Source organism: Isoptericola sp. Y541, assembly GCF_059445465.1.
Map to the genome: position 1 here is coordinate 57,323 of NZ_JCAIUJ010000004.1, position 57,671 is coordinate 114,993.

The 57,671-nt window shown below is 74.2% G+C and carries 50 protein-coding genes (1 of these 50 cut by a window edge); 13 read left to right on the forward strand and 37 right to left on the reverse strand.

Features of this window, described 5'->3' with window-relative positions; translation table 11 throughout:
* Positions 1-95: 95 nt before the first annotated feature.
* From AC1C2V_RS10500 to AC1C2V_RS10540, 9 genes are all read right to left on the reverse strand, one after another.
* Positions 96-1,682 (reverse strand): alpha/beta hydrolase family protein, encoded by a 1,587-nt coding sequence (locus AC1C2V_RS10500; RefSeq protein WP_495389554.1) that lies wholly within the window; start codon positions 1,680-1,682, stop codon positions 96-98.
* Positions 1,683-1,763: 81 nt separating this feature from the next.
* Positions 1,764-2,729: a GTPase Era gene (gene era / locus AC1C2V_RS10505; protein WP_495389555.1), complete on the reverse strand. Its 966-nt coding sequence runs from the start codon at positions 2,727-2,729 to the stop codon at positions 1,764-1,766.
* Positions 2,726-4,096 (reverse strand): hemolysin family protein, encoded by a 1,371-nt coding sequence (locus AC1C2V_RS10510; protein WP_495389556.1) that lies wholly within the window; start codon positions 4,094-4,096, stop codon positions 2,726-2,728. The genes era and AC1C2V_RS10510 overlap by 4 nt, the downstream gene beginning before the upstream one ends.
* Before the next feature lie 16 nt (positions 4,097-4,112).
* Positions 4,113-4,565, reverse strand: a complete 453-nt coding sequence (gene ybeY, locus AC1C2V_RS10515) for an rRNA maturation RNase YbeY (RefSeq protein ID WP_495389557.1) — start codon at positions 4,563-4,565, stop codon at positions 4,113-4,115.
* 37 nt (positions 4,566-4,602) lie between these two features.
* On the reverse strand, positions 4,603-5,694 hold the full coding sequence (locus AC1C2V_RS10520; RefSeq protein WP_495389558.1) for a PhoH family protein: 1,092 nt from the start codon (positions 5,692-5,694) through the stop codon (positions 4,603-4,605).
* 96 nt (positions 5,695-5,790) lie between these two features.
* Entirely contained in the window at positions 5,791-6,147 is a 357-nt protein-coding gene (locus AC1C2V_RS10525) for an HIT domain-containing protein (RefSeq protein ID WP_495389559.1), read from the reverse strand.
* 52 nt (positions 6,148-6,199) lie between these two features.
* Entirely contained in the window at positions 6,200-6,973 is a 774-nt protein-coding gene (locus AC1C2V_RS10530; protein WP_495389560.1) for a 16S rRNA (uracil(1498)-N(3))-methyltransferase, read from the reverse strand.
* Between the two features lie 90 nt (positions 6,974-7,063).
* Positions 7,064-8,191 (reverse strand): molecular chaperone DnaJ, encoded by a 1,128-nt coding sequence (gene dnaJ, locus AC1C2V_RS10535; protein ID WP_495389561.1) that lies wholly within the window; start codon positions 8,189-8,191, stop codon positions 7,064-7,066.
* A gap of 58 nt (positions 8,192-8,249) precedes the next feature.
* Entirely contained in the window at positions 8,250-9,341 is a 1,092-nt protein-coding gene (locus AC1C2V_RS10540) for an HrcA family transcriptional regulator (protein ID WP_495389562.1), read from the reverse strand.
* Between the two features lie 289 nt (positions 9,342-9,630).
* Here AC1C2V_RS10540 and AC1C2V_RS10545 point away from each other — a divergent pair, with 289 nt between their 5' ends.
* The 3 genes from AC1C2V_RS10545 (at position 9,631) to AC1C2V_RS10555 (ending at position 13,853) form a co-directional block, all read left to right on the forward strand.
* Positions 9,631-9,834, forward strand: a complete 204-nt coding sequence (locus tag AC1C2V_RS10545; RefSeq protein WP_495389563.1) for a hypothetical protein — start codon at positions 9,631-9,633, stop codon at positions 9,832-9,834.
* A 107-nt stretch (positions 9,835-9,941) separates the two neighbouring features.
* Positions 9,942-12,878, forward strand: coding sequence for an ATP-binding protein (locus tag AC1C2V_RS10550; RefSeq protein ID WP_495389564.1), 2,937 nt, complete (start codon positions 9,942-9,944; stop codon positions 12,876-12,878).
* Positions 12,879-12,977: 99 nt separating this feature from the next.
* Positions 12,978-13,853 carry a DUF3097 domain-containing protein gene (locus tag AC1C2V_RS10555; RefSeq protein ID WP_495389565.1) on the forward strand — a complete coding sequence of 292 codons (876 nt, stop codon included), beginning with the start codon at positions 12,978-12,980 and terminating at the stop codon, positions 13,851-13,853.
* Positions 13,854-13,856: 3 nt separating this feature from the next.
* On the opposite strand, the gene AC1C2V_RS10560 is transcribed toward AC1C2V_RS10555, so the two are convergent.
* Complete coding sequence (locus tag AC1C2V_RS10560; protein WP_495389566.1) at positions 13,857-14,420, reverse strand: DUF4282 domain-containing protein; 564 nt, start codon at positions 14,418-14,420, stop codon at positions 13,857-13,859.
* 131 nt (positions 14,421-14,551) lie between these two features.
* Here AC1C2V_RS10560 and AC1C2V_RS10565 point away from each other — a divergent pair, with 131 nt between their 5' ends.
* Positions 14,552-15,001 (forward strand): DUF4870 domain-containing protein, encoded by a 450-nt coding sequence (locus AC1C2V_RS10565; RefSeq protein WP_495389567.1) that lies wholly within the window; start codon positions 14,552-14,554, stop codon positions 14,999-15,001.
* Positions 15,002-15,012: 11 nt separating this feature from the next.
* Here AC1C2V_RS10565 and hemW read toward each other — a convergent pair whose 3' ends face one another.
* Positions 15,013-16,344, reverse strand: a complete 1,332-nt coding sequence (hemW, locus tag AC1C2V_RS10570; RefSeq protein ID WP_495389568.1) for a radical SAM family heme chaperone HemW — start codon at positions 16,342-16,344, stop codon at positions 15,013-15,015.
* Positions 16,344-18,233: a translation elongation factor 4 gene (lepA, locus tag AC1C2V_RS10575; protein ID WP_495389569.1), complete on the reverse strand. Its 1,890-nt coding sequence runs from the start codon at positions 18,231-18,233 to the stop codon at positions 16,344-16,346. The genes hemW and lepA overlap by 1 nt, the downstream gene beginning before the upstream one ends.
* A 220-nt stretch (positions 18,234-18,453) precedes the next feature.
* Here lepA and AC1C2V_RS10580 point away from each other — a divergent pair, with 220 nt between their 5' ends.
* The 4 genes from AC1C2V_RS10580 to AC1C2V_RS10595 are packed head-to-tail and all read left to right on the forward strand — an operon-like array spanning position 18,454 to position 20,762.
* Positions 18,454-19,023, forward strand: a complete 570-nt coding sequence (locus AC1C2V_RS10580) for a DJ-1/PfpI family protein (RefSeq protein ID WP_495389570.1) — start codon at positions 18,454-18,456, stop codon at positions 19,021-19,023.
* Positions 19,024-19,033: 10 nt separating this feature from the next.
* Positions 19,034-19,945: a maleylpyruvate isomerase N-terminal domain-containing protein gene (locus AC1C2V_RS10585; protein ID WP_495389571.1), complete on the forward strand. Its 912-nt coding sequence runs from the start codon at positions 19,034-19,036 to the stop codon at positions 19,943-19,945.
* A gap of 31 nt (positions 19,946-19,976) precedes the next feature.
* Positions 19,977-20,171 (forward strand): hypothetical protein, encoded by a 195-nt coding sequence (locus AC1C2V_RS10590; protein WP_495389572.1) that lies wholly within the window; start codon positions 19,977-19,979, stop codon positions 20,169-20,171.
* 18 nt (positions 20,172-20,189) lie between these two features.
* Positions 20,190-20,762 carry a type II toxin-antitoxin system PemK/MazF family toxin gene (locus tag AC1C2V_RS10595; RefSeq protein WP_495389573.1) on the forward strand — a complete coding sequence of 191 codons (573 nt, stop codon included), beginning with the start codon at positions 20,190-20,192 and terminating at the stop codon, positions 20,760-20,762.
* Here the strand turns inward: AC1C2V_RS10595 and AC1C2V_RS10600 are convergent.
* From AC1C2V_RS10600 to AC1C2V_RS10615, 4 genes are read right to left on the reverse strand one after another with little or no spacing between them, the layout of a single operon-like run.
* A complete protein-coding gene (locus tag AC1C2V_RS10600) occupies positions 20,704-21,456 on the reverse strand; it encodes an ABC transporter ATP-binding protein (protein ID WP_495389574.1) in 753 nt (250 codons plus the stop codon). The genes AC1C2V_RS10595 and AC1C2V_RS10600 overlap by 59 nt on opposite strands.
* The gene (locus tag AC1C2V_RS10605; protein ID WP_495389575.1) at positions 21,453-23,192 is read right to left on the reverse strand and encodes a branched-chain amino acid ABC transporter ATP-binding protein/permease; all 1,740 of its coding nucleotides are present in this window, start codon (positions 23,190-23,192) and stop codon (positions 21,453-21,455) included. The genes AC1C2V_RS10600 and AC1C2V_RS10605 overlap by 4 nt, the downstream gene beginning before the upstream one ends.
* Entirely contained in the window at positions 23,192-24,067 is an 876-nt protein-coding gene (locus AC1C2V_RS10610) for a branched-chain amino acid ABC transporter permease (RefSeq protein ID WP_495389576.1), read from the reverse strand. The genes AC1C2V_RS10605 and AC1C2V_RS10610 overlap by 1 nt, the downstream gene beginning before the upstream one ends.
* Positions 24,068-24,078: 11 nt before the next feature.
* A complete protein-coding gene (locus AC1C2V_RS10615; RefSeq protein ID WP_495389577.1) occupies positions 24,079-25,284 on the reverse strand; it encodes an ABC transporter substrate-binding protein in 1,206 nt (401 codons plus the stop codon).
* A gap of 309 nt (positions 25,285-25,593) precedes the next feature.
* Between AC1C2V_RS10615 and rpsT the strand changes: the two genes are divergently transcribed.
* Positions 25,594-25,854, forward strand: a complete 261-nt coding sequence (gene rpsT / locus AC1C2V_RS10620) for a 30S ribosomal protein S20 (RefSeq protein ID WP_495389578.1) — start codon at positions 25,594-25,596, stop codon at positions 25,852-25,854.
* A gap of 130 nt (positions 25,855-25,984) precedes the next feature.
* Here rpsT and holA read toward each other — a convergent pair whose 3' ends face one another.
* The 15 genes from holA to AC1C2V_RS10695 form a co-directional block, all read right to left on the reverse strand.
* Positions 25,985-26,917 carry a DNA polymerase III subunit delta gene (holA, locus tag AC1C2V_RS10625; protein WP_495389579.1) on the reverse strand — a complete coding sequence of 311 codons (933 nt, stop codon included), beginning with the start codon at positions 26,915-26,917 and terminating at the stop codon, positions 25,985-25,987.
* A 192-nt stretch (positions 26,918-27,109) separates the two neighbouring features.
* Positions 27,110-29,755 (reverse strand): ComEC/Rec2 family competence protein, encoded by a 2,646-nt coding sequence (locus AC1C2V_RS10630; RefSeq protein ID WP_495389580.1) that lies wholly within the window; start codon positions 29,753-29,755, stop codon positions 27,110-27,112.
* A 74-nt stretch (positions 29,756-29,829) separates the two neighbouring features.
* On the reverse strand, positions 29,830-30,996 hold the full coding sequence (locus AC1C2V_RS10635; RefSeq protein WP_495389581.1) for a ComEA family DNA-binding protein: 1,167 nt from the start codon (positions 30,994-30,996) through the stop codon (positions 29,830-29,832).
* A gap of 83 nt (positions 30,997-31,079) precedes the next feature.
* Entirely contained in the window at positions 31,080-31,925 is an 846-nt protein-coding gene (locus AC1C2V_RS10640; RefSeq protein ID WP_495389582.1) for a DegV family protein, read from the reverse strand.
* Between the two features lie 91 nt (positions 31,926-32,016).
* Positions 32,017-32,358, reverse strand: a complete 342-nt coding sequence (locus AC1C2V_RS10645) for a hypothetical protein (RefSeq protein WP_495389583.1) — start codon at positions 32,356-32,358, stop codon at positions 32,017-32,019.
* A gap of 385 nt (positions 32,359-32,743) precedes the next feature.
* Positions 32,744-35,215 (reverse strand): glycogen/starch/alpha-glucan phosphorylase, encoded by a 2,472-nt coding sequence (locus AC1C2V_RS10650; RefSeq protein WP_495389584.1) that lies wholly within the window; start codon positions 35,213-35,215, stop codon positions 32,744-32,746.
* A gap of 166 nt (positions 35,216-35,381) precedes the next feature.
* Entirely contained in the window at positions 35,382-38,813 is a 3,432-nt protein-coding gene (locus tag AC1C2V_RS10655) for an ATP-binding protein (RefSeq protein WP_495389585.1), read from the reverse strand.
* Positions 38,810-39,556, reverse strand: a complete 747-nt coding sequence (locus AC1C2V_RS10660) for a DUF4194 domain-containing protein (RefSeq protein ID WP_495389586.1) — start codon at positions 39,554-39,556, stop codon at positions 38,810-38,812. The genes AC1C2V_RS10655 and AC1C2V_RS10660 overlap by 4 nt, the downstream gene beginning before the upstream one ends.
* Positions 39,553-41,133 carry a DUF3375 family protein gene (locus tag AC1C2V_RS10665; RefSeq protein WP_495389587.1) on the reverse strand — a complete coding sequence of 527 codons (1,581 nt, stop codon included), beginning with the start codon at positions 41,131-41,133 and terminating at the stop codon, positions 39,553-39,555. Before AC1C2V_RS10665 ends, AC1C2V_RS10660 begins: the two co-directional genes overlap by 4 nt.
* Positions 41,134-41,232: 99 nt before the next feature.
* Entirely contained in the window at positions 41,233-44,226 is a 2,994-nt protein-coding gene (gene leuS, locus AC1C2V_RS10670) for a leucine--tRNA ligase (protein ID WP_495389588.1), read from the reverse strand.
* Positions 44,227-44,304: 78 nt separating this feature from the next.
* Positions 44,305-44,958 carry a vitamin K epoxide reductase family protein gene (locus tag AC1C2V_RS10675; protein ID WP_495389589.1) on the reverse strand — a complete coding sequence of 218 codons (654 nt, stop codon included), beginning with the start codon at positions 44,956-44,958 and terminating at the stop codon, positions 44,305-44,307.
* Between the two features lie 62 nt (positions 44,959-45,020).
* The gene (locus tag AC1C2V_RS10680) at positions 45,021-46,226 is read right to left on the reverse strand and encodes an MFS transporter (protein ID WP_495389590.1); all 1,206 of its coding nucleotides are present in this window, start codon (positions 46,224-46,226) and stop codon (positions 45,021-45,023) included.
* Positions 46,227-46,306: 80 nt separating this feature from the next.
* The gene (locus tag AC1C2V_RS10685) at positions 46,307-47,017 is read right to left on the reverse strand and encodes a metal-dependent transcriptional regulator (protein WP_495389591.1); all 711 of its coding nucleotides are present in this window, start codon (positions 47,015-47,017) and stop codon (positions 46,307-46,309) included.
* 19 nt (positions 47,018-47,036) lie between these two features.
* Positions 47,037-48,860 carry a metallophosphoesterase family protein gene (locus tag AC1C2V_RS10690; RefSeq protein WP_495389592.1) on the reverse strand — a complete coding sequence of 608 codons (1,824 nt, stop codon included), beginning with the start codon at positions 48,858-48,860 and terminating at the stop codon, positions 47,037-47,039.
* An 89-nt stretch (positions 48,861-48,949) separates the two neighbouring features.
* Positions 48,950-50,506: an MFS transporter gene (locus AC1C2V_RS10695; protein WP_495389593.1), complete on the reverse strand. Its 1,557-nt coding sequence runs from the start codon at positions 50,504-50,506 to the stop codon at positions 48,950-48,952.
* A 101-nt stretch (positions 50,507-50,607) separates the two neighbouring features.
* Here AC1C2V_RS10695 and AC1C2V_RS10700 point away from each other — a divergent pair, with 101 nt between their 5' ends.
* Positions 50,608-51,174 carry a TetR/AcrR family transcriptional regulator gene (locus AC1C2V_RS10700; RefSeq protein ID WP_495389594.1) on the forward strand — a complete coding sequence of 189 codons (567 nt, stop codon included), beginning with the start codon at positions 50,608-50,610 and terminating at the stop codon, positions 51,172-51,174.
* Positions 51,175-51,181: 7 nt separating this feature from the next.
* Here AC1C2V_RS10700 and ku read toward each other — a convergent pair whose 3' ends face one another.
* Genes ku through AC1C2V_RS10720 form a run of 4 tightly spaced genes read right to left on the reverse strand, consistent with a single transcriptional unit; the run spans position 51,182 to position 54,306 of the window.
* Positions 51,182-52,192 (reverse strand): non-homologous end joining protein Ku, encoded by a 1,011-nt coding sequence (gene ku / locus AC1C2V_RS10705; RefSeq protein ID WP_495389595.1) that lies wholly within the window; start codon positions 52,190-52,192, stop codon positions 51,182-51,184.
* Positions 52,193-52,241: 49 nt separating this feature from the next.
* The gene (locus tag AC1C2V_RS10710; protein WP_495389596.1) at positions 52,242-52,463 is read right to left on the reverse strand and encodes an SCO4848 family membrane protein; all 222 of its coding nucleotides are present in this window, start codon (positions 52,461-52,463) and stop codon (positions 52,242-52,244) included.
* Between the two features lie 26 nt (positions 52,464-52,489).
* Positions 52,490-53,179: a response regulator gene (locus tag AC1C2V_RS10715; protein WP_495389597.1), complete on the reverse strand. Its 690-nt coding sequence runs from the start codon at positions 53,177-53,179 to the stop codon at positions 52,490-52,492.
* Entirely contained in the window at positions 53,176-54,306 is a 1,131-nt protein-coding gene (locus AC1C2V_RS10720) for a sensor histidine kinase (protein WP_495389598.1), read from the reverse strand. Before AC1C2V_RS10720 ends, AC1C2V_RS10715 begins: the two co-directional genes overlap by 4 nt.
* Positions 54,307-54,417: 111 nt before the next feature.
* On the opposite strand from AC1C2V_RS10720, the gene AC1C2V_RS10725 reads away from it, so the two are divergent.
* A complete protein-coding gene (locus tag AC1C2V_RS10725; protein ID WP_495389599.1) occupies positions 54,418-55,362 on the forward strand; it encodes an ABC transporter ATP-binding protein in 945 nt (314 codons plus the stop codon).
* The gene (locus AC1C2V_RS10730) at positions 55,359-56,192 is read left to right on the forward strand and encodes an ABC transporter permease (RefSeq protein ID WP_495389600.1); all 834 of its coding nucleotides are present in this window, start codon (positions 55,359-55,361) and stop codon (positions 56,190-56,192) included. Before AC1C2V_RS10725 ends, AC1C2V_RS10730 begins: the two co-directional genes overlap by 4 nt.
* 51 nt (positions 56,193-56,243) lie before the next feature.
* On the opposite strand, the gene AC1C2V_RS10735 is transcribed toward AC1C2V_RS10730, so the two are convergent.
* On the reverse strand, positions 56,244-56,522 hold the full coding sequence (locus tag AC1C2V_RS10735; protein ID WP_495389601.1) for a glutaredoxin family protein: 279 nt from the start codon (positions 56,520-56,522) through the stop codon (positions 56,244-56,246).
* A gap of 24 nt (positions 56,523-56,546) precedes the next feature.
* The gene (locus AC1C2V_RS10740; protein WP_495389602.1) at positions 56,547-57,323 is read right to left on the reverse strand and encodes an SDR family NAD(P)-dependent oxidoreductase; all 777 of its coding nucleotides are present in this window, start codon (positions 57,321-57,323) and stop codon (positions 56,547-56,549) included.
* Positions 57,324-57,395: 72 nt separating this feature from the next.
* Between AC1C2V_RS10740 and AC1C2V_RS10745 the strand changes: the two genes are divergently transcribed.
* A protein-coding gene (locus AC1C2V_RS10745; protein WP_495389603.1) for a DUF402 domain-containing protein crosses the window boundary here: on the forward strand, positions 57,396-57,671 show its 5' portion. The gene runs 261 nt beyond the window's last position; the window shows 276 of its 537 coding nt (coding positions 1-276); its start codon is at positions 57,396-57,398; its stop codon lies beyond the right edge, outside the window.

The window sequence follows — 57,671 nt, forward strand, 5'->3', positions numbered from 1 at the left end:
GTCCGCATCGTTTCTACCCGACGCGAGGCCCCGACGTCGGGTCCCGCGCGGGCGCGTTGGTCACACGGGCCGTCGGCGCCCGCTCGAGGATGCCCTCAGATGCCGAGCTGGTACACGCCCCAGTAGGCCAGCGTGCACAGGAGCGCGGTCGCGCCGGCGATGGTGCACCAGAAGGTGAGCACGGCCGGCCACCCCCGCGCGACGGCGACATCGGCCCCCGCGCGCCGCTCGGCCCGCACGTCCGTCACCCGCCGGATCACGAGCGCCGCGGCCACCGCCGTCGCGACCCCGAGCAGGCGCACCGCGATCCACCCGCCCTGCACCACGAGGCCGTCACGCTGGTAGTCGAGTGCGAGGCTGGCGACGGCCAGCAGGTAGGCCACGAGGGCGGCCATGGTCGCGACGGATCCGAGCCCGAGGCCGACGAGCGCCCACCGCAGGCCCCGCGCGAGCCGCGGCGCGCCCGCCGACGACCGTCGGCGCGCGACACGCCGCACCAGCGCATGCACACCCCACACCAGCGGCCCGAGCACCAGGAGCCCGGCCCCCGCGATCACGGCGCCCACAACGATGTCGCCGTTGCCCCACCACCGCGGCTGCGGGACGGCGGAGGCGAGGTACAGCTGGTTCGGCGTGTCGCCGGCGATCCGGGGTTCGGCGACCGCGGTGGCGGGCAGGCCCAGGATCCACGTGGCGACGTCGGTCGCGAACCCGGGGTGCAGGTGCAGCTCGGTGCCGCCGCCGGGCTGTTCGGTGGGCACGTTGATCCCGTGGTTGGCGCCCGCGTAGTAGCGCACCGTCACCGGCGCGTCGTCGCCGCCCACCGCGGTGTCGGCGATGACCTGCCGGGCGCCCTGCTCGATCGGCATGGAGGGGTCGGCGGTGCCGTAGACGACCAGCACCGGCGCCGTCTGCTGCTCGAGCCACGGCCGCACGTCGAAGTCGGCGTACTCGAAGCCGCCGCCCGGCAGCTGCATGCCGACCGCGCGCGGGATGGCGCGGAAGACCTGCTCCGGCACGCCCGTGTTGCGCAGGTAGCTGTCCACGGCGAACGCGGCCTGCTGGCGCGGCGGCACCACGGGCGCGGAGACGAGGACCGTGAACGCGATCGCGGGGTCCTGCGCCTGCATCACGGGCACGATCCACGTGCCCTCGGACTCGCCGTACACCCCGACGCGGTCGGCGTCGACGCCGTCGATGGTGCGCAACAGGTCCACCGAACGCTGGTAGTCCGCGGCCATCGCGACGTAGTCCCGGTCGCGCGTCGTGTAGGTGTCGAGGCGCTTGTCCGGGACCAGGGTGACGACGCCCGCGCTGGCCAGCGCGGTGGCCGACTCGGTGAACGCCTCGCTGGACTTGCCCGTGCCGGCGCCGTGCACGTACACCACGCCCGGGCGGTCGGGCAGCAGCGCGCCGTCGTCCCCCACCGGCTGCCGCAGCAGGCCGCCCACCACGACGCCGTCGCCGAGCGGGATCGTGACCTGGGTCTCGCCGACCTCGAACTCGCCCACCTCACCGACGGCGGTGTCGTCCGGGTCGACCCCGCCGATCGCCGTGTCGGAGGTCGCGGGCACCAGGTGGTCGGTCACCGGGACGGGGTCCCACTGGGGCCCGGCGACCGCCCCGGTCAGGGCCAGGCCCACGAGAATCGCCGCTGTCGTCGCAATAGTCCGGAACACCACGGAGCGATGTTACTCGGCGCCGCCCCGCGACGACGCCGCGGAAAACCTCCGGCTGCCTCGGGGGATGTCCCCCGGGACCCGTCAGAACCCGAGCCGCTGGAGCTGCTTGGGGTCGCGCTGCCAGTCCTTGGCCACCTTGACGTGCAGGTCGAGGTACACGCGCGTGCCCAGCAGCTTCTCGATCCCCACCCGGGCGTTGGTGCCGACCTCGCGCAGCCGCGACCCGCCCTTGCCGATGATGATCGCCTTCTGGCTCTCGCGCTCGACGAACAGGTTGACGCGGACGTCGAGCAGCGGCGGGCGGCCCTTCGCCTCGTCGCCGCTGCCCTCGCGCTCCACGATCTCGTCGACCACCACGGCCAGGGAGTGCGGCAGCTCGTCGCGCACACCCTCCAGCGCCGCCTCGCGCACCAGCTCGGCCACCATGACCTGCTCGGGCTCGTCCGTCAGCTCGCCGCCCGGGTAGAGGTCGGGCCCCTCGGGCAGGTGCGCGACCAGGACGTCGGTGAGCTCGTCCACCTGGTAGCCGTCCTTCGCCGAGACCGGCACGATGGCGGACCAGTCGCGGTCCACCGACCGGGCGAGCTCGTCGACGGCCATCAGGTGCGCGGCCAGCCGGCCGCGGTCCACGAGGTCCGCCTTGGTCACGACGGCCACCACCGGCACGGCCCGGCGGCCCTCCATCAGGGGTGCGAGCTTGCCCGCGATGTACTTGTCGCCGGGGCCGATCTTCTGGTCCGCCGGCAGGCAGAACGCGATCACGTCGACCTCGCCGAGGGTGTCCTGCACCAGTGCGTTCAGGCGCTCGCCGAGCAGCGTGCGCGGGCGGTGCAGTCCCGGGGTGTCGACCAGCACCAGCTGGGCGTCGTCGCGGTGCACGATGCCGCGGATCGTGTGCCGCGTGGTCTGCGGCCGGGCGGACATGATGGCGACCTTCTCGCCCACGAGCGCGTTGGTGAGGGTCGACTTGCCGACGTTGGGCCGCCCGACGAAGCAGGCGAAGCCCGATCGGTGGTCGGCGGGGCTGTGCGAGGTCTCGGTGGTCATGCGTGTGCTTCCTTCTGGTCCGGCGGTACGACATGGTCGCCCGCTGCTGTGTCGTCGTCGTCCCCGGGCGCGGCGCGGCTCACCCGGAGCGTCGCGAGCTGCTTGCGGCGGCCCTCGACGCGGTCGGCCACGAGGTGCAGGCCCCCGACGTCCGCGGTGGAGCCGGTGAGCGGCACCTTCCCCAGCGCCTTGGCCAGCAGGCCGCCCGCGGTGTCCACGTCGTCGTCGTCGAGCCGCAGGTCGAACATCTCGCCGAGCTCGTCCACGGGCATCCGCGCGGACACGAGGAACGTGCCGTCCCCAAGGTCCTCGGGCTCGACGGCGAGGGCGGTGTCGTGCTCGTCGGTCAGCTCCCCGACCAGCTCCTCGATGACGTCCTCGACCGTGACGAGCCCGGCGATGCCGCCGTACTCGTCGACGACGACGGCGATGTGGGAGCGGGACGCCTGCATCTCGCGCAGCAGCTCGTCGGCGGGCTTGGACTCGGGCACGAAGACGGCGTCCCGGGCCACCTCGACCACGGGACGGTCGTCGCTGCCCGGCTCGCTCTCCAGCACGCGCGCGACGTCCTTGAGGTACGCCACACCCACGAGGTCGTCGACCTCGTCGCCCACCACCGGGACCCGGGAGTATCCGGACCGCAGGAAGAGCCGCATGACCTTGCGCAGCGGCGTCGTCGCCGCGACCGTGACCATGTCGGTGCGGGGCACCATCACCTCGCGGGTGAGGGTGTCGCCCAGCTCGACGACGGACCGGATGAGCTCGCGCTCGGCGTCCTCGATCGCGTCGTTGTCGCGGACCCGTTCGGCCATCTCGCGCAGCGCGTCCTCGCCCGGGTCGTGCTCGCCGTCCCGCTCCCCCGAGCGCCCGTTGGAGCGATCGGTGGTGCGCTCGGTGAGCCCGGCCGCGGCGCGGTGCACGGCGGCCAGGGGCCCGGCGAGCGCGACGAGCACCGGCAGCGGCCGCCGCAGCCCGAGCGCGCGCGGGCTCAACCGCACGAAGACGACGCCCGCGGCGAGGCCCACGACAGCCGCGGCCAGCATGACCTGCCACCACGTGTCGAACCAGTCCGCGATCATCAGCGTCGCGGCGGCCAGCGCCACGGTCTCGGCGAAGACGCGCACCAGCGCGAACGTCGCCACCGCCGCGGGCGGGTCCACGACCAGTCCCTGCACGGACCGCAGCCGCGCGAGCCGGGTGCGGCGCGCCGTCGCGGTCAGCTGGTCGGACGTCTCCGCCTCGATCACGGCGTCCGCGACCGACGTCCGGGTCACGCGCAGCACCGCCGCCTCCCCCGCGGAGAGCGTCCCGGCCAGCGCCAGCGCGACGGCGACCACCAGGCCGAGCAGCAGCTCGGGTCCGTCCACTCAGATCACCCCGCCCTCACCGTCCGGCGAGGAAGGTGAGCAGGAGTCGACGCTGGAGCGCGAACATCTCCTTCTCATCCTCCGGCTCGGCGTGGTCGTAGCCGAGCAGGTGCAGGATCCCGTGCGTCGTCAGCAGCATGAGCTCCTCGGCCGTGGAGTGCCCCGCGACGACCGCCTGCTGCGCCGCGACCTCCGGGCAGAGCACGACGTCGCCGAGCGTGCCGGGCGGCGTCTCCTCGCCCTCGCGGCCGGGGCGCAGCTCGTCCATCGGGAAGGACAGCACGTCCGTGGGCCCGGGCTCGTCCATCCACTGCACGTGCAGCTCGGTCATGACCGTCGTGTCGACGAACATGATCGACAGCTCGCTGCGCGGGTGCACGTGCAGCGTGTCGAGGACGAACCGTCCGAGCGCGGCGAACTCGGCCTCGTCCACCTCGATGCCGGACTCGTTTGCTACTTCGATGCTCATGGGCGCTCGCCCCGTCCATTCGCCGCGGCCTCGATGCTCACCTGCGTGCTCCTCGTTCGTGGCTGTCACGTCCGGAGTGACCGGACCGGCGCTCCGCGGCCTCGCCGCGCGACGTCGCGACGTCCCAGCGCCCGTAGGCGTCGATGATGTCCCCGACCAGCCGGTGGCGCACCACGTCGGCCGAGGTGAGGCGGCAGAACTCGACGTCGTCCACGCCCGTGAGGATGTCCTCGACCACGCGCAGGCCCGACGTCGTGCCGCCGGGCAGGTCCACCTGCGTGGCGTCGCCCGTGATCACCATCGTGGAGCCGAAGCCCAGGCGCGTGAGGAACATCTTCATCTGCTCGGCGGAGGTGTTCTGCGCCTCGTCAAGAATAATAAAAGAATCGTTAAGGTTTCTGCCGCGCATGTAGGCCAGCGGCGCCACCTCGATCGTCCCGGCCTCGATGAGCCTCGGGATCGCCTCGGCGTCCATCATGTCGTGCAGCGCGTCGTACAGCGGGCGCAGGTACGGGTCGATCTTGTCGCTCAGCGACCCGGGCAGGAACCCGAGCTTCTCCCCCGCCTCGACCGCCGGGCGGGTCAGGACGATGCGGTTCACCCGCTTGGCCTGCAGCGCCTGCACCGCCTTGGCCATGGCCAGGTACGTCTTGCCCGTGCCCGCGGGGCCGATGCCGAACGTGATCGTGTTGGCGTCGATCGCCTCGACGTAGTGCTTCTGGCCGATCGTCTTGGGCCGGATCGTGCGCCCGCGGCTCGACAGGATGTTGAACGTCAGCACCTCGGCCGGGCGCTGCGCGGGTGCGGCCGTGAGCATCTCGACCGACCGCGCCACCACCTCGGGGGTGAGCTGCGTGCCGGACTCGACCACCTCGACCAGCTCGTCGAGGAGCCGCGAGACCAGAGCCACCTCGCCGGCCGGGCCGCTGACGACGATCTCGTTGCCGCGCGCGTGCACGTCCACGGCGGGGAACCCGTCCTCCACGGCCCGCAGCACCGAGTCCCGGCTGCCGAGCAGCGCGACCATCGGTACGTGGGTGGGCACCACGATGCGGTGCTCCGTGGACCGTTCGGCATGAGTTCCGCCCGTGGGGGCGCTGCCGGGTGCGGTGCTGGGTGTCGATGTCATGGGCCGGCTGACCGCCGGGACCCTCCTTCATGCGAGACGGACGAGGAACTGAGGGTCACGAGTCTATCGACCGGGCGGGTCCGGAGGCACGCGGATTCAGGCGGGCGTCCACCCGAGCTGGGCCCCGGCGATGACGTGCCCGTGCACGTGGAACACGCTCTGGCCGGCGCGCGGGCCGGAGTTGAAGATGAACCGGTACTGCCCGTCGGCCAGGTCGTGCGCCACGCCGTCCGCCATCTCGACCACCTCGGCCAGCAGCGCCGGGTCGGCGGCGGCCAGGACGGAGACGTCGCCGTGATGCTCCTTCGGCACCACCAGCACGTGCACCGGAGCCTGCGGGTTGATGTCGCGGAACGCGATGACGTGGTCCGACGTGGCGACCACGTCGGCGGGCACGTCGCCGGCGACGATCTTGCAGAACAGGCAGTCGGTGCTGGCATCGGAGCTGGGCATGAGCGCCACGCTACCGGGCCGGTGCCGTGCGGGCACCGGGTCAGGCACTGGGTCAGGCCCAGCGGCCGAGGCGCTCGCTGAGCAGGGCCACCGCGACCGGTCCCGCGGTGGACGTCCGCAGCACGTGCGGCCCGAGCCGGGCGGCCACCGCCCCCGCGTCGGCGAGCGCGGCGACCTCGGCGTCCGAGATGCCGCCCTCCGGCCCGACGACGATCAGCAGCTCGACCGCCGCGGTGCCGACCGCACCGGGCAGCCCGACCGCCGCCAGGGGGATGCTCGCCTCCTCGTGGAGCACCACGACGGCGCCCCCCGCCGCGATCACGTCGCGCACCCGGCCGGCGAGCTCGCGGGTCGTGACCGGCTCGGCCACCGGGGGCAGGCACGCCCGCCGCGCCTGCTTCACCGCCGAGCGCACCGTGGCCACCCATTTCGCGCGCGACTTCGTCGCGCGCTCGCCGCGCCAGACCACGACCGACCGCTCCGCCTGCCACGGGAGCACGCCGTCGACACCGACCTCGACGGCCGCCTCCACGGCCAGCTCGTCGCGGTCGCCCTTCGCGAGCGCCTGCACGAGGGTGAGGACGACGCCGGGGGCCGGCTCGACCACCACCTCGTCCACCCGGAGCCGCACCTCGCCGTCCTCGACCCCGTCGACCACGCACCGCAGCCGCGTCCCCGCGCCGTCCACCACGTCGAGCTGCTCGCCGGGACCGCGCCGCTGCACCACGCCCGCGTGCCGCCCCTCCGCGCCGTCGAGCACGTAGACGTCGCCGCGGCCGAGCGCGGCGAGCGCCCCACCCTCGGCCAGGAACACGGGCGCGCTCACGTCATGCTCTCTTCACGTGCGCCCTGCGGTGCCTCGCTCCGGCACACCTCGTACCTCGGCGTACCTCCGCGGGGGCTCCTCGCGCTCACGTCATTTGCCGCTCAGCTTGTCGCGCAGCCGGGAGAAGACGCCGGGGTGCGCGGACGCGAGCCGCGGCTCGGGCCGCTCCTCCCCGCGCAGCACGGACAGCGAGCGCAGCAGCTCGGTCTGCTCCTCGTCGAGGGCGGTGGGGACCTGGACCTCGACGTGCACGTTGAGGTCGCCGCGGCCGCCGGCGTGCAGGTGCCCGACGCCGAGGCCCTTGAGCGTCACGACCTGGCCCGGCTGGGTACCCGCACGCAGGTCGATCTCCTGCTCGCCGTCGAGCGTCTCGAGGTCGAGCACGGTGCCGAGGGCGGCGGCCGTCATCGGCACCTGGAGCGTGCAGTGCAGGTCGTCGCCGCGGCGCACGAACGTCTCGTGCGGCTTCTCGCGGATCTCGACGTACAGGTCGCCGGCGGGCCCGCCGCCGGGACCGACCTCGCCCTGCGAGGTGAGCTTGATGCGCGTGCCGGTGTCGACGCCGGCGGGCACGTTGACGGAGAGGGTGCGACGCGAGCGGACGCGGCCCTCGCCGGAGCAGTCGGCGCACGGCTCGGGAATCACGGTGCCGAAGCCCTGGCACGCCGCGCACGGCGCCGTCGTCATGACCTGGCCGAGGAACGACCGCGCCACGCGCTGCACGTTGCCGCGGCCCTGGCAGACCTCGCACGTCTTGAGGTCGGTGCCGGGCCGGCAGCCGTTGCCGCCGCAGGTGCCGCACACCACGGCGGTGTCGACCTGCAGCTCGCGCTTGGCACCGAACGCCGCCTCCGCGAGGTCGATGTCCATGCGCACGAGGGCGTCCTGGCCGCGGCGGGCGCGCGGCACCGGACCGGAGGGGGCGCCACCGCCGCCGAAGAACGTCTCGAAGATGTCCTGGAAGCCGAACCCGTTGCCGAACCCGGCACCGCCCCCGCCGCCGGATGGCGAGCTCGGGTCCACGCCCATGTCGTACTGCTGGCGCTTGTCCGGGTTGGACAGCACCTCGTAGGCGCGGGCGACGTCCTTGAAGCGATCTTCGCCGGCCTCGCCGGCGACGTCGGGGTGCAGCTCGCGGGCGAGCTTGCGGTATGCCTTCTTGATCTGCTCTGCCGAGGCGTCGCGGGGGACACCCAGGATCTCGTAGTAGTCGGTCACAGGTCTCTCTTCGGTGACGTGTCGGTGACTGGCACGGTCAGGTCGGGGGCTTCTGGGGTCAGTTGGGCAGCATGCGGGACAGGTAGCGAGCGACCGCGCGCACGGAGGCGATCGTGCCCGGATAGTCCATCCGGGTGGGGCCGATCGAGCCGAGGATGGCGACCGTATCCCCGTCGCTGCCGTAGCCGGAAGCGACGACGGAGGTCTCCGCGAGCCCGTCGAGCCGGTTCTCGTGGCCGATGCGGATGCCGACGCCGCCGCCGCGGGGGTCGGCCGCCAGCTCGGTGAGCAGGCCCAGCAGCACCACCTGCTCCTCGAGGGCCTCGAGGACCGGGCTGAGGCCCTGCTCGAACCGCATCTCGGCCCGGGCGAGGTTGGCGGTGCCCGCCAGCACGATGCGCTCCTCGCGCTGCGCGCCGAGCGTGTCGACCACGAGATCGGCGATGCCGCGGACCAGCGGGGCGAGCCCGGGGTCGACGTCGGCCACCACACGGCCGAAGGCGTCGGGCAGCTCGGACAGCCGCTTGCCGGCCGCGGCGGCGTTCAGACGGGCGCGCAGCTCGCCGAGGGTGCCCTCGGCCAGGGCGTCGGGGTCGTCGTCCTGGCCCGGCGGGGCGTCGGCCACGACGACGGCCGGCTCCGCGCCCGGCTCGGCGCCGACGTCGAGGAACCGCTGCTCCACGCGCCCGGTGTCGGTGATCACGACGACGAGCAGCCGCGCGCCGCCGACGGGGACGAGCTCCAGGTGCCGCAGCCCGGACAGCCGCAGCAAGGGGTACTGCACCACGGCGACCTGGCCGGTGAGCTGGGCGATGAGCCGCCCCGCCCGGCCGAGCACGTCGTCCAGGTCGACCGCCTCGGAAAGGAAGGTCTCGATCGCCCGGCGCTGCGGGCTGGTCATCGGGCGGACCTCCGCGAGCCGGTCCACGAACAGCCGGTACCCCTTGTCGGTGGGGATCCGGCCGGCCGAGGTGTACGGCTGGGCGATGTACCCGGCGTCCTCGAGCGCGGCCATGTCGTTGCGGATCGTGGCGGGCGAGACGCCGAGCCCGTGCCGCTCCGTGAGCATGCGCGACCCCACCGGCTCGCGCGTGTGGACGTAGTCCTCCACGATCGCGCGCAGCACGGCCAGGCGACGTTCCTCGCTCACTCGCCCCTCCTCGTGCCGTTGGTCCTCAGGTGCCCTGCGGCTGCACCGGACATTCTCACTGGGCGCTCTCACTTAGCACTCTCGTACCCCGAGTGCCATCCTACGCGGCGCCGCGGCGTGCCCGCGGGTCGCCCCGCCGTGACCTACGCCCGGCCTGAGGTGCCCCGCCCCGCCCTGAGGTACCCGGCGCCCGCAAGATGCGGCACATGACCGATCCGCGGAGGTACCTCATCCGCGCAGGCTGGATTCACCGCCGGGTCATCGGGGCCCGCGGCGAAGGAGGACGGTCATGAGCGAGTTCCTGTACTACGAGGAGCACCGGCAGCGGGCGGACGAGGCCGCACGGCGCGCCGAGCGCGTGGCAGCCCTCCGACGGGCCCGGGGCGAGGACCTGGGGGGCCGGCGGCCCCGTGACCGCCGGCGCCCGCGCCGCCGGCCCGAGCGCCGCATCTGGGGGCTGCCCGCCGATCTCACCCGGGCGTGGCCCACGTGACGGCCGTGGCGCCCGCCGACCCGCCGCTGGCGCCCGCCCCGGCCGACACATCGTCGGACGGAGCACCGGAAGCAGCACCAGACACCAGGCCATCGCCGCATCCGGCGATGGCCTGGCACGTGGCCTGGCACGTGGCCTGGCACGATGGCGACGTGCCCGTCTCCACCACCCGCCGTCCGACCGTCCCGCCCGGTTCTCGCCCGCCGATGGTCGGGCGGGACGCCGAGCTCGGCGCCCTGCGGGACGCGTACGCCAGGGCGCTCGACGGGTCGGGCAGCGCCCTCGTCGTCGGCGGCGAGGCGGGCATCGGCAAGACCCGGCTGGTCGAGGAGTTCCTCGCCACGCTCTCCGGCCAGGCCGGACAGGCTGGTCAGGGGGACGCCCTGGTGCTGCGCGGCCAGTGCTCCGACTCGGGTTCCGGGCCCATCCCGTACGCCGGCCTCGGGGGCGTGCTGGCCGACGCCGTCGATGCCGTCGGGCCGGCGGCGACCCTCGAGGCGGCCGGGCCCGCGGCGGATGCGCTGGGCCTCGTCACCCCGGGCCTGGTGGACGTGCGGCGCGACGTCGACACCGGGCGCCTGCCCGAGGTGCTCAGCGACCTGACGTCCGCCCTCGCCGCCGACCGGCCCGTCGTCGTCGTGCTCGAGGACCTGCACTGGTCGGACGACATCACCCGCACCGTCCTCGTCCGCCTCGCGCGCTCCGCGCCGCGCGCGACGATGCTGGTGGTCGCCACCTACCGCAGCGACGACGTGGGCCGGCGACACCCCCTGCGCACCACGCTCGCCGAGCTCGAGAGGTCCCGGCTGGCGACCCGCGTCGACGTGCCGCGTCTGGACGCCACGGACACCACCCGCCTCGTCACCACGCTCGTCACGACCCACGGGCGGACGCCCGAGCTGCCGGGCGCGCTGCTCAGCGAGCTCGTCGAGCGCGCCGAGGGCGTGCCCTTCTACGCCGAGGAGCTTGCCGAGTTCGCCGGCGACGCGATGCCCGACTCCCTGCGGGACCTGCTGCTCCTGCGCTACTCCACCCTCAGCGACGCCGCCCAGACGTTCTGCCGCGCGGTGGCCGCGGCCGGCCAGCGCGCCCCGCACGAGCTGCTCGCCGCCATGCTGGGCGCGGACGGGCTGGACCGGGCCGAGACCGCGGCGCGCGAGGCGGTCGAGGCGCACGTGCTCGTCACGGACGCCGACGGCTACCGCTTCCGCCACGCGCTCATGCAGGAGGCGGTCGACGACGAGCTGCTACCGGGCGAGGCACGCCGGCTGCACGCGGCGTGCGCCCGCGCGCTCGAGGAGGGCGGCCGGAGGCTCGCGGACGTGGCAGCAGCGGCCGACCACTGGTGGCGGGCCAGGGTGCCCGACCGCGCGCTCGCCTCCGCGGTGGAGGTCGTCACGGCGGCCGAGTCCGACGGCGCGACGTCGACGGCCGTCGCGGCGGGCGAGCGCGCGCTGGAGCTGTGGGACCTGGTCCAGGACGCCGAGCAGGTCGCCGGGATGCACCACGCCGCCCTGCTCCGCGTCGTCTCGGTCGCGCTCCAGGACGCCGCGCAGGTCGACCGGGCGGACGCTCTCGCGCGGGAGGCCGTCGCGGAGTGGCCCGCCGACGACCCGGGCGGCCGGGCGCTGGCCCTTCACACCCTGGCGCACATCCGCGCCAAGGCGGGCGACCCGGGATCCGACGCCCTCCTGGACGAGGCCCTGGCGCTGCTGCCCGACGACGACCACGCCGGGCGAGCGCCCCTGCTGCGGCTCAAGGCGCGCAACGCGATGATGGACCAGCGCGACGAGGAGGCGATCGCCGCCGCCGGCGCGGCGCTCGACGCGGCGACGGCGGCGGGCGACCACCAGAACGCCTCGATCGCCCTCAACCTCCGGGCGATGAGCCGCCTCAGCGGCGGGGACCTCGACGCCCTCGCGGAGCTCGAGCGTTCCCACGAGGTGGCGGGCGACGACTGGCGCGCCCAGTGCCACTACTACACGAACGCCTCGGATTCCCGCCTCAAGCTGGGCCGGTACGCCGAGGCGGAGCACCTCGCCGAGTCGGGCGCGCGCCTGGCTCGCGCGCTCGGCGCCGGCTGGGCCACGCGGGCGATGCTCGAGGGCAACGTCGCCGAGGCGTGGATCGGGCAGGGCCGGTGGGCCGACGCCGAGGCCTGGTACGAGCGGTCGGTGCCGCTCATCGATCCCAGCGACTACGCCGTCTACCTCGGCGAGCGGTGGACCTGGCTCGCCATGTGGCGCGGCGACCTCGAGAGGGCGCAGGCGCGGGCGCGTGCCCATCGCGCCACGTGGCAACGTTTCGGGCAGGTGGAGGAGCAGATCCGCGCGCGTATCGCGGGCACGCTGGCGGAGCTCGCGCTGCTGCGCGACGACCTGGACGAGGCGCTCGACCTGGTCACCATCGCGATCGACCCGGACGCCCTCTCGCCGTTCTACCGGCTGACGACGCTCGGCGTCGCGGCACGGGTCCTCGGCCGCGCCCGGTCCGCCGGGCGCGCGGTCGACGTCACCCCCTACCGGGAGGCGCTCGCCACCTGCACCGTGTGGCCGACGTACCCGATGTGGGCGGCGCTGTTCGCCGCCGAGCTGGGCGACGGCTCGTGGGAGGCGGTCGCCGCGGCCGAGGGCCCGGCGTACCTGCGCCCCTACGCCCTGTACCGGGACGGCGAGTCCCTGCTCGCCGCCGGCGACCGCTCCGCCGCCCGGGCGCGGCTCGAGGAGGCAGCGGGTGCGGCCGACGCGATCGGGTGCGGCCTGGTGGCCGGCCAGGCGCGGGCGCTGCTCGACGGCGCCGGCCTCGCGAAGGGCGGGAGCACCGGCCGGGCCGCCGTCGCCGGCGCCGAGCGTGCCCTGACCGACCGCGAGCGCCAGGTGCTCGACCTGGTCGCCGAGGGGCTGACCAACGGGCAGATCGCCGAGCGGCTCTTCATCAGCCGCAAGACCGCGTCGGTGCACGTCTCCGCGATCCTGCGCAAGCTCGGGGTGGCCGGCCGCACCGAGGCCGCGGTGCTGGCGCGCTCCACCGACGGCAAGGGCTGAGCCGGGTCCGAGCCAGTTCTGAGGCCTGGCCGAGCAGCGCGTGTCTGGCACCGCGTGTCGGGCACCGCGCGGCCTCGGGCCGCGCCTAGGCTCGCGCCCGTGTCCGACCGCTACGGCTCCGACGTCCTGTCCTCCGCCCCCGTCCCCGGCGCGCCGGACGGCTCCGCGCACCATCGCCGCCGCCCCGTCTCGCGGCCGACCGCCGCCGAGCGGGGGCTCGTGGTCGAGGAGGTGACCAGCGGGTGGGTCGGCGCCGTCGTGCGCGTGGAGAAGTCCGGCGGCATCCATCTCGTGGTGCTCGAGGACCGGCGCGGCCGCACCCGGTCGTTCCCGCTCGGGCCCGGCTTCTGGGTGGACGGGCAGCCCGTGGAGCTCACCGCGCCGGTGCCGACGCGGGCCCCGGCGCAGCCCACTCGCACGGCGTCCGGCTCGGTCGCGGTGCGCGGGCAGCGGGCCCGCGTGGCGCGCGGTAGCCGCATCTGGGTGGAGGGCAAGCACGACGCGGAGCTGGTCGAGAAGGTGTGGGGCGACGACCTGCGCGTCGAGGGGGTCGTGGTGGAGATGCTCGACGGCGTGGACAACCTCGCCGATGCCCTCGACGACTTCGACCCGACCCCCGAACGCCGCGTGGGCGTGCTGGTGGATCACCTGGTGCGTGGCTCCAAGGAGCAGCGCATCGCCGCCGACGCCCTGCGCCGCGTGCCGCGTGGCACGGTGCTGGTGCTCGGGCACCCGTACGTGGACGTGTGGCAGGCCGTGAAGGCCGAGCGCGTCGGGCTCGAGGCGTGGCCGACGATCGATCGAGGCACGGAGTGGAAGCGTGGCATCCTGCGCGAGCTCGGCTGGCCGGCGTCGTCGGCCCAGGACGTCGGCCTGGCCTGGCAGCGGATCCTGGGGACGGTGCGCGACTACCGCGACCTCGACCCGGCCCTGCTGGGCCGGGTCGAGGAGCTGATCGACTTCGTCACCGCGTGAGCGTCAGGCGATGCCGTCGCGCTTCGCGTAGGCGTTCACCTTCTGCGAGAGCGAGATGAGCGCGACGAAGCACTCGAGCACGATCCGCGCGAAGGCGAGGTAGAGGAGTGCGAGGATCCAGCCGAAGAGCAGGAAGAGCACGCCGACCCACCAGTCCTGGGCGAACGACGCGATCAGGCCGCCGAGCCAGTAGATCGCGGTGATCACGACCACGATGATGTAGACGACCCTGACCACCGTGGGCGTGATGTACCGGCTGAACGAGAAGTCGAACAGCGCGCCGAAGAAGTTGCCCCCCACCGCTCCGATCGGGGGGAGCGCCGCCGCGGACCGGTCCGGCGGGTACTCGGACCCTGGGTAGAGACCCGGGTCGGGCATCTGACCCTCGTAGGGCTGCTGCGGTTGCGCGTACGGCTGGTCGCCGTAGGGCGGCTGCCCGCCGTGCGGGGGCGGCGCGGACGGCGGCTGCTGGCCGTACGGCTGCGTCGGCTGGCCCTCGGGCTGGTGTGGCGGCTGGTACGGCGGCTCCTGCGGATCGCCGGGCTCACGCGGCGTGTTCTCGCTCATCGTTCCTCCTGAGTCGTCGAGGGGACGCACCCGGCAGGGTCGGCCCCTCCCGCTCCCACTCTCGCGGCCGCGGAGGGAGCGCGCCACCGCTCGAGTGCCCGTGACCACCGCAGTTGCGCAAAGATGGACCCATGAGCCAGCCCCCGTACGGACCTCCGCCGCAGCAGCCCCCGGGTCAGCCGCCGTACGGCAGTCAGCCCCCGTACGGGCCGCCCGGCTACGCGCCGCGGCCGCTCACGCCGGCGGACGAGCGGACATGGGCCATGGTCGCGCACCTGGGACCGCCCGTGCTGGCGGTACTGAGCTTCGGCATCCTCGGCTTCCTCACGCCGCTGCTCGTCTGGCTGTTCCTGCGTGACCGCAGCGCGTACGTGGCCGACCAGGCCAAGGAGTCGCTGAACTTCCAGATCACGCTGCTCATCGGCTACGCGATCGGCTGGATCACGGTCCTCGCCTTCATCGGGCTCGTCATCCTGCCCGTCGTCTGGATCCTGTCGATCGTGTTCGGCATCATCGCCGCCGTCGCCGTCAACCGGCACGAGGCGTACCGGTACCCGGTCAACATCCGCGTCGTCTCCTGAGCCTCGGAGCGTCAGGGGGTGAGCTCGCGCACCACGGCGTCGGCCAGGAGCCGCCCCTGGCGCGTGAGCACCACGCGCCCGCGCACGGCCGCGACGCCGTCGAGCAAACCGCGCGCCACCAGCCCGGCGACCGCCGTGCGCCGTGAAGGGTCGAGGACGTCGAGGTCCAAGCCCTCGCGCAGGCGCACCCCGAGGAGTACACGCTCGAGCTGCGCCTCGGCGGGAGTCAGCAGCTCGCGCCCGGCGCCCGGGGAGGTGCCGGCCTCCAGCAGCGCGGCGTAGCGGCGCGGGTGCTTGACGTTCCACCAGCGCACGCCGGCATGCTCCCCGTCGGTGGGCCCGGCCACGTAGGAGTGGGCACCCGGCCCGATCCCCCACCAGTCGTCGCCGCGCCAGTAGGCGAGGTTGTGCCGGCACGCGTGGTCGCCCCCGCGGGCCCAGTTGCTCACCTCGTACCAGCCCAGGCCGGCCTCCGTGAGCAGGTCGTCGGCCAGCTCGTACTTGGCGGCCTGGTCGTCCTCGTCCGGCAGCGCCAGCTCCCCGCGCCGCACCTGGGTGTGCATCTTGGTGCCGGGCTCCACGACCAGCGCGTACGCCGAGACGTGGTCGACGCCGGTCCCGAGCACCGACTCCAGCGACGTGCGCCAGTCGTCGACGGACTCCCCCGGCGTGCCGTAGATGAGGTCGAGCGAGACGTCGAGGCCGGCGTCGCGGGCCCAGGCGACGGCGTCGGGCACGCGGCGCGGGTCGTGGGTGCGCTCCAGCGTGGCCAGCACGTGCGGGACGGCGGACTGCATGCCGAACGAGACCCGCGTGAACCCGGCGTCGGCGAGCACCCGCAGGTTCTCCGGCGTGACGGAGTCCGGGTTGGCCTCCGTGGTCACCTCGGCGCCGGGGGCCAGCCCCCAGACGTCGTCGACGCCCCGCAGCATCCGCGCCAGGTCCGCGGCCGGCAGCATCGTGGGGGTGCCGCCGCCGAAGAACACCGTGGACACCGGTCGGTCGCCCAGGCCCGCGTCGTCGAGCACCCGGGCCGCGAGGCCGACCTCGCGCAGCGCCGTCGTCGCGTACGCGGCCTGGTTGGCCCCGCCGCCCAGCTCCGACGCCGTGTAGGTGTTGAAGTCGCAGTAGCCGCAGCGCACCGAGCAGAACGGCACGTGCACGTACACGCCGAAGGGCCGGGTCTCCGCGGTGGTTTCGACAGGCTCAACCAGCGAATGCGGGGTTTCGACAGGCTCAACCAGCGAAGACGGGTTTTCGGCGGGCCGCACCCACTCCGGCAGCGCGCCGTCCGCGGGCACAGCCATGCCGCCCAGACCCCGCGCTTCGGGCAGCGCGGGCACTACTTCTTCTTGTCCTTGGCGTCCTTGCCGGCGTTGCCGTCGGAGGAGAGCGCGGCGATGAAGGCGTCCTTCGGGACCTCGACGGAGCCGATGTTCTTCATGCGCTTCTTGCCCTCCTTCTGCTTCTCGAGGAGCTTGCGCTTACGGCTGATGTCGCCGCCGTAGCACTTGGCGAGCACGTCCTTGCGCATGGCGCGCACCGTCTCGCGGGCGATGACGCGCGCGCCGACGGCGGCCTGGATCGGCACCTCGAACTGTTGGCGGGGAATGATCTCCTTGAGCTTCGCCGTCATCGTGACGCCGTAGTCGTAGGCCTTCTCCCGGTGCACGATGGCGCTGAACGCGTCCACCTGGTCGCCCTGCAGCAGGATGTCGACCTTGACGAGGTCGGCGGCCTGGTCGCCGGTCGCCTCGTAGTCGAGCGACGCGTATCCGCGCGTGCGGGACTTGAGGTGGTCGAAGAAGTCGAAGACGATCTCGGCGAGCGGCAGCGTGAAGCGCAGCTCGACGCGGTCCTCGGACAGGTAGTCCATGCCGAGCATCTGGCCGCGGCGGTCGTTGCACAGGCCCATCACGGTGCCGACGAACTCGCTCGGGGCGAGGATGGTCGCACGCACCACGGGTTCGCGGACCTCCTTGATCTTGCCGCCCGGGAACTCCGACGGGTTCGTCACCTTGACGGGCGTACCGTCCTCGAGCGTGACGTCGTAGACGACGTTGGGGGCGGTGGAGATGAGGTCGAGGTCGAACTCGCGCTCGAGCCGCTCGCGCACGATCTCCAGGTGCAGCAGCCCGAGGAAGCCGACGCGGAACCCGAAGCCGAGGGCGACCGACGTCTCGGGCTCGTAGTTGAGCGCCGCGTCGTTGAGCTTCAGCTTGTCGAGGGCGTCGCGCAGTGCGGGGTAGTCGGACCCGTCCACCGGGTAGAGCCCGGAGAACACCATCGGCTTGGGCTCGCTGTACCCGCCGAGCGCGGCGGGTGCCGGCTTGCTCGCGTTGGTGACGGTGTCGCCCACCTTGGACTGGCGCACGTCCTTGACGCCCGTGATGAGGTAGCCGACCTCCCCGACGCCGAGGCCCTTCGTGTGTTTCGGCTCGGGCGAGATGACGCCGATCTCGAGCAGCTCGTGGGTCGCGCGCGTCGACATCATGACGATGCGCTCGCGCGGGCTGAGGCTGCCGTCCACGACCCGCACGTACGTGACGACGCCGCGGTAGGTGTCGTAGACCGAGTCGAAGATCATGGCCCGGGCCGGGGCGTCGGGGTCGCCGACCGGGGCCGGGACCCGCTCGACGATGCGGTCGAGCAGCGTCTCGACGCCGGCGCCGGTCTTGCCGCTGACCCGCAGGACGTCGGCTGGGTCGCCGCCGACGAGCCCTGCGATCTCCTCGGCGTACTTCTCCGGCTGCGCGGCCGGCAGGTCGATCTTGTTCAGGACCGGGATGATCTCGAGGTCGTTCTCCATCGCCAGGTACAGGTTGGCGAGCGTCTGGGCCTCGATGCCCTGGGCGGCGTCGACCAGCAGCACGGCCCCTTCGCACGCCGCGAGCGAGCGGGAGACCTCGTACGTGAAGTCGACGTGGCCCGGGGTATCGATCATGTTGAGCGCGAACGGCGTCTCGAGGCCGGCCTCGTCCACCACGCTCCAGGGCATGCGCACGGCCTGCGACTTGATCGTGATCCCGCGCTCGCGCTCGATGTCCATGCGGTCGAGGTACTGCGCCCGCATGGCCCGCGCCTCGACGACGCCCGTGAGCTGCAGCATGCGGTCGGCGAGCGTCGACTTGCCGTGGTCGATGTGCGCGATGATGCCGAAGTTGCGGATGAGCTCGGGCGCCGTGGCGTTCGGCTCGATGCGCGCACTGAGCGCGGGTCCAGGAATGGGCAACGCGATCTCGCTCCGTCAGGGTGGCTGGGGTGGGGTGGAGGGTCCGGCCATTGTCCCACGCCCACGTCCGCTGCCCGCCCCTGCCATGTCCCTGCCGCCCGCCCCTGCGCCCGCCTTGCTGCCCCCGGCCTCCCCGCCCACCGTGCGGGCGTCGCCCGTCCCTGCCTACGGTCGTGGACCGGGCACGACGAGAGCTGCCGGGACGACGAGAGGAGCCGCCATGGCCGACCTGACCGGGAAGCGAGTGCTGGCGATCGTGACGAGCTACGGCGTCGAGCAGGACGAGCTGCTCGTGCCGCTGGAGCACCTGCGCGCCGCGGGCGCCGACGTGGTCGTCGCGTCGAACGAGCCCGGCGACGTGCGCACCCTCGTCGGCGACAAGGACCCCGGCCGTCACGTGCCGGCCGACGCCACCTACGACCAGGTCGACACCGCGGGCGTCGACCTGCTCCTCGTGCCCGGCGGCACGCTCAACGCCGACACGCTGCGCCTGCAGGACGCCGCCGTCGGGTTCGTCGACGACTTCGCCCGCCGCGGGCTCCCGGTCGCCGCGATCTGCCACGGCCCGTGGGCCGTCGTCGAGGCGGGCCGCGTCGCGGGGGCGACCCTCACCTCGTACCCGTCGCTGGCCACGGACGTGCGCAACGCGGGCGGCACGTGGGTGGACCGCTCGGTGGTGCGCGACGACGGTGCCGGGTTCCCGCTGGTGACCTCGCGCACCCCCGACGACCTGGACGACTTCCTCGAGCAGGTCGACGCGGTGCTGGGTGAGCAGACGACCGGACGCTAGCCTCGGCGCCATGCCGATCGAGCTGCCGTCCGAGCTGCCCGCCGCGCAGCCGTCCACGCTGCCCGCCGCACAGCTCCGGCCCGAGGTCGACCCGGGCACGGGACGCCGCACCGACGGCGGTCGTGAGCCGGACCGCCTCGCCCTCCTCGCGCGCCTCCAGGAGTCGTTCGCCGCGGCCGTCCCGGGCACCGACCCCGACGCCCTCGTGCCGGCGTGCGGCGACTGGCGCGTGCGCGAGCTCGTCGTGCACCTCGCCGGCGTCCACCACTGGGCGGCCGGCATGGCCGTGGGCGACACCTCGCGCTCCGAGGACCTCACCCGGCCCGACCTCACCCGGCCCGACCTCCCCGCCCCCGACGGCGTCCGGCCCGCGCTCGCGGCGCTCTACCGGGAGCACGCGGCCGAGCTGCGGTCGACGCTGGCCGCCGCGGGGCCGGACGGCGCGGCACGCACGCTGGTGGGCGACGGACCCGCGTCGTTCTGGTGGCGCCGGCAGGGGTACGAGACGCTCGTGCACCTGCACGACCTGCACGCCGCGCGGCTCGGCTCCGGGCCCGCGGCCGTCGAGGAGGGCGCGGTCGGCGTCGCGCCCGAGGTGTGGGCCGACGCCGCCGACGAGGTGGTCACGATGTTCCAGCCCCGGCAGGTCCGGCTCGGGCGGATGTCGCCGCTGCGCGACCTCGTGCGCGTCGTCGCCTCCGACCTGGGCTGGTCGTGGACGCTGGGCGCCCACGAAGACGGCAGAGCTGACAGCGGGGTGGACGGCGGGTCGGAGGACGAACCGACGGCGACCGTCGCGGCACCGGCCCACGGGCTCGCGCTGCTGCTCTGGGGCCGGCTCGACCTCGCCGAGGCGGGCGCGACCGTCGACGGCGACGCCGCCGCGGCCCGGCGCACCCTCGCTGCCCCGATCGTGCCCTGAGGCCGCACCGGCACCGATGAGTCCGCACACCGTGGCGGGTCCACCCGCCACGGCATCCGACACCAGCCGGTCCGGCACGACGGCGACCACCGCGACCGCCGCGACCGCCGCGCGGAGCCTGGCCGCGGCCGTGCCCCGGAGCGCGGCCGAGACCGTGCCGGGCGCCGACCATACCTGGGACCCGGAGGCGATGGCCGCCCGGCTGGCCCGGTTCGTCCTGGGCTGAGCCCTTAGGCTGTCGGCCGTGGCGAACCGATGGCTGAACCTGCTGGTCGACGTGCTGCGCTCGGCGAAAGCCCCGTCCCGGCGCACCTCCCCGACGCGACCCGGCCGCGCCGCGGGCACCGGACGCCCCACGAGCACCCCGCGCACCACGCGCACCACGGCGCCGACGACCGGCTACCCGGGCGACTTTACCGGCACGGTGCAGCCCGTCTACGCGCCGCAGCTCGACGGCGACCCGGACCCGGGCGAGGTCGTGTGGACCTGGGTGCCGTACGAGGAGGACCAGAAGAACGTCAGCAACCCACGTGGAAAGGACCGTCCCGTCCTGCTGATCGGGCGCGACGGCCCGTGGCTCCTGGCGCTCCAGCTCACGAGCAAGGACCATGACCGGGACGCCGCTCAGGAGGCCCGCTGGGGTCGCCTCTGGATGGACATCGGGACCGGGGCCTGGGACGCGCAAGGCCGGCCGAGCGAGGTTCGCCTCAACCGGGTGGTCCGCGTGGCCCCGCACGCCGTGCGGCGCGAGGGCGCCGTCATGGACCGCCGGACGTTCGACCGGGTCGCCGCCGCAATGGCGAAGGCCCGCCGCTGACCCCCAGGTAGGCCGCCACGACCGCCTCGTCGGCGAGCAGCCGGTCGGCCGGGCCCTCCTGCACCACCTGCCCGCCGGCCAGCACGTAGCCGTGGTCGGCGGCCCGCAGCGCGCGCCGCGCGTTCTGCTCCACCAGCAGCACGGCCACCCCGGCGGCGCGGATCTCCGCGATGACCGCGAAGACCTCGTCGACGACGCGGGGCGCCAGGCCCATCGACGGCTCGTCGAGCAGCACGATCCGCGGCTCGGTCACCAGCGCCCGGCCGATGGCGAGCATCTGCTGCTCCCCGCCCGACAGGGCACCCGCCGGCATCCGACGCCGCTCGGCGAGGACGGGGAACCGGTCGTAGACCCCCTCGACGCGGCCGGGCTCGCGCCGCCCGCCGAGCTGCAGGTTCTCCTCGACCGTGAGCGTGGCGAGCACCTGCCGCCCCTCGGGCACCTGCACCAGCCCGGCCCGCACCAGCCGGTGCGCCCGCGCCCGGGTGACGTCCCGCCCGTCGAGCAGCACCCGGCCGCCCGAAGGGCGCACGATGCCGCTCACCGCGTTGATCACGGAGCTCTTGCCCGCCCCGTTGGCCCCGACCAGCGTGACCAGCCCGCCCGCCGGCACCTCGAGGCTCACCGACCGCACCGCGCGCACCCGGCCGTAGCTCACCTGCAGGTCCGTCACCGACAGCAGCGGCGCGCTCATCGGGCCCCCTCCCCCTGCTGCTCCTGCGCGGCGTCGTCCTCGGTGCTCTCCTCGGTGCTCTCCTCCGTGCTCTCCTCCGTGCCGAGGTACGCCGCCACCACCCGCGGGTCCCGGCGCACCTCGTCCGGCGGGCCGGCGGCGATGACGGCCCCGAAGTCGAGCACCACCACCCGGTCGCAGGTGCGCATCACCATCGCGACGTCGTGCTCGATCAGCAGCACCGTCAGCCCGTCGTCCGCGAGCGAGGCGATCAGCGCCGACAGCGACTCGGCCTCGACGGCGTTCATCCCCGCGGCGGGCTCGTCGAGCACGAGGAGCGACGGCTCCGCGGCGAGCGCCCGCGCGATCTCCAGGCGCCGCTGGTCCCCGTACGACAGGGCGGCGGCGTCCGTCCGGGCGGACGCCGCGAGCCCGACCCGCTCGAGGCAGCGGCCGGCGCGCACGACGGCCGCCCGCTCCTCGCGGCGCGCGGACGGCGCCCACACGAGGCGGCGCAGGGCCGTGGGCCGCGTCGTCAGGTGGGCGCCCACCAGCACGTTCTCCAGGGCGGTCATGCGGCCGAACAGCTTGGCCTGCTGGAACGTGCGGCTGATCCCCGCGGCGGCCACCCGGTGCACGGGGGTGCGGGCCGGGTCGACTCCCAGCACGTCGATCCGGCCCGAGGACGGGGCCACGAGGCCGCTGATCATGTTCACCAGCGTCGTCTTGCCGGCGCCGTTGGGCCCGATCAGCCCCAGCACCTCGCCCGCGCGCAGCTCGAGGTCCACGCCGCGCACGGCGTGCACCCCGCCGTAGTCCTTCGACACGCCGCGCAGCGCCGCCACGACCTCGCCCGACCCGGGGGTGTCGGGCCGGGGACCGGCGGCGGGTGGCCGTTCGTCGTCGGACACCCCCACGAGCCGCGGCCGCCGTCGGGGCAGGAGGCTCGCCAGCCCGCCGGGCCGGAACAGGATGACGACGAGCAGCAGCAGGCCGGCCAGGAACGGCCGCACCCAGCCCGCCTCGACGCCGAGGGCGCGCTGCGCCTCGGGGACCACGGTGAGGAACGCGCCGCCCAGGACGGGGCCGAGCCACATGGTCGACCCGCCGACGACGGCGGTCACGAGACCGTCGATCGCCGCGGTGAACCCGAAGTCGGACGGCACGACCAACCGCACGAAGTACGCCCACAGCACCCCGTACGCCCCGGCGACCGCCCCGGCCGTGACGAACGCCGCGAGCCGGTGCCGCCCGACGTCGATCCCCGTCGCGCGGGCGGCGAGCTCGTCCTCGCGGATGGCCGCGAGCGCCCGCCCGAACCGGCTCGGGCCCTGCCGCCAGAACGCGTAGGCGACGACGGCGAGCAGCGCCCAGGCCATCCACGGCTCCAGCAGCTTGGGCACGCTCAGGCCCTGGGGGCCGCCGCTCCAGTCGGCGTTGAGCAGCACGATGCGCACGGCCTCGGCGAAGCCGAGCGTCGCGATCGCCAGGAAGACGCCGCGCAGGTGCATGGTCGGCAGGCCCAGCACGACCGCGGCGACCGCCCCGACGACCACACCGATCCCGAGGGCGACCACGAGGGCGACGCCGTCGCCGACAGCCTCCGGGTCGGGGGCCAGCGTGGCCGACACGTACGCCGCGACGGCCGCGAAGCCCGCCTGACCCAGGCTGAGCTGGCCGGCCACCAGCACGGCGTAGAAGGAGTAGGCGAACAGCCCGGCGAGGGCCACGAAGACGAGCGTCGACTCGCCGAGCATCACACCTCCCTGACCCTGCTCTTGCCGAACAGCCCCTGCGGGCGCACGACGAGCAGCAGGAACAGCAGCGCGAACGCCACGAGGTCGCGCCAGCTCGACCCGATGTACTGGACGGCGAACACCTCGGCCAGACCCAGCAGCAGCCCGCCCACGAGCGCGCCCGGCAGGGAGCCCATGCCCCCCACGACGATCACCGCGAGCCCCTTGAGCTCGATCGCGGCGCCCATGTCGAGCTGCGCGCTGTTGACGTTCATCGCGAACAGCGCGCCGGCGACAGCGCCCAGCGCGGCGGAGATCGCGAACGTCGTCGACGTCACGCGCTCCACGTCGACGCCCACCACCCGGGCCGCCCGGGGGTTCTCCGCGACGGCGCGCATGCTGCGTCCCAGGCCGGAGCGGGACACCAGCACCGTGAGCCCCACCATGAGCACCACGGAGATCACCAGGATGACCACCTGCACCAGTGTCACGCGGGCCCCGAGCACCTGGTAGCCCTGCTCCGGGAACGCCCCGGCCGGGAACCGGCGGGTGTCCGGGCCGTACCGCCACTGCAGCAGGGCCACGAGCATGCCGCCCAGGGCAATGGAGGCGATCAGGCCGGCGAAGTGCGCGTCGGGGCGGTGGCGCAGCGGGCGGAACGCCACCCGCTCGACCACCAGGCCGAGGATCCCGCCGACCACCGCCACCAGGGGCAGTGCCAGCCAGATCGACAGCCCGGCGGCGTCGACGAGCTCGATGCCGACCAGCGCGCCCGCGGCGAACACCGCGGGATGGGCGAGGTTCAGCCGGTCCAGGATGCCGAAGACCAGCGTGAACCCGATGGCGAAGAGCGCATAGATCGACCCGATGGACAGGCCGTTCAGCAGCTGCTGCATGACCGGCGGCGTCAGTCGAGTGCGACGAACTGGCCGTCCGTGACCACCTGGACCACGCCCTCGTGCACGGCGTCGCGGTTCTCGTCGATGCTCAGGGTGCCGAGCACGGTGTCGAGGTCCTGGACCGAGCCGAGGTTGTCGCGGACGTCGTCGGGCTCGGCCGAGCAGCCGGCCCGCACGGCGGCGTCGATCGCCTCCAGGCCCGCGTACGCCTGGGCGGCGAACTGGTCGGGCGCGGCGTCGTTGGCCTCCTCGTAGGCCTCGAGGAACTCGGCGTTCTGCGCGTTGTCGGTGGCCGCCGAGTTCCAGGCCGCCCCGACGATCACGCCCTCCGCCGCGTCCCCGGCGTCGGCCATGAGCTGCGGGTTGTTGAACCCGTTGCCGCCGATGATCGGCACGTCGATGCCGAGCTCGCGGGCCTGGGTGACCAGGGGCACGGCGGCCTCGATGAGGGCGGAGACGACGATCGCGTCCGGATCGGCGGCCTTCGCCTCGGTGAGCAGAGGCCGGAAGTCGGTGTCCGAGACGGAGAACGTCAGGGTCTCGGAGACGTTCACGCCCTCGGCCTCGAGTGCCTCGGCGAACACCTGGTAGCCCGAGTCGGTGAACGCGTCGTCGTCGCTGTACATGACGACCACGTCCTTGAGGTCGTGCTCGGCGACGGCGGCGGCCACCGTCTGCGGGATCACCTGGCCCTCCGTGAGCGAGACCCGGTGGATGTACTCGCCCTGCTCGGTGATGCCGTCCGCGGTGTTGGAGATGGCGACCACCGGGACGCCCTCCTCCTGGGCGATCGGCTGCGCCTGGAAGGCCACCGTGGACAGGGTGGGCCCGATGATGGCGCTCACCCCGTCGGCGGCGAGCTTCTCGAAGACGGTGATGCCCTGGCGCGGGTCCGTCTGGTCGTCCTCGATCGCGAGCTCGTAGGTGACGCCGTCGTCGGAGAGCGCGTCGGCGGCCAGCTCGAGGCCCTTGCGCTGCGACTCGCCGTAGCTGCCCGCGGGCCCGGTCAGCGAGAGTGCCGCGCCGACGGGCACCGGGTCGGCGATGGCGCACTCCTCGCCGGTCCCTTCCCCCTGGAGGTCGCCGCCCGAGGCGTCGGAGCCCCCGGAGGAGCACGCGGCCAGGGCGAGGGCGGTGACGGACGACAGGACGAGGGCGGTGGTGCGGCGTGCGGACCTGCGGGCAGACGGGCGTTCGAGCGACGAGCGGCGCATGGATACTCCTCGAAGGGCGCCCGGTTGCTCGGGCGCGGCCGGTGTGACACGACGGTGTGGTGCACCTGTCCGGGATGACGACCTCCACGATCTGATACGAATGCCCGAAGCGCATCTCACATGGCGGCATGCTGAGCACGGTTCTGTCGCACCGCAGCCTCTGCTATCGTTGATGTTTGCGTGTCCGCCCAGGTCGGCGGGCACAGCCGCGGTTCCTCTCCACGGGTTCCCCACCCCAGTCCCGGAGCTGCGGCCGCCCTCTACGACCTATCCGCTCGCCGGCAGGCGAACACACCAGGAAGTCCACACGTGGCAAACATCAAGTCCCAGATCAAGCGCATCAAGACGAACGAGAAGGCGCGCCTGCGTAACAAGGCCGTCAAGTCTGAGCTGAAGACGCACATCCGCAAGGTGCGTCAGGCCGTCGCCGCGGGCGACAAGGAGGCCGCGACCGCGGCTCTGCAGACCGCGACGCGCAAGCTCGACAAGGCGGTCTCGAAGGGCGTCATCCACGTCAACCAGGCCGCGAACCGCAAGTCGTCCATCGCGAAGTCGGTCGACGCGCTCTGATTCGTCGCGACCCGTCCGCCTGACGGCGGACCGGCAAGGCTCCGAAGGGCGCCGCACCCCCGGGTGCGGCGCCCTTCGTGCGTCCGGACCCGGATGATGTGGGCCCGCTGGGTGTTGTGGGTGCGGGGGCTCAGCCGCGCCGAGACCGCGCGATCGCGAGCACGGCCGTCTCGACGGCGTAGACCGGGTCGCGACCGCCGCCCTTGACGTCCGCGTCGGCCTGCGCGACGGCGCCGATCGCGGTGGCGAGGCCCTCGGGTGTCCAGCGCGAGAGGTCCCGTTGGGCGTTGCGGACCTGCCAGTCCTGGAGCCCGAGCTGCCGCGCGGTGGCCGCGCCGCCCCGGATCGCCGCGACCCGGGCCAGGGTGCGCAGGCGCAGCGCGAGCGCCGCGACGATCGGCACGGGGTCGGCGCCCGTCGCGAGCGCGTGCCGCAGCAGGGCGACCGCCCCGCCGGCGTCGCCCGCCACCGCGGCGTCGGCGACCTTGAACCCGGTGGCCTCGACCCGGCCGCCGTAGTAGCGGTCGACGACGCCCTCGCTGATCGTGCCCGCGGTGTCCGCCACGAGCTGGGCGCACGCGGAGGCGAGCTCGCGCAGGTCGGTGCCCAGGGCGTCGACCAGGGCGCGGACGGCCGCCGCGTCGGCGCGCCGCCGCGCGGCGCGGAACTCGCCCGTGACGAACTGCACCTTGTCCGCGTCCTTGCTGATCGGGTCGCACTCGAGCACCGGCGCCCCGCTCGCGACGATCGCGTCGAGCATCTTCTTGCCCCGCTGCCCGCCGCCGTGCACCACCACCACGACCGTCTCCGGGTCGGGTGCACCCACGTAGCGGACGACGTCGGCGACGAGCTCCTCCGTGGCCGCCTCGGCCGACCGCACCACCACCACGCTCGGCTCGCCGAAGAGCGAGGGGCTCGCCGCCACGGCGAGCTGACCTGCGGCGTACGTGCCGCCGTCGAGCTCGGTCTTCTCGGTCTCGGCGTCCCGCTCCCGCGCCAGGTGGACGATGCCGTCCACCGCGCGCTCGGCGAGCAGCCCCTCGGGCCCGCGCACCAGGATCACGGGGGCGAGGGTCGGGTCGTCCCACGGACGGCTGTTCGCCCTGCTCGTCGTGGCGCCGCCTCGACGAGGCGCTCGGGACTGACGGGACGTCGGGGCGGGAGGCACGCGCCCAGCCTGCCACGAACCGCCGACGCTCCCGCATCCCGGGCCGAGCCGCGGCCGGGCGGCGGAGACGTCCCCCCTGTCGCCCGCCTACCCGCACGCGAGCCCGATCTCCTCGCCGCGCTGCACGAGCACCGCCGTGCCGCACTCGTCGGTCCGCACCACCGCGGAGCCCACCGAGCCGTACAGCGCCAGCGCGGCATCGGTCGGGTGGCCGTACGTGTTGTCGGCGCCGACGCTCACGAGGGTCACCCGCGGGGAGAGCAGCTGGGCGAGGGCAGCGGACTGCGACCGCGAGCCGTGGTGCGCCATCTTGACGACGTCCACGTCCGCCGCCTCGCTCGACGACATGCCCGACGAGGCGAGCACGCCCGCCAGCGCGTCCTGGGCCGGCTCCTCCAGGTCGCCGAGCGCGACCAGGTCGAGGCCGCCCGCGGTGTGCACCCGGAGCGCCACGCTGGCGTCGTTCGCCCCGTCCCCCTCCGCTCCCGCGTCCGTCCCCGAGCCGCCGGCGCCGGACGCCCCGAGCACCTGCCACGTCGCGGAGCCCGACTCGCCCTCGTCCCCGACGCCCGCGACCTGCACTGGTACCCCCACCGCGGCGAGACCGTCGCGCACGGCGGCGGCCTGGGCGGCCGGCTCCGCGAGGGGCGAGACGAGCGCGGCGTCGACGCGTCGATCCCGCAGCACCGGCTCCAGCCCGCCGACGTGGTCGGCGTGGAAGTGGCTGAGCACCAGGAGGTCGATCTTCGTCACGCCGAGGTGGTCGAGGCAGCGGGCCGCGTCGTCCCCCGCCGGGCCGACGTCGATGACGATCGCCGAGGCCGCGCCCGTGCGCACGGCCATCGAGTCGCCCTGCCCGACGTCGCAGGCCGCCACCTGCCAGTCGTCCGGGACGGCGGCGCCGGCGCCCGCGAGCCTGGGCACGGCCAGGACCAGGACCGCCAGCAGCGCGGCGCCCGCGAGCCCGGCGGCGACCGCGGTCCGCGCCCGGCCGTGCCGCAGGACCGTACGGCGCACCCGGCGCCGGACGCCCCGGCGAACCTGACGCAGGGTACGTGGCGCGGCGTCGCGCCACTCGCGCCGCCAGCCCTCGCCGGGCGGCCGGCGCAGCACGGCCGCCAGCGCGGCGACGGTGAGCAGCGCGAGCGCGGCGACACCACCCAGGCCGCCGGGCCAAGCAACGCTCGCTCCCGGGAGGTCGGCGAACCACCGCGCCACACCCGCGATCCACCCGGTGGCGAGGCCGGCCAGCCACGCGACGGGCAGGGCGAACCCGGGCGCCCACGGAGCCAGCAGCGTCGCCACGAGCCCGAGCACCGTGGCCGGGACCAGCGCGGGGGTCGCCAGCAGGTTCGCGGGCACCGACGTCAGGGGCACGTGCGGGTCGAGCAGCAGCAGCACCGGGCCGCAGGCCGCCTGCGCCGCCCACGGCACCGCGAGGGCGAACGCGAGCGGCCGGCCCGTCCACGGCGCCAGGCGGCGCGCCAGCGGGCCCGCGAGGAGCACGAGCCCCGCGGTCGCCGCGCAGGAAAGGACGAAGCCGTACGAGCGGGCGAGCCACGGGTCGACGACCAGCAGCGCCGTCGCGGCCGCCGCCAGCGCGGGGGCGCCCGCCGAGGGCCGCCCGAGCGCCAGGCCGAGGAGCGCGGCCGCGCAGGTCCACGCCGCCCGGAGCACGCTCGGCTCCGGGCGCACCAGGAGCACGAACGCCGCGGCCGTGGCGGCGATCACCGCGACCCGCACGCCGCGCGGCACCCGGGCGAGCGCGCACAGGCCGGTGAGCGTGGCCACCACGATCGCGAAATGCCCACCGGAGACGGCCGTGATGTGCGTGAGGCTCGTGACCCGCATCGCCTCGTCGATCTCCGGTGGCACCCGGCTCGTGTCGCCCACGGCCACCCCCGGCACCAGCCCGCGCGCCTGCGGGGACAGCCCTGCCGTGACGTCCAGGAGCGCCGCGCGCAGCACGTGGGTCGTGCGCAGCAGGGCGCCGGGCGGCTCGCGCTCGGCCACCTGCCCCGCGCCGGTCAGTCTGGCAACGGGCCCGTCGCCGTCGCCGACCGACCGCAGCACCCCCGAGACCGCCACCGTGGCGCCGTAGCGCGGGGCGGGTCCATCGGCGGTCACCTCGACGAGCCCGCCGCCCGGCGCGCCGACCCCCCGCGCCGTCAGCTGCTCGACGGCGAGCACCCATCGGACCCCGTCGCCGAAGACCGCGGGCCGTGCCTCGGACGCGACACGCCCGACGACGGTCGCGTGCGCCCCTTGAGCCGACAGCGACAGGAGCGGCACCTGGCGTGCTGTCTGGGCCTGTACCCCCAGCGCCACCGCAGCGAGGCAGACCAGGGCGAGCACCGCGTGCGCCCCGGCGGACCGCCCCCACCCGGCCCGGTGCCGGACGGGGGCGGCTCCACGGCCGGCCGCGGCGAGCCTGCCCGTGACGAGGCCGGTCGTGACCCGCCCGGTCGTCACCAGCCCGGTCGTCACCAGCCCGGTCGTCACCAGCCTGATCGTCACCAGCCTGATCGTCACCAAGCCCAGCGCGACCAGCCCGAGCACGACAACGCTCGCGACCGCCACGACCCGCCCCCACGGTTGCGCCGGCCCCGTGAGCGCCCAGGCCCCCGCCCAGGTGACGACCGCCGCGGGGACGAGCCGCAGGTCGACGTGCCGTCGAGGTGCGACGGCCGCCGCCGTGGCGGGCGTCGTGGCGGGCGTCGTGGCGAGTGCCACGGCCGACGCCTCGGCCGGAGCATCGACCCGAGAGTCCACCCGAGCATCGACCGGCATGACGACCGGCACCGCGCTCACAGACGGACCAGGTCGCGGACCTGCTCCAGCACGGACGGGCCGATCCCGGACACCTCGTCGAGCTCGTCGACGCTGGTGAAGGGCCCGTTCTCGTCCCGCCACGCGACGACGCGCTCGGCGAGCGCAGGCCCGATGCCCGGCAACTCCTCGAGCTGGGCGGCCGATGCCGTGTTGAGGTCCACCCCGCCGGCGCCACCGTCCCCCGCCGCGGGCGCACCGCTCGCGGCGGGTGCCGCCTCCTGCGGTGCCTCCCCCGGGCGCGGCACCCGGATCTGCTCGCCGTCGACCACCGCACGGGCGAGGTTGACGGCCGCCGTGTCCGCGCGCCGCGTGGTGCCACCGGCGGCTGCGACGGCGTCGGCCACCCGGGCCCCGACCGGCACGGTGACCAGGCCGGGCTCGCTCACCTCGCCCACGACGTGCACCACGACCACGCCGGCCGCCGAGGGGTCGGACGCCGGCGCGGCAGGTTGCTCGGCCGGCGTCCCCGCCGGCGTCCCCGCCGACGAGGCCTCCGACGACCTCGCCGTCGGCTCTGCCGACTGTTCTGCCGACGGCTCGATCGACGACCCGGACGAGGCGTCCCCGGCCACGAGGGTGGTCACCCCGTCGGGCCGCACCGTCGCGACGACCGCCACCACGACGGCCACCAGCAGCACCGCCATCGACGCCACGACCGCTAGGCGCAGCCCGAGCGACCAGCGGCGGGACCCGCCCCGGTCGTGTGCCTCGTCGAGTGGGTGGCCGTGCGCCGCGGCGTAGGCGGCCGCCACGTGCCGCGCCGAGCGGCGGGCCCGCAGCCGCTCGGCGAGCTCGTCGTCCGGCGCCGCGACGTCCCCGGCACCGACCTCCCCCGCACCGACGTCATCGGCACCCACGTTCCCGACACCCACGTCCCATGCGCCGACGTCCCGTGCGCCGCCGGCCGGCGACCGCGGGGCGTCGTCCCTGACCGCGTGCCAGGTGGCGTGCCAGGCGTGCAGCCGCGCCGCGGCCTCGTCCAGAGCCGACCCTGGTGCCGGCGTCGATCCGGGTGCCGGCGTCGATCCGGGTGCCGGCATCGATCCGCGCGCCGGTGCCGATCCCGGCGGGCCGCCGAGGGCCGGTCCGGGCGGCAGCGCGCCGTCGGATCCTGCGGGTTCGTGGGGGAGCGTCGTGGTCACGCGGCGACGCTAGGTCGCGGCGTTCCCCGGGCGGGCGGCCTCGCGGCCCGCCTGTGGACAGCAGGAACCTGGGGGCAGCGTCGTCAGCGCGGACCGTCGTGGCGGTGGCCGCCCAGATCGGCGACGACGACCGCGAGCGCGCCGGGCCCGGCGTGCGCGCCGAGCACTGCGCTGACGGGCGTCACGACGGGCTCGACACCGGCCCCCTCCCGGAGCCGGTCGGCGAGCTCCGCCGCCCTGTCCGGCACGCCGAGATGGTGCACCGCGACGCCAGGGCGTTCGCAGTCGGCGGCGCAGCGCAGCGCGAGCTCGACCAGCCGGTCCGTCGCCGCCCTGCGCGTGCGGACCCGCTGGGCCAGTTCGATGCGCCCGTCGCGGACCGTGAGGATCGGGCGCACGCCGAGCGCGGTCCCGAGGGCGGCGGCGGGCGCGGACAGCCGCCCCCCGCGCCGCAGGTGCTCCAGCGAGTCCACCAGGAAGAACGTGCTGCTCGAGGCTGCCACCTGGCGCGCCCGTGCCGCGACCTGGCCGGCGTCGTGCCCCTCGACCGCGCACCGTGCGGCCTCCAGCGCGGCGAAACCCAGGGCCATCGCGACGGTCCGCGAGTCCACGGTCTGCACCGGGATCATGCTGCGCTGCGCCGCGGCGGCGGCCGCGTCCACGGTGCCGGAGAGGTCCCCGGAGATGTGCACCGACACCACCGCCCTGGCGCCGTCGGCGGCGAGGTCCCGGTAGACCGCGCCGAGCTCAGCCGCCGGGGGCTGGGACGTGCTCAGCCGTTCGGCGCCCGCGATCCGGGTCGCGACCTCCTCGGGCGTGATGTCGACGCCCTCGCGCCACGCGTCGTCGCCGGCGACCACCCGGAGCGGGACGACGACGGGCGCGCCGACGCCGCCGGGGGGCGGCAGGCAGGCGGTCGAGTCGGTCACGACGCGGACCGTGGGGCGATCGATGGGCATGGCTCCTGGAGTCTACCGACGCCGCCCGGGAGACCGTGTGGCACCCGGGCGGCGTCGCCGCTCACTCGTCGTGCTCGTGGTCGACCGCGTGCACGGCCTTGTTCTCCGGGTCGGTCACGTAGACCGAGCCGTCGAGCGCCAGCACCGCCGGCCGGGCCTGCTGCCAGTCCACCGGCTCCTCCCACGCGTCGATGACGGGAATCGACTTCTCCAGCACGCCGCTCTCGGGCTCGATGACGTGCAGCGCGCCGTCAGTGCCGAGCACCAGCGCCTCGCCGTCGTCACCGCGCGCGAGCGACCGGAACGTGTAGCTGGACGGCAGGTCGACGAGAGAGAGCTCACCCGCGCGCGTGTCGACGAGGGAGACCCGCGCGGGCTCCTCCAGCTCGGCGTCCGGGTCCACCTAGTAGTCGCCGAGGACGACCGGCGACACCTCTGAACCGGCCTGGTTGCCGATGCGTCCGTAGGAGTCCGGCACGGCGACCTCGGTGAGCTCTCCGCCCCGCCTGGACGAGCGCCCCGTCCTCGCAGCCCAGGACGACGGCCTCGCCGTACACGCCGGGGTATTCGTCGCTGGCCGCGGCCTCGTTCCCGTCGGCGTCCAGGACGCGCATGCCGGACCGCTACTCCTCCGTGCCCTCGGTGACGATCAGGGTGTCGTCGGTCAACGTGGGCTCGGGGATACGGGTGAGGGAAGGCATGCGTCTCTCTCTCTGGCTCGAACGACTGAAGATCACATGGGAATCATTCCCCTGTGCGCGGCAGTGAAGCAGATATGAGAACGGTTCTCAGGACGACGACAGCGGCGCGGCGTGCCAGATGCGCTCGAGGTAGTCGCGCATCGACCGGTCGGAGGAGAAGAAGCCCGAGCGGGCCACGTTGAGCACCGCCGACCGGCTCCACGCGTCGGGGTCCGCGTAGGCCGCCTCCACGCGGTCCTGCGCGTCGAGGTACGACTGGTAGTCGGCCAGCACCATGAACCGGTCCTCGTCCCGCAGGTTGGCCACGACCGGCTCGAAGGCCGCGGCGTCGCCGCCGGAGAACGCGCCGCTCGCGATCAGGTCCAGCGCCCGCCGCAGGGACGGGTTCTCCTCGTAGTAGGCGGCCGGCCGGTACCCGGCCTCCGCGATCGCGCTGGCCTCGGGCTCGGTCAGCCCGAACAGGAAGAAGTTCTCGTCGCCCACGAGCTGGCGGATCTCGACGTTCGCGCCGTCGTCCGTGCCGATCGTGAGGGCGCCGTTGAGCGCGAACTTCATGTTGCCCGTGCCCGAGGCTTCCTTGCCGGCCAGGGAGATCTGCTCCGACAGGTCCGCGGCGGGGATCAGCGTCTCGGCCACGGTGACGTTGTAGTTCGCGGGGAACGCGATGCGCAGCACCCGCGACACGTCCGGGTGCGCGTTCACCACGGCGCCCACGTGGTTGATCAGCGCGATGATCTCCTTCGCCATCACGTAGCCCGGCGCGGCCTTGGCCCCGAAGACCACGGTGCGCGGCGTGACGTCCTCGACCGCGAGCACCCCCGCCGTGATGCGGTCGTAGAGCGTCACGACGTGCAGCAGCTTGAGGAGCTGGCGCTTGTACTCGTGCAGGCGCTTGACCATGGCGTCGAGCATCGTGGCCGGGTCGATCTCGATGCCGTCCCGGGCCGCCAGCATCTGTACGAGGCGGCCCTTGTTCGCGGCCTTGACCTCACGGAACCGGCGCCGGAACTCCGCGTCGTCGGCCAGCGGCTCCAGCTCGCGCAGCCGGTCGAGGTCGGTGACCCAGCCGTCGCCGATCGCCTCCGTGACCAGCGCCGACAGGCCCGGGTTGGCCTGCTTGAGGAACCTCCGCGGCGTGACGCCGTTGGTGACGTTGGTGAACTTCTCCGGCCAGAGGGCGGCGAAGTCGGCCAGCACGCGGTCGCGCAGCAGCTGGGAGTGCAGCTCCGCGACGCCGTTCACCTTCATCCCGCCTACCGTCGCGAGGTACGCCATCCGCACGGCGCGCTCCGGGTGCTCGGCGATGATCGACATGCGCTGCACCAGCACCTCGTCGCCGCCCGAGCGCTCGCGCACCTGGTCGAGGAACTCGTCGTTGATCCGGTAGATGATCTCCATGTGGCGCGGCAGGAGGCGCCCGACCAGCTCGACCGGCCACACCTCGAGGGCCTCGGGCAGCAGGGTGTGGCACGTGTATGCGAAGCAGCGCTGCGTGACCTGCCAGGCGTCGTCCCAGTCGAAGCCCTTCTCGTCGACGAGGATCCGCATGAGCTCCGGGATCGCGATGACGGGGTGGGTGTCGTTGAGCTGGAAGACGATGCGGTCGGGCAGGTCGTGCAGGTCGAAGCCCGGCGGCAGCAGCTGGTCGATGAAGTCGCGGATGGAGCAGGCGACGAAGAAGTACTGCTGCTGCAGCCGCAGCTCCTTGCCCTGGGGCGTGGAGTCCTCCGGGTACAGCACCTTGGAGATGTTCTCCGCGAACGTCTGCGAGCGCACCGCGTCGGCGTAGTCGCCGTTGTTGAAGATCTCGAGGTCGAAGGCGTGCGTGGCTCGGGCGCTCCACAGCCGCAGCGTGTTGACGCGGCCGTTCCGGTAGCCGGGGACCATGTAGTTGTACGGCACGCCGAGCACCCGCCAGCCCGGTACCCACCGCGTGTGCTCGCGACCGTCGTCGTCCCTGTACTTCTCGGTGCTCCCGCCGAAGCCCACCGTGACCTCGTGCTCGGGGTGAGCGAACTCCCACGGTGCTCCTCCAGCCAGCCAGTTGTCCGCCTCCTCGACCTGCCGGCCGCCGGAGAACGTCTGCCGGAAGATGCCGTACTCATACCGGATGCCGTAGCCGATCGCGGGCACGCTCATCGTGGCGAGGGAGTCGACGAAGCACGCGGCCAGGCGGCCCAGCCCGCCATTACCGAGGCCGGGCTCCACCTCCACCTCGCGCAGCTCATCGAGGTCGATGCCCAGGCTCGCCAGCGCCTCCGCGGCGATCGCCTCGAGGTCGGTCGCGAGGAGCGCGTTGTCGAGCTGGCGGCCCAGCAGGTACTCCGCCGACAGGTACGCCACCGCCTTGGCCTGCGTGCGGTACTGGTCCACGGTGGTCTGCATCCACCCCGCCATCAGGTAGTGCCGCACCGTGCGCGCCAGCGCCAGGTACTCGTCGTTGGCCGTGGCGCGCTCCAGGATCGTGCCCTGGGAGAAGTTCAGCTCGCGCAGGTACTCGCGCACGAACCCCTCGACGGAGTGCTCCGGGCTGGTGATCAGAGGCGTGGTCTCGGTCACGTCACGACAGTACACACGCGCCCAGCGGTCAGCCCCAGGAACACCGCGACGGCGCATCCCACGTCGAGCAAAGTGGACGTCGGGACGTGTCCCGGTGCTCCTCCCCCCACGAGACACCCTCGAGGTCGTCCATGACCCTGTCGGCCGCGTCGGCACAGGCAGCAGATCACTCCCCCACGAGCGTCACCAGCCGCGTCCTGCCGGTCGCGTCCTTGATGGCCTGCAGCACGACGTCGGCGTGCGGCTCCAACGCGCTCACCTTGTCCAGCGGCGCGCCCACCACGAGCTGGAAGCCGAGGCCCCGCCACGCGCCGACGGCGCGGCCGGCGAACCGGGCGTCGGCCTTGATGAAGGCCTCGTCGAGGAAGACGGGCGCGTACCGGGGGCGCTCGGCCCCGGAGTCACCGAGCTGGTAACGCAGCGCCGCCCCGACGATGAACGCGACGAGCTCCTGCGACTCGCCGCCGGACTTGCCCGCGATGTGGTCGTAGACGCTCACGTGGTTGCCCGCGAGGTCCACGCACTCGGCGCTGATGCGCACGTGGTCGCGCACGTCCACCAGCCGGCGCCGCTCCGGGCTGTCCGGGCGGATCCGGTCGATCAGCCGGGTCATGCGGGCGTAGCGGCGCTCGTGCTCCGCCAGCGGCACGTCGCCCGCGGGGGTGGTCGCCAGCTCGCGCAGCAGACGCCGGAACGACGCGACGTCGTTGCCCTCGGCGGGCGTGGCGGTGATGCGCAGCCGGTGGTCGTCGTCGCGGAACGGCAGCGTGGCCAGGATGGCGTTGACGGGCTCCATGCGGTCGCGGATCTCCGCGACCGCCTGCGCGATGCCGTTGTTGAGGCGGGTGAGCTGGTCGCCCGACATCTGGCGCAGGTGCGCCGACCACTTGTCCCGCAGGCGGTAGAGCTGCTGGAACTCCAGCTCCTCGTAGATCCGCAGGAAGTCGGCGTACGCGGCGTCGGGGTCGGCGCTGCGGTTCGGGTCGGGCCAGGTGTCGTTGAACCGCTCGAACAGCGCCGACAGGGCCGCGCGCGCGGCGAGCTCGGCCTCCTGGGCGGACTCCTGCTCGTGCTGCAGCTCACGCACGACGGCCGCCACGGCGGTCGTGAGGTCCGCCAGGCCGCTGCCCGCGGTGCCGCCCACCGCGCCCGACCAGCCGACCTGCGCCATCAGCTCGGCCAGGCGCCGGGCCTGCTCCGCCGTCGGCTCGATCCCGTCGGCGTCGGCGCGCTCGACGGCGTCGGCCACCTGGTCCACCAGGTCGCTGATCTGCTCCCACCCGGCGCCGAGCTCCGTCACGCGGTGCTGCGCCGCCGCGCGCTCGCGGTACAGCTCGTCGACCCGGGCCTTCAGCGCGTCCTCGTCCGCCTTGAGCGCGCGCAGCACGTCGGAGCCGGCGACGAGCGCCTCGAGCCGCTCGCGCCGGTCGGCGAGCTTCTCCTCCGCGCCATGCAGGTCGACGTCGTCCCACTCCGCGCGCAGGGCCTGGCTGTAGGCCACGAAGTGGTCAGCCTCGCCCTTCTGCCGCAGCCGCGTGCCCGCGAGCGTCTCGGCGGCCTGGCGCAGCTCCTGGTGGGAGGCGGCGATCTGCTCGGCAAGCTGCTCGAGGCGCCGGTGGTTGCTGAAGCCCAGCGCCGAGGCCCGCCCCTGGCCGCCGTGCGCGCCGCGGCGACCCTGGGCCGTCTGGCCGGCGCGGGTGAGCGCCAGGTCGTGGCGGTTCAGGTCGGCCGGGTCGTCGACACACACGTAGGCGAAGCGCTCCGCGAGCCTGCCGGCGAGCCAGCCGCCGAACGGGCCGGCCTTGATCTCGAGCCGGCCGGGCAGCAGCGATCGGTCGGTCTCCTCGTGCAGCGCGAGGCCGGTGGGGACGCCCTCGAAGTGCACCCGCACCGGCGACCGGACGTCGTCGGCCGCCGCCCGGAAGGCGTCCAGCCGCGACTCGTCGAAGAGCATCGTGACGGCGAACCCGCCCAGCGCGAACCCGAGCGCGTCGCGCCACGGCTCGTACTCGCCGCGCACCTCCAGGAGCTCACCGACGAACGGTACGTCGTCGGCCCGGAGGCCCGCGGCCCGCGCGAGCGCCTCGCGTGCCTCGTGCAGCTCGCGCGGCACGTTGCCCCGGCGGGCCTTGAGCGAGGCCTCCTCGCGCTCCAGCTCGGCCAGCGCGCGCATCGCCTCCTTCTCGCGGGCGCTGGCCTCGACGACCGCCTCGGTCAGCGCGTCCGTGTGGTGGTCGCGCTCCTCGAGGTAACGACGGCCGTCGGCGTGCAACGCCTCCAGCTCCCGCCGCGTGCCGACCTCGCGCTCGAGCGGCGCCAGGTGTCCCTCGAGCTCCGCGCGGGCACGCCGCACCTCGGCGAGCCGCTGCTCGGCGGTCCGTACCTCGCGCTCGGCGGCCTCGACAGCGTCGCCGCCGTTGCGGCGCTGGTCCGACCGCACCTGGTCGAGCTCCGCGTCGGCGGTGGTGCGCCGCTCCTCGGCGACGGCGACGCGCTCGGCCGCGGCCTTGTGCTGCGCCCGGTTCTCGGCCTCGGCGGCACGCAGCAGGTCCAGCTGCGTGCGGTCGCGCCACGAGGTGAAGGGCGTCGGGGCGTCGTCGGCCCCATGACCGGCACCGCCTGCACCGCCTGCACCGCCGACGCCGAGCGAGCCGACGACGCTGCGCGCGGCCACGGCGGCGTCGATCGCCGCACGGTGCTCCAGCATGGGCCGCAGCACGTCCACCTGCCGCTGCGCGGTGTCCATCTCGGCGCGCACCTCGCTGAGCTCGTCGAAGTGCTCGACGGCGCGCTCGGCCACCCGGATCGTCTCCGGCTCCTCGAGCACCATCGCCTTGTACAGGGCGTCGACGGTGGTGATCTGCTGGCCGGCCTGGATGCGGCCCAGCAGCTGCATCGCCTTCTCCCCGTCGCCGGCCGCGCCGATACCGAGGGCCACGTGCAGGCGGGTGGCGAACGCCTTGTCCGTGTCGAACGTCGTCAGGCCCGCCGCCGTGAGGCCGGGCTTCGCGAAGCGCTGGGTCACCAGCGGCTCGAGCTCGCGCAGGGAGACGTCGCGGTCGGCGACGGCGCGCACGGCCACGGTCTCGTCGGCGCGCTGGGCACCCCGGGGCACGTACCAGGCACGCAGCGCGGTGAACCGCTCGCCGGCCTGCGACGACCAGGTCATCGCGATCGCGGACCAGGTGTCCGACGTCTCGCCGCGCAGCACCCGGTCCCTGGCCGTCGCCGACCCGGCGGTGCGCTGCTCGTCGAGCTTGCCGCGGGCGTACGACACGACGTTGCGCTGCTCCTGCCCCCGCGCACGGCCGCTGGTCGCCGTGTTCGAGGCGCCGTTGAACGGGGTGGTGTGGCTCATCATCAGCGCGATGTACGCGTCCAGCAGGGTCGACTTGCCGGACCCGGACGCCCCCGTGAGCAGCGTCGTCGTGCCCGCGAACCGCACCTCGTGGTACCCGTGGTAGCCGCCCCAGCTCACCAGCTGCATGGACCGGGCCGTCCACTGGCGTCCGTCCGATGCCGTCGGGATGAGCCCGAACAACGACTGCTGCATGCGCGGCGCGGCAACCTGCTCCGCCGGGTCGCTCGTGATCGTCACGCGCGGGCCTCCTCGTCCTCGTCGACCTCGTCCACGTCGTCGGTCTCGTCGTCGGTCTCGTCGTCGGCCATGGTCTCGACGGGCTCCGTGGTTTCGACAGGCCCCACCGGCGACGGGTCGCGCAGCCACGCCGTCAGCGCCCGCAGCCGCTCGACCGGCAGCAGGATCTCCACCACCGGCTGTACCCGGTACCGGCCGTCCGCGACCTCGTCGAGCACGTGCTCGCGCACCAGCGCGCCGATCGCGTTGTCGATCTCGCGGCGCCGCGCCGCGAGGTTGGTCTCGCCCGCGGCCAGGAAGCCGAGCGCGTAGTCCACCAGCTCCTCGGCGTCCACGTGGGCGGCCCGCTCCCCCGCGCCCTGCTCCTGCCGGAAGCGGTTGCGCGCGAAGAGCATGAGCAGGGTCTCGACCCGCTTGTACGGCTCGTCCTTGAGCAGCACGGGGATGCTCAGCCCCGCCTCGCGGACCTGCCGCTTGTAGGCGATCTCGTAGTCACGGTCCACGACGAGCTCGACGAACATGTCGTGGCAGCGCGAGGAGAGCAGGTTCTGGTGCGCGAGCAGCGCCTTCCACTCCGCGGGGTGCGCCGCGGCGGACAGGTAGCGCCGCTGGAGCACGAGGGCGAGGGCGCGGCGCGCGTCGTAGGGCAGCACGCCGGTGTCGCCGGCGAACAGCGCGGCGTCGTCGTCCTCCATGGCCGTCACCTCGACGAACGTGCCGGGTGCGGGGGTGACCTCAGTCATGCGGGGGTCTCCATCTCGTCGGTGGGCTCGTCGGAGGGCTCGTCGAGAGCTGCCGCGCCGGGCGTCGCGACCAGGACGGCCGGGAGCACCAGCTCGCGGGTGCTGCCGTCGGCACGCACGGCGGTGACCCGGCGCAGTCGGGCGGCGGGCACGTCACCGTCGGCGATGGCGTCCTCGAGGGCGCCCTCTGCGGCGAGCTCGAGGTAGCCGAGCAGCTCCACCGGTCGGCGCAGCTCCGCCGGCGCCGCGGCGAACACCTCGTCCACGGTGGCCGCGCCGCGCTCGCGCAGCACCCGCGCCGCGTGCGCGGTCGTCTCGTCGTACCGCGGGCCGCCCATGCCCAGCAGACCGCCGAGCAGCTCCCTCGGGTCTCCGTCCGGGTCGAGGCCGGGATCGTCGAGGTCGGAGAGCGGGTCGGGCAGGGCGTCGGGGTGCAGGTCGTGCAGCTGGGCCCGGAACCGCCCCAGCCGGGCGCGCTCCAGCCAGCGCAGCGGCTCCACCCGGGCCGCCCGGCCCGACGCGGGGAACCAGTCGGCCATCGCGGCGGTGGCCTCGCGCAGGGCGGCGTCCAGCTCGCGGTCGCGTAACGGGTTGTGCACCGTGAGCTGCTGGGTGACGGTCCGCGAGGCCCGCGCCTGCGCGTCGAGCACCGCGTCGACCGACGCGAGGAGCTGCGCGTAGAGCGCCCGCACGGCCTCGCGACGGTCGGGGGGGAGGTCGTCGGCGAAGGGGTGCGCCAGCACCGCCCGCACCCGCTCGTCCACCTGGCCGAGCAGCTGTGGGTCGCGCAGCAGCTCCATCGCCCCCGAGAACGCGCGCCCCTCAGGCGTGCGCTGCATCAGGGACTCGGACGCGTCGAGGTAGGCGCCGAGCACCTCACCCGTCGGGCGCACGTCCTGCCGGAGGCCGTTGATGATGCTGCGCTGCAGGTCGGCGATCGACTCCGCCACGCGGGCGAAGTCCGCCGGCAGCTCGCGCACCAGCGCGGCGACGTTGTCGAACTGCTCGACCAGGACCTCCACGGGCGCCTCGACCACGGGGCCGCCGCCGCCGAGGCGCGCCAGCTCCGCCTCGGCGCGGGCGATCTCGTCCTTCGCCCGGGCCACCTGCTCGCGCAGCGCCGCCTGCTGGGACTCGCGGTCCGGGCGCGCGTCCCTGGCCAGCCCCTCCAGGGCCACCAGCAACGTGCGGATGCGCGACTCGCTGACCAGTGATCGCGTCCCCTGGGTCCGGTCGACGAACGCCAGCGCCTCGGCCGCGTACGAGCTCACCTGGTACTGCTCCGCGCCCTCGTCGTCGAGGAAGCGCACCAGCCACCGGCCCGCCACCCAGCGCGAGCACAGCGCACGGACGGGCTCGTCGGGCACGTCGTGGCCCGTGCCGCGCGCCTCCGCGAGCAGGTCCTCCACCTCCACGTGCATCTGCTCCGTGGGCACGGTGGACCGGCCGGGCGTGAAGATCAGCGACAGCACCGCAACGACGAGCGGGCCCTCCTTGCGGTGCAGGAGGGCGAGCGCGGGCGTGCCGAAGGCGCCCCGGCTGCGGGCCAGGGCGCCCTCGATGCGGGAGGAAGACATACGCCTCAGACGCTCCGCCCGTGGTCGTCCGAGTCTGCGGTTCCGCTGCGGCCGCGTGCTTCGCTGCGCGCGGCCCCCGACCGCCGCTGCACCTCCGCCTCAGACAACGATGTTGACGAGCTTGGGCGCGCGCACGATCACCTTGCGCACCGCGGCGCCGTCGATCGCCCGCGCCACGTTCGGCTCGGCGAGCGCCGCGGCCTCCAGGTCGGCGTCCGAGATGGACGGCGGCACCTCGAGGCGACCGCGCACCTTGCCCTTGACCTGCACCACGCAGGTCACGGTGTCTTCGACCAGGTACTGCGGGTCGGCCGTCGGGAAAGGCTCGCGGGACAGCGAGCGGTCGTTCCCCAGCCGCTCCCACAGCTCCTCGGCGACGTGCGGGGCGATGGGCGCGACCATGAGCACCAGCGGCACGACGGCAGCGCGCGGCACCCGGTCCAGGCCGGTCAGGTGGTTGTTGTACGTGATGAGCTTCGCGATCGCCGTGTTGGGCCGCATGTGCTCCATCTCGGCGTTCGCGTCGGCGATCGCACGATGCATCGCGCGCAGGGTCGCGACGTCGGGCTCGTCGTCGGTCACGGTGACCGCGCCCGTCTCCTCGTCCACGACGTTGCGCCACAACCGCTGCAGGAAGCGCTGCGCGCCGACGACCGCGCGCGTCTCCCAGGGCCGCGACTGGTCCAGCGGGCCCATCGACATCTCGTACACGCGGAAGGTGTCGGCCCCGTACTGCTCGTACATCTCGTCGGGCGTGACGACGTTCTTGAGGGACTTGCCCATCTTCCCGTACTCGCGGTGCACGATCTCGCCGTGCCAGGTGTACACGGGCTCGCCGTCGGCGCCGGGCGCCTCGGTGACCTCCGCCGCGGGCACGTGCTGCCCGCGGGCGTCCGTGTACGCGTAGGCCTGGATGTAGCCCTGGTTGAAGAGCTTGCCGAACGGCTCAAGGGCGGACACGTAGCCCAGGTCCAGCAGCACCTTGTGCCAGAACCGCGCGTACAGCAGGTGCAGCACGGCGTGCTCGACGCCGCCGACGTACAGGTCGACGCCGCCGGCCGGCCCGGAGGTGGCGTTGTGGCGCGGGCCCATCCAGTACGTCTCGAGCTCCGGGTCGACGACGGCGGTGCCTGCGGCGGGGCCGTCGGACGAGTCGGTCGGGTCCAGGTAGCGCAGGTAGTACCAGCACGACCCGGCCCAGTTGGGCATGGTGTTGGTGTCGCGGCGGTACGTCTTCGGCCCGTCGCCCAGGTCCAGGGTGACGTACACCCAGTCGTCGTTGCGGCCCAGCGGCGCATCGGGCGAGGAGTTCGCGTCGTCCGGGTCGAAGGTGCGCGGCGCGTAGTCCGGCACGTCGGGCAGGTCGACGGGCAGCATCTCGGCCGGGATCGCGACCGGACGGCCGTCGGCGTCCCACAGGATCGGGAACGGCTCACCCCAGTAGCGCTGCCGGCTGAACAGCCAGTCGCGCAGGCGGTACGTGGTGGTGCCCTCGCCGGCGGCGCGGGCCTGCAGCCATGCCACGATCCGCTCCTTGGCCTCGGCCACGCCCAGCCCGTCCAGGCTGACCTCGTCGTTCGCGGAGTTCACCGTCACGCCGTCGCCGGTGTACGCCCCCGCGAAGTCCTCCGGCAGCCCGCCGGCGGGCTCCACGGTACGGATCACCGGCAGCTCGAACGCCTCGGCGAAGTCGAAGTCGCGCTGGTCGCCGCCCGGCACCGCCATGATCGCGCCGGTGCCGTAACCCATCAGCACGTAGTCGGCCGTGAACACCGGGACGGTGGCCCCGTTGACGGGGTTGACGGCCAGGTGGCCGGTGAACACGCCGGTCTTCTTGCCGGCGTCGGCCTGGCGCTCGACGGCGGTCTTGGCGGCCGCGTCGCGGCGGTAGGCGGCGACCGCCTCGACGGGGGTCGCGTGCCCGCCGGTCCAGACGCCGTGGGTGCCGTCGGGCCAGGCCGCGGGCACCTCGTCCAGCAGCGGGTGCTCGGGGGCCACGACCATGAACGTCGCGCCGAACAGCGTGTCCGGTCGGGTGGTGAACACCTCGACCTGCGCGCCGGCGCCCGCCGCGTCGTCGTCGCCGGTGCCCACGACGTCGAACCGGACATTGGCGCCCGTGGAGCGGCCGATCCAGTTGCGCTGCATCGACTTGACCTTCTCCGGCCAGTCGATGAGCTCCAGGTCGTCGGTCAGGCGGTCGGCGTAGGCGGTGATCCCCATCTTCCACTGGCGCAGGTTGCGCTGGAAGACCGGGTAGTTGCCGCGCTCGGAGCGGCCGTCGCCCGTGACCTCCTCGTTCGCCAGCACCGTGCCCAGACCCGGGCACCAGTTGACCGGCGACTCGTCGACGTAGGCCAGCCGCTGGGTGTCCAGCACGTCCCGCTGCTCGTCGTCGGACAGCGCCGCCCAGACCACGCCGCCGGCGTTGTCCCCGTCGCGTCCCGGCACGGCGCGCGTGCCGGCCGCGAGCTCGTCGCGCAGCTCGCCGATGCGGCGGGCCCGGCCCTTGCCGCCGCGCCGTCCTGAGCCTCTCGAGGGGTCGGCCTCGGCGTCGTACCAGGAGTCGAAGATCTGCAGGAAGATCCACTGCGTCCAGCGCACGTACTCGGGGTCGATCGTGGCGAACGTGCGGCGCTCGTCGTGAGCCACGCCCAGTCGGCGCATCTGGCGCTTCATCGTGATGATGTTCTGCTCGGTGGTGACCCGCGGGTGCTGGCCGGTCTGCACGGCGTACTGCTCGGCCGGCAGGCCGAACGCGTCGTAGCCCAGTGCGTGCAGCACGTTGTCGCCGTTCATCATCCGGAAGCGGCCCACCACGTCCGTCGCGATGAAGCCCAGCGGGTGCCCGACGTGCAGCCCGGCCCCCGAGGGGTACGGGAACATGTCCATGATGAAGAACGGGTTGCCCGTGCCGTGCTCGCCGTCGCCGTCCGTGAGCGCGCCGGTCGGGTTGGCCGCCCAGAAGGTGCCCTGCTCCTCCCAGCGGTCCTGCCAGCGCTCCTCGATCTGCTGCGCGAGGGCAGGCGTGTAGCGGTGGGTGGGCTCGGTCGGAGCCTCGGATCGGGGGGAGGCGGTGTCGGGCGTACTCACCCGCGCGAGTCTACCGGCCGGCGGTGCCCGGACCGCCCGGTTTTCCACCGGCCGCGGGGGCGCCCGGAACCCTGACGATCAGAGGCCGAACGACTCCACCAGGGGGCCGCCCACGGCGAGCAGGATCCAGGCCACGGCCACGACATAGCCGATGATCAGGACCAGGCCGCGGTTGCCGACGACGGCCCGCCGCAGCCCCTCGCCGGCGGGCAGGTGCCGCTCCTGCACGGCGTGCACCACCTGGAACCACAGCAGCGGCCACAGGATCGTCCAGACGACCATGCACGCGGGGCACAGCCGGACGAGGGCGTAGAAGCTCGACCACATGAGGAAGAAGATCAGCAGCTGGGCCAGCGCCGTCACGGCGAGCAGGCTCAGGTGGTACCACCGCGGCAGCCTGGCGCGCGCGAGCAGCACCACCCCCGTGGTGATGACCACGGGGAAGGCGGCGACGCCGAGGTACGGGTTGGGGAAGCCGAGCAGCGTGCCCTGCCACGACGCCATGGCGACGCCGCAGTCGAGGAAGACGTTGAAGCTGCAGCTCGTGACCCGGTTCGGGTCCAGCAGCTTGAGGTACTCCTCGATCGCCAGCCACGTCGCCGCGCCGAAGCCGATCCCGCCCAGCACGGTCAGCAGCACCCCGTAGGTGCGGGACGAGAGTCCGCGCGGGCCGGGCACCGCCTCGGCCGCAAGATCGTCGTCGTGGGTCTCGTCGCGCACGCTCGGGCTCACGGGCGCGACCGTACCGCACAGACCTGGGCGGAACGACCTCGGCCGCAACGGCCCAGGCGAGCTCAGGACGCGTGCGCCACCCGCTGCCGCCCGAACGCGGCCACCATCGCCAGGCCCACGAGCGTCAGCGCGAGGCCGACCCACGCGGGGGCGACGTAGCCCCAGCCGCCGGCGATGACGAGCCCGCCGAAGAACGCACCGGTGGCGTTGCCGACGTTCAGTGCGGAGTGGCACAGCGCGGCACCGAGGGACTGCGCCTGCGGCGAGAGGTCCATCAGCCGGGTCTGCATGGCGAGGCCGAGCAGCTGGGAGGTCACGGCCAGCGCGAAGAGCGCGAGCACGGCGGGCACCGGCGAGGACGCCACGAGGGCGAAGACCACCAGAGAGGCGGCCGTGGCGACGAACCCCCAGATGACGGTGCGCAGCACGTTCCGGTCGACCAGCCGACCGCCGAGCAGGGTGCCGACCGTCATGCCGACGCCGAAGACGGCGAGCACCCAGGGCACGGCGCTCGCGGACATCCCCGCCACCTTGGTGACGGTCGGGGCGATGTAGGTGTAGACCGCGAACAGGCCGCCGAAGCCGATCGCGCCGGCGGCGAACGAGATCCACAGCGGCCCGTTGCGCAGCGTGCCCAGCTCCCGCCGGACGCTGGAGTCCACCGGGCCGTGCTCGGGCACGTACCGCCAGATCCCGAGCAGGGTGACGGCGCCGAGCGCCCCGATGACGACGAACGCGACCCGCCAGCCGAGCTGCTGGCCCACCGCGGTGGAGACGGGGACGCCGATGACGTTCGCGATCGTCAGCCCCGTCATCATCATGGACACGGCATGGCCGCGGCGGCCCGGCCCTGCCACCGCGGCGCCGATAGCCGCCCCGACGCCGAAGAAGGCGCCGTGCGGCAACCCGGCCAGGAACCGCCCGACGACGAGCGTCTCGATGCTGGGGGCGGCCGCCGAGAGCACGTTGGCCACCGTGTAGGCGGCCATCAGGCACAGCAGCAGCCGCTTGCGCGACATCCGCGCGGCCGCCACGGTCAGCAGCGGCGCGCCCACGACCACGCCCACGGCGTACGCGGTGATCGCGTGCCCCACCACGGGGTCGCTCACGTGCAGGTCCGCGCCGATCTGGGGCAGCAGCCCCATCGTCGCGAACTCGGTGGTGCCGATCGTGAAGCCGCCGAGCGCGAGCGCGAAGAGCGCCGCGCCGACGTGCTCGGGGCGGGGCACGCGGCGGCTCGTGCGCGCTGCCGTGGTCGTCTCGGTCAACGTCGTGGGCCTTTGGCTCGAAACGATTCGACGACGTGGCGCGAATCATCGCGCACACGTCGTCGGGGAACCGGGACAGCCTACGCGGGCACGACCCAGATGCGCGACGCCGCCAGCAGGCCCAGGTCCACGGAGACGGGCGCGCCCGCAGCCTCCCAGGCCACGCCCACGGTGCCGGCGAAGTCCCGCCGCTGCGTCAGCGTGACGGGCAGGTCGAGGTCGATGCCCAGGCCGGCGAGGTATCGCAGCGCCTCGGGGTCCGCGTCCGAGATCCGTGCCACCACGCCGCCCGTGCCGGCCTCGAGGTCCACCAGCGGCACCGCCGCCGGGCGCACCACGCGGCCGTCGGCGGACGGGATCGGGTCGCCGTGCGGGTCGCGCTGCGGGTGGCCGAGCCGGGCGGAGATCCGCTCGACCAGCCGGTCGGAGACCGCGTGCTCCAGCACCTCGGCCTCGTCGTGCACCTCGTCCCAGCCGTAGCCGAGGTCGCGCACCAGCCAGGTCTCCAGCACCCGGTGCCGGCGCACCATGACCAGCGCGTACCGGCGGCCCAGGTCGGTGAGCCACACGCCGCGGTACGGCTCGTGCCCCAGCAGGCCCTGGGCGGTGAGCCGGCGCACGGTCTCGGAGACCGTCGACGGGCCCACCCCCAGACGGTCAGCGAGCAGGCCGGTCGTCACCTTCTCGTCCGACCACTCCTGCGCGGACCACACGGCCTTGAGGTAGTCCTGGGCGACCGGGGTCAGCTCGTCGGGGTCGACGGCGTGAGCAGGGGTGACGGGTTCGGGCACGATCCGAGCCTATCCGGGCCTACGGGGACGACACCGTGGGCGACGAGTCGTCGCCCACGTCGCCGCTCTCGTTGCCGCCCGTGTCGCCGGGCACGTCCTCGGTGGGCGGCACGACCTCGGGCACCGGCTCCCGGTCGCCCACCGTCGCCTTGCCGTCGGGCGTGACGCTCACCACCTGCACGTCCACCATCCGCCGCGCCTCGGGGTCGAAGCGCAGCAGCGTCATCTCGGCCGTGCCGTGCAACGGGCCGACCGTCGGCTGGTTCGGCGCGGCGCCCGCGGTGGAGCCGTTGACGAACCGGATGCCCTGCCCCACCTGCTCGGGGCCGGAGCGCTTGTGCGTGTGGCCGGAGACCTGGAACGGCACGCAGCCGCTCTCGAGCGCGTCGAGCCCCACCGCCGGCGTGTGGATCAGCAGCAGGTCCACCCCGTCGTCCTCGCACGCGACCGCGGCGAGGTCCGCCGCCTGCTGCTCCGGCGTCCGCTCGCGCGCGACGTTCGTCCCCGCCCCGACGCGCGTCTCGAGGGCGTCCCGGTCGCCCAGGATCCGCACGCCCTCGACTTCCACCACCTGCCCGTCGAGCACCGTCTGCCCGCGCGCGGCCTCCTGCGACGACGTCACCTGGGAGTCATGGTTCCCGTCCGCCACCACCATCGGCACGCCGCGCGGCACCGCCGAAGCGAACGAGTCCACGCAGGCCTTCTCCACCGCCGTGCCGTTCGTCGTCGTGTCCCCCGCGTTGAGCACGACGTCGGCGCCCGAGCGCTCGGCCGTCGTGCGGATCAGTGGCGTCATGCCCGTGTTGCAGTGCAGGTCCGACACCACCAGGAGGGTGACGAGGTCCTCGTCCGCGGGGGACGCCGACGACGAGGCCGGCGTCGAGGGGGAGTCCGGTGCCGGCGGGGAAGTCGCTGACATCGACGGCGAGAGCGACGTACCGTCGGGCGCGATGCCATGCGCGGCGTCCCAGGCGTCCCACGCGGCGGTGAGCTCGTCGTCGGCCGCGGCGTAGAACGCCTCGTTCTCCCGGTAGAGGCTGACGAGCTGGCCGCCGTAGGTGTCGACGATGCCCGCCAGACGCCCGGTGATCGTGGCGCCCTCGAGGGCGGTGCCGGCGAAGACCTGCGACGCGGGCCGCCCCTGCGACGGCAGCGACACGCCGGCGGACGCCACGGTCACCACGACCAGGCTCGTGACGGCCACCCCGGCGGTGATCTCCCACGTGCGCGGCGCCAGCCGAGCGGCGAGGTCGCGCCGCCGGGCCGCCCCGAGCAGCAGCCGCAGCGCGAAGCCGGCGGCGACGAGCACCACCGCTGCCACGACGGCGCGCCGCCCAGCGTCCCACAGGAGCGCCCGCGCCACCGTGCTGGCCGTCTCCTGCGGGCTGGAGAAGAACTGGAGGTAGCCCTGCAGGTCGCCGGCGAGCATGTCCAGCGTGCCCGCCTGGTCCACGGCGGACAGGTCGGCGGGGATCTCCTTGACCGTCACCTCCAGGCCGAGACCGAGCGGCAGGGGCGAGTCGATCTCGAGGGTGCCGAGCGGCCCGAGGTCAGCCACGACGAGGCCGTCCGTGTCGACGGCGTAGACGGCCTCGTGCGGGCCGAGGCTCAGCGTCACCTCGGCCGTGGTGACCCCGAAGGTGAGGCACGCGAGCGCCGCGGCGACGGACGCGAGCGTCCAGCGCACCCAGCGCGGCGGCGTCCGGCGGGCAGGGCGCGCGGGTCGGTCGGTCGCGGGGTGGCCGGTCGCGGGGTGATCGGCCGCGGCGGGGCCGGTCGTGGAGTGATCGGCCGCGGGGTCGGCCTCGGGGTCGGCCTCGGGCTCGTCGTGCTGGTCGCTCATCGCGTCCACCCTCGCGGAACACGACCCACGGCGCCACCCTGCCCGCCGGTGGTGTCGCAGGTCACCTGCACCTGCTGGTCAGGACCAGGTCAGGACCGCGCGGCGCGCAGCGTCGTGAGTGCGATCCCGGCGGCGAGGAGGACGGCCACGAACCCGATGCCGGACGTCACGACCACGCCGCTGCCGAACGCGGCGTGCGCCGAGTCGAGCAGCGCCTGCGCCGGCCCGGCCGGGAGGTCCGCGGCGACGCTGGTGGCGCCGCCGAGCGTCTCGGTCGCGGAGGTGGCGTCCGCCGTCGGGACCCCGGAGGGGACGACGACGTTCGCGTGGTACGACCCCGTGAGGATGCCCCCGAGCACGGCCGTGCCGAGCACGGCGCCGGCCTCGTAGGCGGTCTCGGAGATCGCCGACGCCGCCCCGGCCTTCGCCGCAGGCACTGTGGAGACGATGAGGTCGTTCGACACGGTCTCGGCGGAGCCGACGCCGATCGCCAGCACGACGAACGCGAGGGCGAGCCAGCCGACCTCGCCGCGCCCGGCCGTCAGGGCGGTGATCAGGTAGCCGACGGCGGACAGCCCGAGGCCCGCGGCGACGACGTGCGAGGGCCGCACGCTGCGCACCACGCGCACCACGCCCAGGCCGGCGACCACCATCGCCACGGTGCCGGGCAGGAGCACGAGGCCCGCCCGCACGGGCGACAGTCCGATCACGAGCTGCAGGTCCTGCGAGACGAAGAACAGGAAGCCGACCAGCGAGAACACGGACAGCAGGTTGACGAGCACGCTGCCGGTGAACGCGGGGACGGCGAACAGCCGCACGTCGAGCATCGGGTCGCGGCGGCGCAGCTGGCGTCGCACGAAGAGGACCCCCATGAGGAGCCCCACCGCGATCGCGGCGAGCCCCAGCGACGGCAGGGCGCCCTTCGCGAGCGTCTTGATGCCGTACACGACCGGGGCCATCGTGGCCATGGCGAGCACGATCGACACCGGGTCGAGGCGGCCCGGCGCGGGGTCGCGCGACTCGGGCACGAAGACCGGCGCGAGCACGAGCAGCAACGCCAGCACGGGCACGGCGAGCAGGAAGACCGAGCCCCACCAGAAGTGCTCGAGCAGGAGCCCGCCGACGATCGGCCCGACGGCCGAGCCTGCGGCGAAGCCCGCCGCCCAGATCGCGATGGCCAGACGGCGCTCGTCGCGGTCGGTGAACACGTTGCGCAGCAGCGACAGCGTGGACGGCATGAGCATCGCGCCGAAGAAGCCGAGGCCGGCGCGCGCGGCGATCAGCGCGCCTGCGGTCGGGGCGAACGCCGCGACCGCGGACACGGCGGCGAAGCCGACCGCCCCGACGAGGAGCAGGCGGCGTCGGCCGACGCGGTCCGCGACGGAGCCCATCGGCACGAGCAGGCCGGCGAGCACCAGCGGGTAGACGTCGACGATCCACAGCAGCTGGGTGCCGCCGGGGGCCAGGGCCTTGGAGATCTGCGGCAGCGCGAAGCTGAGGACCGTGTTGTCGATCGAGACGAGCAGCACCGGCAGCATCAGCACGACGAGGGCGGCCCAGCGTCGCCCGGCGCCGGCGGGGCGCGCGGTGGCGGGGCGGCTCGTGGCCGAGAAGGTGGGGTGCGTCGTCACCTGGGTCTGAACCATGAGGTGCCTTTCACACAGCGGGACGGCCGGGGCGACATGTTGACGTCGAACTTCCGCACCGTCCAGCCGGTACAGTAACAGTCCGCCGCTAGGCTGTCCACATGCCCCCACCCCCTGCCGCCCGCGCCAAGGTCCTGCGCGCGTTCGCCGACCTCCTCGTCGAGTCCGGGGAGCGCGCGGCGACGCTCGAGGCCGTCGCGGAGCGGGCCGGCGTCTCCAAGGGCGGGCTGCTCTACCACTTCCCCTCCAAGGACGCCCTCGTCGACGGGCTCCTCGACCATCTGGGCGTGCTCACCGCCGCCGACGTCGACGCGATGCGCGGCGCACAGGAGGGCGCCACCGACTACCTGCTGCGCACCTCGTCCGTCATCGACGGCGAGTTCGAGGTGGTCTACCTCGCCGTCTCACGCCTCGCCCAGGGCCCGTACCCGCGCGCCCGCGACGTCCTGGACGAGGCGCAGGCGGCGTGGACCGAGGCCGTGCGCGACGAGCTGGGCGACCCGGTGCTCGCCCGCGCGGTCTCCCTCATGGGCGAGGGCCTCTACGCGCTCGCGTCCGTCGGGGCGACCGGCCTCGCGGACCACGACATCGACGAGCTGCTCACCCTCGTGCGCGAGATTGCCGGCGCCCGGGCCGCATCGACGACCTCCGGGGCCGCCGGGGCCTGAGCGCCCGTCAGCCGGTCTTCCGGCGCGGCGTCGACGACGACGACGCCTTCTTCGCCGGGGTCTTCTTCGCGGGCGTCGACTTCTTGGCGGGCGCCTTCTTCGCCGTGCTCTTCGACACGGGCTTCTTCCCCTCGTCCTTCTCGGCCGATCCCTTCGACGCGGTGCCCTTCGACGCGGTGTTCTTCGACGCGGTGTTCTTCGACGCGGTGTTCTTCGATGCCGTGCCCTTCGACGCGCCCTTCGATCCCGAGACGCTGCGCCGCAGGGCCTCCATCAGGTCGATGACGTCCGCATCCTGCTTCTCCGGCTGCTCGCCGAAGGTCTCGGACGTGTCGAGCGCGTCGCCCTGCTCGATCTTCGCGTCGATGAGCTGGCGCAGCTGCACCTGGTACTCGTCCTCGTACTCCTCCGGCGCGAAGTCGTCCTCGTAGCTGGCGACGAGCTGGCCCGACATCGCCAGCTCCCGGTCCGAGACGCTGACCGAACCGTCGAGCGACGGGAACGCCGCCTCGCGCACCTCGTCCGCCCACAGCAGCGTCTGCATCACGAGCACCTCGTCGCGCACCCGCATCGCGGCGAGCCGCGTGCGCTGGCGCAGCGCGAACTTCACGATCGCCGTGCGGTCCGTCTCCTCCAGGGTGCGGCGCAGCAGCACGTACGCCTTGGGGCTCTTGGAGTCCGGCTCCAGGTAGTAGGTGCGGTCGAGCATGATCGGGTCGATCTGGTCGCTCGGCACGAACTCGACCACCTCGATCTCGCGGTTCGCCTCGGCGGGCAGCGCCGCGAAGTCGTCCTTGGTGAGCACCACCGTGCGCTCGCCGTCGTCGTACGCGCGGTCGATGTGCTGGTAGGCCACCTCCTCGCCGTCCAGCTCGCACACGCGCTTGTAGCGGATGCGCCCGCCGTCCTCGTCGTGCACCTGGTGCAGCGGCACGTCGTGGTCCTCGGTCGCGCTGTACAGCTTGACCGGCACGTTGACGAGACCGAAGGTCACGGCACCCTTCCAGATGGCCCTCATGCGTCCATGGTCACGCGACCAGCAGGAAGGCGCCAGCGCCGGGCGAGACTCAGCCGACGAGGCCGAGCACCCCGACCACACCGACGAGGACAGCGAGCACGACCGAGACGCCCACCAGGACGGCGTGCACGGTGAAGAAGCGGGTGGCGCGGCCGGCGTCGTCGCGGGCGCGCGGGTCCTTGGCCACCCGGCGCCAGAACTGGGGCCACACCACAAGGTTCCACACGGCGGCGACGATCAGGACGACGGACCAGACGGCAGGGATCTCCACGCCCCCGAGTATCCCCCGAGTGCTGCTCAGCCCAGCAGGCCGGTCCGCAACGCCCGCAGCACGGCACGGGTGCGGTCCTTGGCCCCCAGCTTGAGCAGCACGGCCGAGACGTGGTTCTTCACGGTGCCCTCGGCCAGGTACAGCGCGCCGGCGATCTCCCGGTTCGACCAGCCCTGCGCCATCAGCCTCAGTACCTCCCGCTCCCGCTCGGTGAGGTCGACCACGATCACCGCCTCCGTGGGCGCCGGCGCGGAGCGGACCGCGCGGAGCAGCCGCGCCGTGACCGCCGGTTGCACGAGGGTCGCGCCCGCGGCCAGGGTCCGCACGGCGTCCGCGAGCTGCTCCAGCGTGACGTCCTTGAGCAGGTAGCCCCGCGCGCCGGCCTGCAGCGCCCGCAGCACCAGCGCGTCGTCGTCGAAGGTCGTGAGGACGAGGACGGCGACCTCCGGCCCCTCGGCCTGCAGGGTCTCGAGCGCCCAGATGCCGTCGCGGCCGGGCATGCGCAGGTCGAGCAGCAGGACGTCGGGCTCGTGCTCGCGCACGGCCTCCACGGCGGCCTCGCCGTCCTCGGCCTCGGCGACGACGTCCACGTCGCCGGCGATCTCGAGCAGGCTGCGGATGCCGTGCCGCACGAGCGTCTGGTCGTCGGCGAGGACGAGGCGCACGCGGCCCTCGCGCGCGGCCTGGCCCTCGCCCGCGGCCTGGCCCGTGCTCACGACGCCGCCCGCCCGGCGAGCCGCGCCTCGACCGTGAAGCCCGAAGAGGCGTCGAAGGTCGCCCCGCCACCGAGCGCCTCGGTGCGCTCGACGATACCGGCCAGGCCGTTCCCGAGCCGCACGGGGCCCGAGGTGAGCCCGTCGTCGCGGGCCACCAGGGTCAGGGCGCCGGCGTCGCCCGTGCGCACCGCGATCCGCAGCACGGTGGCCATCTCGGCGTGCCGCACGGCGTTGGTCACGACCTCCTGGGTGACCCGGACCAGCGCGGCCGTCTGCTCCTCGTCCGCGACGACGTCGTCGGCGACGGCGATCTCCACGCGCGGGTGCGGGACGGCGCCGGCCACCGCGACGAGCGCCTCGCGCAGGTCGGGGGCACGACGGCGCAGCTCCCCCACCGTGGCCCGCACGTCGGCGAGCAGCTCGCGCGCGACGGTCCGCGCGCGGTCGACGTGCTCCGCGCCGCGCTCGCCCGGCAGGTGGGCGGCCGACTCCAGCTCGAGGGTGAGCACGGTGAGCTGGTGGCCGATGAGGTCGTGCAGCTCGCGGGAGATCCGCAGCCGCTCCGAGGCCCGGGTGGCCTCCTCCCCCAGCACCGCCGCCGCCGCGAGCTCGGTGTGCGCGACGGTCAGCTCGGTGCGCATCCGCTGCTCGCGCTGCAGCGCCACGCTCACCGCGGCGCTCGCGACCTGCAGCAGGAGGTACAGGCCCGCGCCCAGGGCGAGCTCGATGGCGCTCACGGGCCCCGGGGCGACGACGGCGGACACCAGGAGCGCCGCCGTGTTCGCACCGATGACGGCGACCGTCAGCGCCGTCGGCCCGACGTACGTGCTCACGGCCGCGCCGAAGACGAGCAGGATCGGCAGCCAGCCGATCCCCGGCACGGTGACGACGAGGGCGCCCGTCAGGAGGGTCTGCGCCCCGAGCGCCGTCACGGCGCCGACGCTTCTGGACGGCCGCAGCACGGCGACGGCGGTCGCCGCGAACCATGCCACCGCGAGCAGCACCCACACGGTCAGCGGCACCAGGAACCGGTCGGAGGGCGCGACGAACGGCACAGGCACGACGATCGCCAGGCAGACGACCAAGATCGTCAGCCCGGACGTCTCCTCAGGTCCCAGCCGGCGCATGGGCCCACGCTATCCGGCACGGCGCCGCCGCGACCGTGCCACAGGTCATGGATCGAGGTCGTGACCAGCGGCACGCGCGGCCGGCCCCGCCCCGTCCGTAGCGTCGCCGCCATGACCGCACTCGTGGCGCAGCACCTGCGCAAGACGTACCGCACCCGGCGCCGCGGCCACCCCCCGGTGGTCGCCCTCGATGACGTGAGCCTGTCCGTGGCCCCGGGCGAGGTGGCCGGCGTGCTCGGCCGCAACGGCGCCGGCAAGTCCACCGCCATGGAGCTCCTCGCGGGGGCACGCACCCCCGACCGCGGCGAGGTCCGCGTGCTCGGGCTCGACCCGCGCGCCGACCGGCGGCGGGTGCGCGCCGTCCTCGGCGTCCAGCTGCAGGGCGCGGACATGCACGGGGCGCTCACCGTGCGCGAGCTCGTGCACCTGTACCGGTCGTTCTACCGGCGGGGCGTCGACCCCGACCTCCTCATCGAGCGCGTCGGGCTCGGCGACTCCCGCGACACGCGCTTCGAGAAGCTGTCGGGCGGGCAGCAGCAGCGGGTGTCGATCGCGATCGCCCTCGTGGGCGCGCCGCGCGCCGTCATCCTCGACGAGCTGACCACCGGCCTGGACCCGGAGGCCCGGCGCCGCATGTGGGCACTCGTCGAGGACCTGCGTGCGGACGGCGTCACCGTGCTGCTGGTCAGCCACCTCATGGAGGAGGTGGAGCGGCTGTGCGACCACGTGACGATCCTCGACGCCGGCCGGGTCGTGGCACGCGGCACCGCCGCCGAGCTGATCGACCGGGCCGGGCTGCGCCCGCGGGTCACCCTGCGCACCGACGACCCGACGGCGGCCGTCCTCCTGTCACGGCTGCCCGGGGTGGAGCACGTCGACGCCGCCGGCCCCCGGCTCACCGTGACCGGTGCCGGCACGCCGGACGGCGACCTGCTGCACGCGGTGGGTTCCGCGCTGGCGAACGCCGGGGTCCTCGCCACCGAGACGTACCTGCGCCGCCCCACGCTCGACGACGCGTTCCTCGCCCTCACCGGAAGCCCCCTGGAGGCGGCATGACCACCCACGTCACCACCCAGCACGACCACGACGGCACCACGCACGAGGGGCAGCACGGGGCCACGGCCCGGCCGCCCCGTCCGGGGCCCGGCGCGTGGCTGGCCCTCACCGTCGCCGAGGCGAAGATGGTCGCGCGCGACACCGCCGGTCTGGTCATCCCGCTCGGGATGCCGCTGCTCATCCTCGTGATGAACGGCCTCGCCCTCGACGTCGACCAGGTGATCCCCGGCACGGGCGGGCGCACCGTCCTCGACGTCTACGTGATCCCGCTGACGCTGACGATGGTCGTGGCGACCGTCGGCGTCATCAACATGCCGAGCTTCCTCGCGTACTACCGGCGCTCGGGCATCCTGCGTCGCCTCGGCGTCACGCCGGCCTCCCCCGCGCTGATGCTCGGCGCGCAGGCGCTCGTCGGCGTGGCGCAGATCGTGCTCGGGATCGCCCTGGCGCTCAGCGTCGCGCTCGTCTGGCTCGGCGCGTCCGTGCCGGCGGCGCCCTGGACGGCCGTCGGCATGCTGGCACTGGCCGTCGCGGCGATGTACGCCGTCGGGATGCTGGTCGCCGCGGTGGCCCCCACGCCCGGCTCCGCCGTCGCGCTCGGCCTCGGCGCGTTCTTCGGCCTCGCCGCGCTCGGCGGGATGTTCGGGCCGCGGCAGAATCTGCCCGACGCGCTCGCGACGCTGGGCGGCTGGCTACCCTTCGGGGCCGCCGTGGACGGCCTCAGCGCGGCGTGGGCCGGCGCTGCCGTGCCCGGGTCGGCACTCGTGGGCCTCGTCGCGAGCATCGTCGTGGCCGGGGGCGCCGCGGCGGTGTGGTTCCGCTGGGAGTGACGATCCGCCGGAAGTGACGATCCGCCGGAAGTGACGATCACCAGGAACGGCTCAGAGGCCGACGGCGTCCAGCTTCGCGGTGAGCTCCGCGTCCGTGGGCTCGACGAAGAACTCGCCGTCGGGGAAGACCACCACCGGGATGCTCTTGCGGCCGCTGATGGCCTCGGCGTCGTCGGCCCGCGTCGGGTCGGCCACGAGGTCCACGTTCACGTACTCCACGCCGCGGGTGTCCAGCACACGCTTCGCGCGGCGGCAGTCTCCGCACCAGGTGGCGCCGTACATGGTGAGGGTCGCGGGGCGCTTGAGGTCGGTCGTGGTGGTGTCGGTCATGGCGAGCACCATACCCCCAGGGGGTCAGTGCACCGAGAATCCGCCGTCGACGTGCAGGGCCTGGCCGGTCACGTAGGCGGACGCGTCGCTCGCGAGGAAGACGGCGGCCCCGGCGAAGTCGCCGGGCACTCCGTTGCGCCCCACCATCGTGCGGGCCGCGAGCGCCTCGACCCGCGCCGGGTCGGACTGCAGGCGCGCGTTGAGCGGCGTCAGCACGAAGCCCGGCACCAGCGTGTTCGCCGTGACCCCGTGGGACGACCACGCCTCCGCCTGCGAGCGCGCGAGCGACTCCAGCCCGCCCTTCGAGACCCCGTACGCGCCGGACTGCACGAACGCCCGGTGCGCCTGCTGTGAGGACACCTGGATCAAGCGGCCGAAGCCGCGCTCCGCCATGCCGGGGCCGAACCGCTGCCCCAGCAGGAACGGCGCCTCGAGGTTCACCGCCATCGTCGCGTCCCAGGTGGCGTCGTCGATCTCGGCCATCGGCGGGCGCAGGTTGATGCCCGCGGAGCTGACCACCACGTCCGGCTCGCCGAAGACGGCGGCCGCCTCGGCGGCGGCGGCGCGCACCCCGTCGCGCGTGGCGAGGTCGCCGCTCACCCAGGCGGCGCGACAGCCCTCGGCCGCGAGCTCGTCCACGGTGTCCGCGAGCGCGGCCTCGCCCCGCGCCAGGACGACGACGCGTGCGCCGGCGCGGGCGAGCGCCCCGGCGATGGCGCGGCCGATGCCGGAGCTGCCGCCGGTGACGACGGCGACGCGGCCGTCCAGCGAGAACAGGGAGGAGAGGTAGGCGGCCGTCACGCGGGACACTCTGTCACCCCCGGCGGTGCGCCGTCCGACCGTCATCGCAGGCGACATCGATAGCCTCCGGCGATGACTGACGACGAGGTCCGGGTCGTGGTGCGCAAGTTCGACGGCAGCCTGCACTGGCACTACTCCATGACGCGGCTCGGCGAGGACGAGTTCGGGGTCTGGCTCGGCGCCCGGGTCGGGACGGCCTACGACAGGGGCGACAGACGCGGCGTCTTCACGGCCGAGGAGGCGCGGGTCATGCTCGTCCCCCGCGACGCGTGGTGGACCGCCGAGTTCCAGGCGGCGCCGGCGCACCTGGACGCCTACTGCGACGTCGCCACCCCGGCGACCTGGTCG

Excerpts from the sequence above, each read along its gene's own strand:
- era (WP_495389555.1), bottom strand. The coding sequence starts at position 2,729 with ATGACCACCGAGACCTCGCACAGCCCCGCCGACCACCGATCGGGCTTC.
- ybeY (WP_495389557.1), bottom strand. The coding sequence starts at position 4,565 with ATGAGCATCGAAGTAGCAAACGAGTCCGGCATCGAGGTGGACGAGGCC.
- AC1C2V_RS10520 (WP_495389558.1), bottom strand. The coding sequence starts at position 5,694 with ATGACATCGACACCCAGCACCGCACCCGGCAGCGCCCCCACGGGCGGA.
- AC1C2V_RS10525 (WP_495389559.1), bottom strand. The coding sequence starts at position 6,147 with ATGCCCAGCTCCGATGCCAGCACCGACTGCCTGTTCTGCAAGATCGTC.
- AC1C2V_RS10545 (WP_495389563.1), top strand. The coding sequence starts at position 9,631 with ATGAGCGAGTTCCTGTACTACGAGGAGCACCGGCAGCGGGCGGACGAG.
- AC1C2V_RS10550 (WP_495389564.1), top strand. The coding sequence starts at position 9,942 with ATGGCCTGGCACGTGGCCTGGCACGTGGCCTGGCACGATGGCGACGTG.
- AC1C2V_RS10560 (WP_495389566.1), bottom strand. The coding sequence starts at position 14,420 with ATGAGCGAGAACACGCCGCGTGAGCCCGGCGATCCGCAGGAGCCGCCG.
- AC1C2V_RS10565 (WP_495389567.1), top strand. The coding sequence starts at position 14,552 with ATGAGCCAGCCCCCGTACGGACCTCCGCCGCAGCAGCCCCCGGGTCAG.
- AC1C2V_RS10580 (WP_495389570.1), top strand. The coding sequence starts at position 18,454 with ATGGCCGACCTGACCGGGAAGCGAGTGCTGGCGATCGTGACGAGCTAC.
- AC1C2V_RS10585 (WP_495389571.1), top strand. The coding sequence starts at position 19,034 with ATGCCGATCGAGCTGCCGTCCGAGCTGCCCGCCGCGCAGCCGTCCACG.
- AC1C2V_RS10600 (WP_495389574.1), bottom strand. The coding sequence starts at position 21,456 with ATGAGCGCGCCGCTGCTGTCGGTGACGGACCTGCAGGTGAGCTACGGC.
- AC1C2V_RS10605 (WP_495389575.1), bottom strand. The coding sequence starts at position 23,192 with ATGCTCGGCGAGTCGACGCTCGTCTTCGTGGCCCTCGCCGGGCTGTTC.
- AC1C2V_RS10610 (WP_495389576.1), bottom strand. The coding sequence starts at position 24,067 with ATGCAGCAGCTGCTGAACGGCCTGTCCATCGGGTCGATCTATGCGCTC.
- AC1C2V_RS10615 (WP_495389577.1), bottom strand. The coding sequence starts at position 25,284 with ATGCGCCGCTCGTCGCTCGAACGCCCGTCTGCCCGCAGGTCCGCACGC.
- AC1C2V_RS10660 (WP_495389586.1), bottom strand. The coding sequence starts at position 39,556 with ATGACTGAGGTCACCCCCGCACCCGGCACGTTCGTCGAGGTGACGGCC.
- AC1C2V_RS10665 (WP_495389587.1), bottom strand. The coding sequence starts at position 41,133 with ATGTCTTCCTCCCGCATCGAGGGCGCCCTGGCCCGCAGCCGGGGCGCC.
- AC1C2V_RS10690 (WP_495389592.1), bottom strand. The coding sequence starts at position 48,860 with ATGAGCGACCAGCACGACGAGCCCGAGGCCGACCCCGAGGCCGACCCC.
- AC1C2V_RS10695 (WP_495389593.1), bottom strand. The coding sequence starts at position 50,506 with ATGGTTCAGACCCAGGTGACGACGCACCCCACCTTCTCGGCCACGAGC.
- AC1C2V_RS10700 (WP_495389594.1), top strand. The coding sequence starts at position 50,608 with ATGCCCCCACCCCCTGCCGCCCGCGCCAAGGTCCTGCGCGCGTTCGCC.
- ku (WP_495389595.1), bottom strand. The coding sequence starts at position 52,192 with ATGAGGGCCATCTGGAAGGGTGCCGTGACCTTCGGTCTCGTCAACGTG.
- AC1C2V_RS10720 (WP_495389598.1), bottom strand. The coding sequence starts at position 54,306 with ATGCGCCGGCTGGGACCTGAGGAGACGTCCGGGCTGACGATCTTGGTC.
- AC1C2V_RS10725 (WP_495389599.1), top strand. The coding sequence starts at position 54,418 with ATGACCGCACTCGTGGCGCAGCACCTGCGCAAGACGTACCGCACCCGG.
- AC1C2V_RS10730 (WP_495389600.1), top strand. The coding sequence starts at position 55,359 with ATGACCACCCACGTCACCACCCAGCACGACCACGACGGCACCACGCAC.
- AC1C2V_RS10735 (WP_495389601.1), bottom strand. The coding sequence starts at position 56,522 with ATGACCGACACCACCACGACCGACCTCAAGCGCCCCGCGACCCTCACC.